This window comes from Marinilactibacillus sp. XAAS-LB27 (assembly GCF_036039175.1).
In the GTDB taxonomy this organism is placed as follows: Bacteria; Bacillota; Bacilli; order Lactobacillales; family Carnobacteriaceae_A; genus Marinilactibacillus.
Window position 1 is genome coordinate 1 of the sequence record NZ_JAYXKP010000011.1, and the last position, 45186, is coordinate 45186.

The 45186-nt window shown below is 39.0% G+C and carries 46 protein-coding genes, 1 pseudogene and 2 riboswitches; of the genes and pseudogenes, 33 read left to right on the top strand and 14 right to left on the bottom strand.

What is annotated here, in order from left to right:
• From VXN63_RS11520 to VXN63_RS11530, 3 genes and pseudogenes are all read right to left on the bottom strand, one after another.
• Positions 1–228: pseudogene (locus VXN63_RS11520) on the bottom strand (ISL3 family transposase); the annotation flags it as partial.
• A gap of 214 nt (positions 229–442) precedes the next feature.
• Positions 443–1171, bottom strand: a complete 729-nt coding sequence (locus VXN63_RS11525) for a DUF6577 family protein (RefSeq protein WP_327758215.1) — start codon at positions 1169–1171, stop codon at positions 443–445.
• Positions 1172–1627: 456 nt separating this feature from the next.
• Complete coding sequence (locus tag VXN63_RS11530; protein ID WP_327758216.1) at positions 1628–1882, bottom strand: hypothetical protein; 255 nt, start codon at positions 1880–1882, stop codon at positions 1628–1630.
• 318 nt (positions 1883–2200) lie between these two features.
• Between VXN63_RS11530 and VXN63_RS11535 the strand changes: the two genes are divergently transcribed.
• Positions 2201–2863, top strand: a complete 663-nt coding sequence (locus tag VXN63_RS11535; RefSeq protein ID WP_327758217.1) for an undecaprenyl diphosphate synthase family protein — start codon at positions 2201–2203, stop codon at positions 2861–2863.
• A gap of 46 nt (positions 2864–2909) precedes the next feature.
• Positions 2910–3452: a guanylate kinase gene (locus VXN63_RS11540; protein ID WP_327758218.1), complete on the top strand. Its 543-nt coding sequence runs from the start codon at positions 2910–2912 to the stop codon at positions 3450–3452.
• A gap of 251 nt (positions 3453–3703) precedes the next feature.
• Here VXN63_RS11540 and guaC read toward each other — a convergent pair whose 3' ends face one another.
• Positions 3704–4738 carry a GMP reductase gene (guaC, locus tag VXN63_RS11545; RefSeq protein WP_225743089.1) on the bottom strand — a complete coding sequence of 345 codons (1035 nt, stop codon included), beginning with the start codon at positions 4736–4738 and terminating at the stop codon, positions 3704–3706.
• 257 nt (positions 4739–4995) lie between these two features.
• On the opposite strand from guaC, the gene VXN63_RS11550 reads away from it, so the two are divergent.
• A complete protein-coding gene (locus VXN63_RS11550; protein WP_327758219.1) occupies positions 4996–5706 on the top strand; it encodes a phosphatase PAP2 family protein in 711 nt (236 codons plus the stop codon).
• Between the two features lie 62 nt (positions 5707–5768).
• Here the strand turns inward: VXN63_RS11550 and VXN63_RS11555 are convergent, their stop codons facing one another.
• Complete coding sequence (locus VXN63_RS11555; RefSeq protein WP_225743091.1) at positions 5769–5963, bottom strand: C4-dicarboxylate ABC transporter; 195 nt, start codon at positions 5961–5963, stop codon at positions 5769–5771.
• Between the two features lie 15 nt (positions 5964–5978).
• On the bottom strand, positions 5979–7130 hold the full coding sequence (locus VXN63_RS11560; protein WP_327758220.1) for an NAD(P)/FAD-dependent oxidoreductase: 1152 nt from the start codon (positions 7128–7130) through the stop codon (positions 5979–5981).
• Between the two features lie 606 nt (positions 7131–7736).
• On the opposite strand from VXN63_RS11560, the gene trpX reads away from it, so the two are divergent.
• The 7 genes from trpX to thiD all read left to right on the top strand — a co-directional run bounded on the left by trpX (position 7737) and on the right by thiD (position 16046).
• Positions 7737–8780 (top strand): tryptophan ABC transporter substrate-binding protein, encoded by a 1044-nt coding sequence (gene trpX / locus VXN63_RS11565; protein ID WP_327758221.1) that lies wholly within the window; start codon positions 7737–7739, stop codon positions 8778–8780.
• 1 nt (position 8781) lies between these two features.
• Positions 8782–9663, top strand: a complete 882-nt coding sequence (locus tag VXN63_RS11570; protein ID WP_327758222.1) for an ABC transporter permease — start codon at positions 8782–8784, stop codon at positions 9661–9663.
• Positions 9660–10442, top strand: coding sequence for an ABC transporter ATP-binding protein (locus VXN63_RS11575; RefSeq protein WP_327758223.1), 783 nt, complete (start codon positions 9660–9662; stop codon positions 10440–10442). Before VXN63_RS11570 ends, VXN63_RS11575 begins: the two co-directional genes overlap by 4 nt.
• A gap of 29 nt (positions 10443–10471) precedes the next feature.
• Complete coding sequence (gene trpB, locus VXN63_RS11580) at positions 10472–11644, top strand: tryptophan synthase subunit beta (protein WP_327758224.1); 1173 nt, start codon at positions 10472–10474, stop codon at positions 11642–11644.
• A 91-nt stretch (positions 11645–11735) separates the two neighbouring features.
• On the top strand, positions 11736–12977 hold the full coding sequence (locus VXN63_RS11585; protein WP_327758225.1) for a metal-dependent hydrolase family protein: 1242 nt from the start codon (positions 11736–11738) through the stop codon (positions 12975–12977).
• A 620-nt stretch (positions 12978–13597) separates the two neighbouring features.
• On the top strand, positions 13598–14458 hold the full coding sequence (locus tag VXN63_RS11590; RefSeq protein WP_327758226.1) for a nuclease-related domain-containing protein: 861 nt from the start codon (positions 13598–13600) through the stop codon (positions 14456–14458).
• Positions 14459–14867: 409 nt separating this feature from the next.
• Positions 14868–15019: riboswitch (TPP riboswitch) on the top strand.
• A gap of 220 nt (positions 15020–15239) precedes the next feature.
• Positions 15240–16046: a bifunctional hydroxymethylpyrimidine kinase/phosphomethylpyrimidine kinase gene (gene thiD / locus VXN63_RS11595; RefSeq protein WP_327758227.1), complete on the top strand. Its 807-nt coding sequence runs from the start codon at positions 15240–15242 to the stop codon at positions 16044–16046.
• Between the two features lie 377 nt (positions 16047–16423).
• Here thiD and VXN63_RS11600 read toward each other — a convergent pair whose 3' ends face one another.
• Positions 16424–16939: a type 1 glutamine amidotransferase domain-containing protein gene (locus VXN63_RS11600; protein ID WP_327758228.1), complete on the bottom strand. Its 516-nt coding sequence runs from the start codon at positions 16937–16939 to the stop codon at positions 16424–16426.
• A gap of 181 nt (positions 16940–17120) precedes the next feature.
• Between VXN63_RS11600 and mgsA the strand changes: the two genes are divergently transcribed.
• Complete coding sequence (mgsA, locus tag VXN63_RS11605; RefSeq protein ID WP_327758229.1) at positions 17121–17543, top strand: methylglyoxal synthase; 423 nt, start codon at positions 17121–17123, stop codon at positions 17541–17543.
• Positions 17544–17581: 38 nt separating this feature from the next.
• Positions 17582–17794, top strand: a complete 213-nt coding sequence (locus VXN63_RS11610) for a hypothetical protein (protein ID WP_327758230.1) — start codon at positions 17582–17584, stop codon at positions 17792–17794.
• A gap of 117 nt (positions 17795–17911) precedes the next feature.
• Here the strand turns inward: VXN63_RS11610 and VXN63_RS11615 are convergent, their stop codons facing one another.
• On the bottom strand, positions 17912–18133 hold the full coding sequence (locus VXN63_RS11615) for a DUF378 domain-containing protein (protein WP_327758231.1): 222 nt from the start codon (positions 18131–18133) through the stop codon (positions 17912–17914).
• A 260-nt stretch (positions 18134–18393) separates the two neighbouring features.
• Between VXN63_RS11615 and VXN63_RS11620 the strand changes: the two genes are divergently transcribed.
• The 5 genes from VXN63_RS11620 (at position 18394) to VXN63_RS11640 (ending at position 23035) form a co-directional block, all read left to right on the top strand.
• Positions 18394–20061: a formate--tetrahydrofolate ligase gene (locus VXN63_RS11620; protein ID WP_327758232.1), complete on the top strand. Its 1668-nt coding sequence runs from the start codon at positions 18394–18396 to the stop codon at positions 20059–20061.
• A gap of 20 nt (positions 20062–20081) precedes the next feature.
• Complete coding sequence (locus VXN63_RS11625) at positions 20082–20747, top strand: cyclodeaminase/cyclohydrolase family protein (protein ID WP_327758233.1); 666 nt, start codon at positions 20082–20084, stop codon at positions 20745–20747.
• 3 nt (positions 20748–20750) lie between these two features.
• Positions 20751–21611 (top strand): bifunctional 5,10-methylenetetrahydrofolate dehydrogenase/5,10-methenyltetrahydrofolate cyclohydrolase, encoded by an 861-nt coding sequence (locus tag VXN63_RS11630; protein WP_327758234.1) that lies wholly within the window; start codon positions 20751–20753, stop codon positions 21609–21611.
• 15 nt (positions 21612–21626) lie between these two features.
• Positions 21627–22220: a 5-formyltetrahydrofolate cyclo-ligase gene (locus VXN63_RS11635; RefSeq protein WP_327758235.1), complete on the top strand. Its 594-nt coding sequence runs from the start codon at positions 21627–21629 to the stop codon at positions 22218–22220.
• 26 nt (positions 22221–22246) lie between these two features.
• Positions 22247–22345, top strand: a riboswitch (THF riboswitch).
• 117 nt (positions 22346–22462) lie between these two features.
• The gene (locus VXN63_RS11640; RefSeq protein WP_327758236.1) at positions 22463–23035 is read left to right on the top strand and encodes a folate family ECF transporter S component; all 573 of its coding nucleotides are present in this window, start codon (positions 22463–22465) and stop codon (positions 23033–23035) included.
• Between the two features lie 86 nt (positions 23036–23121).
• On the opposite strand, the gene VXN63_RS11645 is transcribed toward VXN63_RS11640, so the two are convergent.
• The 5 genes from VXN63_RS11645 to VXN63_RS11665 form a co-directional block, all read right to left on the bottom strand.
• Positions 23122–24417 carry a Y-family DNA polymerase gene (locus VXN63_RS11645; RefSeq protein WP_327758237.1) on the bottom strand — a complete coding sequence of 432 codons (1296 nt, stop codon included), beginning with the start codon at positions 24415–24417 and terminating at the stop codon, positions 23122–23124.
• Positions 24418–24546: 129 nt separating this feature from the next.
• Positions 24547–24984 (bottom strand): organic hydroperoxide resistance protein, encoded by a 438-nt coding sequence (locus VXN63_RS11650; protein WP_327758238.1) that lies wholly within the window; start codon positions 24982–24984, stop codon positions 24547–24549.
• Between the two features lie 180 nt (positions 24985–25164).
• Positions 25165–25974, bottom strand: a complete 810-nt coding sequence (yidA, locus tag VXN63_RS11655; protein WP_327758239.1) for a sugar-phosphatase — start codon at positions 25972–25974, stop codon at positions 25165–25167.
• A 7-nt stretch (positions 25975–25981) separates the two neighbouring features.
• On the bottom strand, positions 25982–27340 hold the full coding sequence (locus VXN63_RS11660; RefSeq protein ID WP_327758240.1) for an HD domain-containing protein: 1359 nt from the start codon (positions 27338–27340) through the stop codon (positions 25982–25984).
• Between the two features lie 107 nt (positions 27341–27447).
• Positions 27448–28284, bottom strand: a complete 837-nt coding sequence (locus VXN63_RS11665; RefSeq protein WP_327758241.1) for a lipoate--protein ligase family protein — start codon at positions 28282–28284, stop codon at positions 27448–27450.
• Positions 28285–28467: 183 nt separating this feature from the next.
• On the opposite strand from VXN63_RS11665, the gene VXN63_RS11670 reads away from it, so the two are divergent.
• The 15 genes from VXN63_RS11670 to VXN63_RS11740 all read left to right on the top strand — a co-directional run bounded on the left by VXN63_RS11670 (position 28468) and on the right by VXN63_RS11740 (position 43285).
• On the top strand, positions 28468–28911 hold the full coding sequence (locus VXN63_RS11670) for a DUF1934 domain-containing protein (RefSeq protein WP_327758242.1): 444 nt from the start codon (positions 28468–28470) through the stop codon (positions 28909–28911).
• Positions 28912–29037: 126 nt separating this feature from the next.
• Positions 29038–29619: a DNA-directed RNA polymerase subunit delta gene (gene rpoE / locus VXN63_RS11675; RefSeq protein ID WP_327758243.1), complete on the top strand. Its 582-nt coding sequence runs from the start codon at positions 29038–29040 to the stop codon at positions 29617–29619.
• 313 nt (positions 29620–29932) lie between these two features.
• Positions 29933–31543: a CTP synthase gene (locus VXN63_RS11680; protein ID WP_327758244.1), complete on the top strand. Its 1611-nt coding sequence runs from the start codon at positions 29933–29935 to the stop codon at positions 31541–31543.
• 197 nt (positions 31544–31740) lie between these two features.
• Positions 31741–32598: a class II fructose-1,6-bisphosphate aldolase gene (gene fba / locus VXN63_RS11685; RefSeq protein WP_327758245.1), complete on the top strand. Its 858-nt coding sequence runs from the start codon at positions 31741–31743 to the stop codon at positions 32596–32598.
• A 183-nt stretch (positions 32599–32781) separates the two neighbouring features.
• Positions 32782–33330, top strand: a complete 549-nt coding sequence (locus tag VXN63_RS11690) for a biotin transporter BioY (RefSeq protein ID WP_327758246.1) — start codon at positions 32782–32784, stop codon at positions 33328–33330.
• 77 nt (positions 33331–33407) lie between these two features.
• A complete protein-coding gene (locus tag VXN63_RS11695; protein ID WP_327758247.1) occupies positions 33408–34682 on the top strand; it encodes a UDP-N-acetylglucosamine 1-carboxyvinyltransferase in 1275 nt (424 codons plus the stop codon).
• Between the two features lie 35 nt (positions 34683–34717).
• Positions 34718–35977, top strand: coding sequence for a transcription termination factor Rho (rho, locus tag VXN63_RS11700; RefSeq protein WP_327758248.1), 1260 nt, complete (start codon positions 34718–34720; stop codon positions 35975–35977).
• A 205-nt stretch (positions 35978–36182) separates the two neighbouring features.
• The gene (locus tag VXN63_RS11705) at positions 36183–36434 is read left to right on the top strand and encodes a type B 50S ribosomal protein L31 (RefSeq protein WP_208559605.1); all 252 of its coding nucleotides are present in this window, start codon (positions 36183–36185) and stop codon (positions 36432–36434) included.
• Between the two features lie 277 nt (positions 36435–36711).
• Positions 36712–37764 (top strand): D-alanine--D-alanine ligase, encoded by a 1053-nt coding sequence (locus tag VXN63_RS11710; protein WP_327758249.1) that lies wholly within the window; start codon positions 36712–36714, stop codon positions 37762–37764.
• 64 nt (positions 37765–37828) lie between these two features.
• The gene (locus tag VXN63_RS11715) at positions 37829–39208 is read left to right on the top strand and encodes a UDP-N-acetylmuramoyl-tripeptide--D-alanyl-D-alanine ligase (RefSeq protein WP_327758250.1); all 1380 of its coding nucleotides are present in this window, start codon (positions 37829–37831) and stop codon (positions 39206–39208) included.
• Positions 39209–39588: 380 nt separating this feature from the next.
• Positions 39589–41097, top strand: coding sequence for a DEAD/DEAH box helicase (locus VXN63_RS11720; RefSeq protein WP_327758251.1), 1509 nt, complete (start codon positions 39589–39591; stop codon positions 41095–41097).
• A gap of 222 nt (positions 41098–41319) precedes the next feature.
• Positions 41320–41673, top strand: coding sequence for a holo-ACP synthase (gene acpS, locus VXN63_RS11725; protein ID WP_327758252.1), 354 nt, complete (start codon positions 41320–41322; stop codon positions 41671–41673).
• A gap of 246 nt (positions 41674–41919) precedes the next feature.
• Positions 41920–42171 (top strand): hypothetical protein, encoded by a 252-nt coding sequence (locus VXN63_RS11730; RefSeq protein WP_225743125.1) that lies wholly within the window; start codon positions 41920–41922, stop codon positions 42169–42171.
• Between the two features lie 90 nt (positions 42172–42261).
• Complete coding sequence (locus VXN63_RS11735; protein ID WP_208559610.1) at positions 42262–42618, top strand: type II toxin-antitoxin system PemK/MazF family toxin; 357 nt, start codon at positions 42262–42264, stop codon at positions 42616–42618.
• Positions 42619–42793: 175 nt separating this feature from the next.
• On the top strand, positions 42794–43285 hold the full coding sequence (locus VXN63_RS11740) for a QueT transporter family protein (RefSeq protein ID WP_327758253.1): 492 nt from the start codon (positions 42794–42796) through the stop codon (positions 43283–43285).
• A gap of 78 nt (positions 43286–43363) precedes the next feature.
• On the opposite strand, the gene cbpA is transcribed toward VXN63_RS11740, so the two are convergent.
• The gene (cbpA, locus tag VXN63_RS11745; RefSeq protein WP_327758254.1) at positions 43364–44002 is read right to left on the bottom strand and encodes a cyclic di-AMP binding protein CbpA; all 639 of its coding nucleotides are present in this window, start codon (positions 44000–44002) and stop codon (positions 43364–43366) included.
• Positions 44003–44132: 130 nt separating this feature from the next.
• Between cbpA and VXN63_RS11750 the strand changes: the two genes are divergently transcribed.
• Positions 44133–44864: an O-methyltransferase gene (locus VXN63_RS11750; protein ID WP_327758255.1), complete on the top strand. Its 732-nt coding sequence runs from the start codon at positions 44133–44135 to the stop codon at positions 44862–44864.
• Positions 44865–45186 lie beyond the last annotated feature (322 nt).

Below are 45186 nucleotides of genomic sequence, written 5' to 3' on the forward strand. Positions count from 1 at the left end.
TGACATCGGAAAGGTAATTCTAGAGGTCTGAGTCCCATTTTTATAGATAGAGAAGTTTTTGTTTGGCACCTGACATTTCTTACATTCCGTAGGAATATAGGTCAGTGTACAGTCTATAAATTTGCATTTCTTTTGTTTGTGTATGCCATAAGAGACGCAGTTATCTTTAAAGATGATGTTTTTGTCTTGAATATCTAGTACTTTTTGCATATCATTTGAAGTAGGCAAGTGAGTTCCTCCTAAGGATATTTGGTTTTGGTCGACTATTATTCTACAGGAGAACTCACTTGTTTTCTAATTTAAGCAAAGAAAAATAACGTTGGTGATTTCTCACCAACGTTATTTATTATAGAACCAAAATTTTTTGATTGCTGTAATAAGTTCAAACAAAAGACCACGTTACCATCTTGTAAGGATGGTGACGTGGTCTTTTTCGTTTGCGTCAGGCCTGAAGTAAACCATATTTTGTAATTCTTTCTCCTAAATACCGTTTTTTGGAATACCGATTCAAAGTAGAATAATTGATATGGTAGGCTTTTTGTAAATTAGAGACGATTGTTTTAATTTCAGGCTTACTGATCATCAAGATGAGCGGATCATTTAAAATGAGATCGACTAACAATTTCTCTAGCTTAGGCGTATAGTAAAAGCTATCAACATGATTGACAGGTGCATCGACATATAATTTATTTAAAATAATATTATTTGATTTAGGGGATATATAGTGCTCATAAATAGATTCTTCAGGTGAAAGGAAAACATTTTCATGACTCTGCTTGATTTGGTTAAAAGCAGAAGTCAAAGAACACGCTTCAACATCAATCATAATATTATGGCACGGATATGTATGATCCGAATAATCAGTCAGCCAATCAGTAGAGTAAATCGAGAATTTTGACTCTGGTAAAGACGTTTGTATCGTCCTTACGATATGATCCATCTCAAGTGTTGAGTCATGAGTAAAGGCCGTTTTGTCCTTTAAAGCATAATACCCACGTTTGGGACTATAGATCACTTGTAACTTTTTAAGTTCATGGATCCGCCACCGTAGTGTATTGTAGCTTAATGAACCGTCAAATTTCCGGTAAAAAGAAAGCAGTCCGCTAGTATCTACAGGTTGATGGTATTTCAGATAGTACTGAAGTTCATTGATTTTGAAAGTTGAATTCACAAAATGCTTCCCCCTTATATAGCATCTGCTAATATATTTTTTATGTATAATTTATAATACAGTAAGTATACCAGAATAGAATAAAATAACAGAATGTAAACATCGATAAAATGAAATTATTTTAAATAATGTTCGATATTAGCAAAAAATATAATAAAAAAACAACTGATATGTAAGTGTTCTAAGTTTTTTTATGATAATATAACTGATGCATAAAGTGGGGATTGAGGAGAACGTTAAAATGATATATGTCCGAATTCAGACTAACTGTATTAAAAATATTAGAAAGCTTGTCTATGTTAATATTGTTTAATTTGATGGGAGTGAATGAGTTTTTATGAGTATATGTATAAGCGTTTACATATTTAGTTTATAAAATGATTACTCTTTCTTTTAATGAATATAAATCAAAAAATTCCAATTCTTATAATAAATAAGAATTGGAATTTAGTTAAATTAAGCAATCTTTATTTTAGATTCTTTTTTGCGTTTATTATACTTTCTGAGCTTCAATGCATGATAAACAATTCGTCCAATCGTGGTGGCAATAAAAATCCAAAGCACGATCATATAAATTCTTTGAAAACTAATTTCAAAAGAACTTTGGTATTCAATGCGGTACTGGATATAAAGCGTCCATCCCCAAAATAGTGCAATAAATAGATTGCTAAAAATATGAAATAAGCGTTTGTTACGTTCTGTCTTAAACACTTCAACCCCTCCTCGACTAGGTAAACCTACTTAGATATACGTTTGTTATGGAAATTAAATGATATAGGATTTAAAAGTTGTGAGACAATACATATATTTCGATTTAGAATAAGATAACGTTTTCTTACTTACTATTTTATCACTTTGTTACAAGTTTGTAAAAGGGGGCGTACAATTTTCCTTTACTTTGGATAGGTCTAAACAAATATATACATGTGAGTTGATGTGTAGGGGGCAAAAACGGTATTATAAGATATGAGAATGGATTAAATGATTTTTAAAAATTTGCAGTAGAATATAAGGAGACCTATAAAAAGTATGAAAACATTTAAACGTATGCCAAAACACATTGGAGTCATTCCAGATGGAAATCGTCGTTGGGCGGTAGGACAAGGGTTGCAGAAAACAGATGGCTATCCGCACGGAATTGGACCAGGATTAGAATTATATGAAGCGTGTCTGGAATTAGGTGTAGAGGAAATGACTTTTTATGGTTTCACAATGGATAACGTAAAAAGACCTTCCCTTCAAACGAAAGCTTTCCAGAAAGCGTGCGTGGATTCAGTAAATGAACTAAAAAAACGTGATGCCGATTTGCTAGTCCTGGGGAATACAGACTCCAAGGTTTTTCCAAAGGAATTACTTCCGTATGCTATGAATCGCACACAATTTGGTGAAGGTAAAATGAAAGTGAATTTTTTAGTGAATTATGGATGGAACTGGGATTTGAATTATGCTTTAAACAATGAGGAGACGGAAAAGACCGGTGATTTGATCGATAATATTGCTTCTAAAGATGTTTCTCGTATGGATATGGTCTTAAGATGGGGTGGCCGCCGAAGACTGAGCGGATTTTTACCTATCCAATCTGTCTATTCTGATATTTTTGTAATCGATGAATACTGGCCAGATTATAAGAATCAGCACTTATATGATGCACTTGATTGGTATCAGAAAACAGATGTTACGTTAGGTGGATAAGAATAAGACCTTATCAATATACGGAGGTATACTGAGGTGAATATTCATGGGAAATAAGTGCATCATTGTTATGGTAGGACCAAGCGGTAGTGGAAAAACAACCGTAGGAGAATCCTTATCACGAAACGGCATACCGAAACTGGTTACAACAACAACTAGAGAACCGCGCCTTGGAGAACAAGAAGGCATCGATTATCATTTCAGAAAAGTTGAAGAGTTGGATCCTTCGGACTTTATTGAGCAAACCGTTTATAACAACAAAGTCTACGGACTGACAAAGCAAGAAGTTAGCGATGCACTAAGAGAACATGATGTCGTGCATGTTTCTCTCGATCGTCATGGAGCGAAAGCGATGAAAAGAAGTTTTCCACGAGAAACGGTCGTCGTGTTCATTTACATTTCAAAAGAAATGATGGCTGAACGTATGCGTAAACGGGGAGATAGTGAAGAAAAAATTTATGAGAGGCTTTGTCACAGTGAAGCGAACGATGAATTGGCACCTCCAGAAGATACTGATCTTATTATTGAAAATATTTCTATACAAGAGACTGTCGATCAAATTCTTTCTCATTTGACTCAAACGAATTAGGAGAGGATAACCTTGTCTCAACATGAAATTGATCCTAAAACGCTTGTATGGTACCCCTTATTTTCCTTTGTTCTATTTTTAGTTTTGTACTTATTCTTCAATATACCTTTTTGGGTGTTCTTTTTCGTTTTGTTTGCTGTGATCCTTTATTACGCTTTATTTATCTATATAGAAATTAAAAGAAAAGACTAAAAATAATTGAAACAAAAAGCACCCGTGAGCGCTAGCTCACAGGTGCTTCGTTTATGTTCTTAAGGTTGGAAGTTTGATGAAGTAGCAAAACTATCTGGAACATCGATTCCACTAGCGTTGTAGTTTTCACCATTCATAATAGAGTTTTTAACGATCACGTAATCTACTTTACGTAGAGAGTCAATATCATCTCCACCTGCGTATGAGATAGAAGATTGTAGATCTTGTTTCATTTCAAGTAGTGTATCTGCAATATCGCCTTTGTAAGGTGTCAGCATTTTTTTACCTTCAACGTTTTTGCGTTCACCTTTTTGGTGCGATGAAGCACTACCGAAATATTCTTTGTAAGGACGGCCATTGACTTCTACCATTTTACCTGGCGATTGATCATGTCCAGCAAACATCGAACCGATCATAACCATTGTTGCACCAAAGCGCATAGATTTAGCGATATCTCCGTGAGTACGGACGCCTCCATCTGCAATGATTGGCTTACGTGCAGCCTTTGAACAGTGAGAGACAGCTGCTAATTGCCATCCACCTGTACCAAAACCGGTTTTTAGTTTTGTTGTACAAACTTTACCAGGTCCGATACCAACTTTAGTTGCGTCAGCTCCAGCGTTTTCAAGTTCACGAACCGCTTCTGGAGTACCAACATTACCGGCAATCAGGAAAGTTTCAGGTAAATGTTTTTTAACGTGTGTAATCATGTCGATAACCATTTGAGAATGGCCATGAGCAACATCAATCGTTGCATATTCAGGAACTAGATTGCGTTCAGCTAGTTCTTTAACAAAATCATATTCTTCATCTTTAACGCCTAAGCTTATAGAAGCGTAAAGGTCTTGTTCATGCATGTTTTGAATAAATCCAGCACGAGCAGCTTCATCGAAGCGATGCATCACATAAAAATAACCATTTTTTGCAAGCCAGATCGATAATTCTTCATCAACTACTGTTTGCATGTTCGCTGGAACAACAGGAAGCATAAAGCGGCGTCCGCCGAGTTCCACTGAAGTATCACAGGCAGAACGACTGGATACAATCGCTTTGGCAGGGATCAATTGAATATCTTCGTAATCAAATACTTTCATACAACAATAAACTCCTCTATAGTAGGTATACTTTCTAATCTATCGTCTCATTAAGGTAGACGGAGATTAGAGGGGAGTATTTCAGATTCCCTTGACTACTTTACCTAATGAAACACCATAAGTCAAAGGGGATTTACAGAAAAAGAGAAATCAGTAAGGCACCTGCAAAAAGTTAGACACGATTAAACCAAAAACGTGTGCTATTATTACAAATACAATCAGAGGATTCAGTTATGAATTCGTGGAGGGAAACCGTTATGCCAGATTCATTGCAAAAAGTTAAGCGACACTTGTGGAAACCAAAAACGATGTTTTATTTAGGGATGATTATGATCATTCCATTCTTGCTTCTAGCTATAGCAGGCTATTTCGAGTGGGGGATTCTAGGGATGTTCGATGATTATGTAGCGAGAGAAATTATTGACGAACGCGAACCCATCTTGACGAGTATGTTTAGAATGATCACGATACTTGGAAATGTTCCACCAACGATACTAATTACGATTGTCACGAGCTTATTCATTTTATTAAAACTGAAAAACAAATGGCTCTCAATTTGGTACTTGCTAACGGTTGCCCTAGGTGCAGGCGTACTTAATCAAGTTTTGAAATATGCCATTAGAAGAGATAGACCTAGTAGTGTAGAACATTTGATCACACAAGGTGGCTATTCCTTCCCGAGTGGCCACGCGATGGGCTCCATTATTATATATGGCGCAATGATTTTCTTGATTTTAAGACTGTCCGAACGACTTTGGTTCCGTATAATAGCGACTATTGGTTTAAGCCTGTTGATTCTAGCTATTGGCGTCAGCCGGATTTATCTTGGCGTGCATTTTCCGTCTGATATCGTCGGTGGATACTCTGTTGGGATGATGTGGTTAACGTTTAGTATTGGACTTTACGGATTGTCGCTTACAAAGAGACCGGACATTGAGAAAATCGAAGGACATCATCATAAACGTTAAGCTGAAACTGAAAAATAAGTTATAAAAAAGATGATCCCAACTTTCTGGGGTCATCTTTTTTATCAAATAATTCCAATAATTACTGCAATGGCACCTAAGCCAATAGCGGTCCAGTTGACTCCTTTTTGATCACTCATCAGTCCAGCAAGTCCAAGTAGCATCGCGATGATCCCTAAAGGGATATTCCAGATAAAGAAACCGATAAAAGACAATACGGTCGCCGTCCAACCAATGATATTTCCAATAGAAGCTGACATAAAAGCACCTCTTCGTTAATCTTGTTTTTTTGAACCATTTATTTTTTTAATGTAATGTTCGATTGGGTAATCGGATAAAGGTAATTGAGTTTCCTGATCCATTGCCAGAAGGGCAAGTTCTTTACCAACTAATGGTCCAGCTGTGAGTCCGGTTGAACCTAGTCCACTCGCTGCGTAAACATTTGGTAGTGAAGGAACGGGACCATAATAAGGAGAAAAGTCCGATGTATAAGCGCGCGTTCCTGATCGGTAATCCACAATAGTCGCTTGTTCAAAATGAGTTGAGAATTGTGCCGCAGAATCTTCAACCATAGAAGCCAGTAGAGATGAATCAATTTCTAAATCAAATCCTTTATCATTTTCGTGCGTAGCACCAATCACAATCCGACCGTCTTCAAAAGGGATAATATCGGATTCACCTTCGGGCATAATCACAGGCCAGGCAGCCGTCGGTGTATTTTGAAGCTGGAGGATAGCGAGTTGTCCTTTTTGTGGACGTAAGTCTAGCTCATAGCCTAGCGGTTCCAATAACGTTGGTAGCCAAGCCGCTACAGCGAGCACAATGCTATCGAAAGCGTAAGCAGTCTGTACAGTAGAAATCGTTACACCGCTAGAAGCAGGTTTCAAATTTTCCACACGTTCTTGAATAAAGGTCGCACCATTCTGTGTAGCTTTCTCAATTAATAAGTTTACCAATTCTTTGCCATCTACTTTAGCGCCGCCTGATGCCCATAAGGCTGATAGTTCTCCAGTATAAATGGGCACTTTCAGCTTGATTTCTTCAGGGGATAAAATCTGAAGATCGCCAATTTCTGGCGCTTCCTCACGTCTTTTGCGTCCTATCTCAAGTAGTTCTTCCAAGTGGCGGTACTTGGATTTAAACAATAAAGTTCCGACTTTGCTATAAACGGTCTTAGGAATAGGCTCACCGTCCATGACTTCACTCAGGAATTCTGGATAAAAGGCGGCGCCTGCCTTCACCATACGATACCACTTCTGGTTTCGTCTTCTTGATAACCATGGACTGATAATCCCAGCTGCGGCAGAAGTTCCTTGTCCAATCCCTTCATCAAAAATTGTCACTTCAATATCTTTTTCTTTACTTAAATAATAGGCTGCTGAAGCACCGACAACTCCGGCACCTACAATAGCGATTTTTTTTGTCATGTTCTTAACGAACTCCTTTTCTTTCTTTACCTAGTCAGTTTACCATTTTTAAAGATCAAAGGAACAGGGAAACTGAAAAATGAATAGGTTTGCAAATGGTTTATAGACTGCACGAACAAGCTTCTCAGAGAAGGAGAAGATTTTTGTTGACAACTTCTGAGGAACACTGTAAGATAAAAATCACATTAGAGATGACAAAGGAGAGACACTCATGAACTTCGATTCTAAGCAGACAGTACAATTGAATATGAACTGGCAAAGCTGGCGTAGATCGTTGTAGATATGAGTAGTCTCATAGATACAACGTTTAGAACTCATTCTAAATTTTGTATCTATGCGGCTTATTTCTCGAGAAATTCTAGATAAGTAACCACATAGATATCACGATATCTATGTGGTTTTGTTTTTTTAAAAGGCAATTTCCACTACTGAACCAAAGTGTGGAGATTGCCTTTTTTTGTGGCTTATCTGTGAAAGCACTGTCTAATTAAAAGCATACATAAGTATATAAGGAGCTGATGCAGATGATATCTGACTGGGAATGGAAAAGAACGGGCTGAACAGTAAACGAACCTAAAAATGATGAACGAGAGAGGAAACGTAAAAATGAAAAGAAGAGGCATGCTCGTAACGTTTGCACTAATATTTGCAGTATTAATTATAGGATTCTTTTTCCCGAGTGGACAAAGCACTAACCGAACAGCTTCAAATAATAGTGAAACAGCAACAGAAACACCTGAAGAGCAATTCACGGTCGGCTTACTACAAACGACAAGTCACCCGTCGCTAGATGAAATTCGTGAAGGAACGATTCAAGGGTTAGCGGATAATGGCTACGTTGAAGGCGAAAACCTAACAATCAACTTCCAGAATGCACAAGGGGATCAGAACTTGATGAATACCATGGCAAGTTCCATTGTGAGTGATGGCGCAGATATTGTGATTGGTATCGGAACACCCGCTAGTCAGGCGCTGACAAATGCAACAAGTGAAATTCCTGTCATAATGGCTGCTGTCTCAGACCCGATCGGTTCAGGCCTAGTGACTTCTGAGGAGGAACCAGGTGGAAACGTTACAGGCGTAAAGAACCAGGCACCTGTTGAAGAGCAGATCAAATTAATGACAGACATTTTACCAGACGTGCAAACGGTTGGTATGCTTTACAGTTCTGGTGAGGATAATGCCCGAGCAGAAGCAGAGCGCGCGCAAGTCGCAATTGAAGATGCTGGACTAGACTTAGAAACTTATACTGTTTCAAACACAAATGAGATTCAGCAAATGATCGCAACGATGTCCAGAGAAGTGGATGTGATTTACTTGCCGACAGATAATACGATCGCTAGTGCCTTCAACACCGTTGTTAGCGAAGCGGATCGTTATAATATGCCACTCATTCCAACGGTTGACTTGATGATTGCACAAGGGGGACTGGCAACGATTGGAATCAGCCAAGTTCAACTAGGGGTTGATTCAGGAAGAATGGCCGCAGAAGTGTTAAATGGTCAAGATCCAGCAACGTTCCCGGTTTATATCGTAGAAGGCGGCGAGCAGTTGATCAACGTAGAAAAAGCAGAAAAGATCGGCGTAACGATTCCAGAAGAGGTCTTAGAAAATAGTAGAATTATCGAACCAGAAGAGGGAGGTCAATAAGATGATTATATCAGCGATCGCATCAGGTTTTTTATGGGCAGTACTCGGAATAGGTCTATATTTAACATACCGTATTTTGAAATTTCCAGATTTAACAACAGAAGGTTCCTTTCCACTAGGAGCTGCAGTTGCCGTGACCGCAATTGTGTCCGGTGTTCCACCTATTTTATCGATCATCTTAGCAATCTTGGCAGGTATGTGTGCCGGACTAGCAACGGGACTCCTTTATACAAAAGGAAAAGTCCCTGTGATTCTAGCAGGGATCCTCGTGATGTCTGGCTTACACTCGGTCAATCTCTTCATTATGAAACGACCAAATTTAAATTTGCTGAACCAAAGCCGACTATTTGATTATTTCCAAGGCTTACCAAATTATTACGACGTTGTCTTTATCGGAATCATCGTACTTGTTATCCTAATCAGCGTGATTCTGGCATTCTTCTACACCAATCTCGGACAAGCCTTTATCGCTACCGGAGATAACGAAGACATGGCACGGTCCCTTGGCATTCGTACAGACAATATGAAAATTCTTGGACTCGTCATCTCAAATGGGGTCATTGCTTTAGCTGGTGCGCTTGTCGCGCAAAACAACGGATATGCAGACGTCAATGGAGGAGCTGGGGTCATCGTTATCGGTCTTGCTTCCCTAATCATCGGAGAAGTGATGTTCAAGGATCTAAAACTCGGCGAGCGGTTGTGTACCATCGTGATTGGGTCAGTTTTGTACCAATTACTACTATTAGGTGTTATCCAACTAGGCTTTGATACAACATACATCCGTATTTTCAGCTCAGTGATCTTAGCGATTTGTTTAATGATTCCACAAATTAGACGGACACTTGGACTAGGCACGCTAATCGGGAAAGGGGAAAAAGCATGAGCGCATTATTGAAACTAAAAGGTTTGACAAAAGTCATTACGAACCAGGCCGATGAAGATAACCGAATATTGGACGGTGTCGATTTTACCCTGAACGAAGGCGAATTTGTTACTGTACTTGGCGGAAACGGCGCCGGTAAATCTACTTTGTTCAATAGTATCACCGGTTCAACAGAAACAACTGGTGGAACTGTCGAATTAAAAGATAAAAACCTGACAAAGTGGAAAGAAGAAAAACGAGCAGGATTAATTTCAAGAGTGTTCCAGGATCCTAAAATGGGGACGGCACCGCGAATGACCGTAGCGGAGAATTTACTCTTGGCTAAATTACGTGGAGAAAGAAAGACGCTGAAATCTAGAAGCTTGAAAAAGAATAAAGCAGCTTTTGTAGAGATGTGTGCATCGATTGGTAATGGACTAGAAAAACAAATCGATGCACCGGCTGGTAATTTATCTGGTGGTCAGCGCCAATCGTTGAGTTTACTGATGGCAACGATGACGCGACCAGACCTGTTACTACTGGATGAACATACAGCAGCGCTGGATCCGAAAACGTCTAAAAAACTAATGGAACTCACAGATCAGATTATTAAAGAAAAACAATTGACTTGTATGATGATTACCCACCAGATGGAAGATGCATTAGCGTATGGAAATCGTCTGATTGTTATGAAAGACGGTAAAATCACGTTGGACTTAGATCAGAAGGCTAAAGAGCAAATGACAATGCAAGACTTACTGAAATTGTTTGAAGAAGAAAATTTGACGGCAGTACTGTAAATAACTCATTAGAAAAGAGGCGCTATAAAATGGCAGCGAATGAAACAGGATTTTTCGGAGACTTTGGTGGAAGCTTTGTCCCACCGGCACTAAAAGAAGTGATGGATCATTTATCAGATGAGTTTGAACACTATAAAGATGACACAGAATTCAACCGTGAATTCAAAGAAATCCTAAAAGAATATGTCGGAAGAGAAAACCCGCTTACCTTTGCCTCCAGACTAACGGAAGCTTTTGACGGTCCCAAAATCTACTTGAAACGAGAAGACTTGAATCACACAGGAGCGCACAAAATCAATAATGTAATCGGCCAGATTTTACTCGCAAAACGCATGGGTGCGCACCGAATCATTGCAGAAACCGGCGCCGGTCAACATGGCGTTGCGACGGCTACAGCCTGTGCCATGTTTGGCATGGACTGCACCATCTACATGGGCAAACTCGATACCGAAAGACAAGCGTTAAATGTCTTTCGCATGGAACTGTTGGGTGCAAAAGTCATACCGGTCGAAAAGGGGCAGGGAAGACTAAAAGACGCAGTAGATGTCGCTTTAGCGGATCTTGTAGAAAATTATGAGAACACATTTTACCTATTGGGCTCGGCTGTTGGACCGCATCCATTCCCATCGATCGTCAGACATTTTCAGTCTGTGATTAGTGAGGAGTCAAAGCGTCAAATTATCCAGCAAGATGGCAAACTTCCGGCAGCGGTTATCGCGGTCGTCGGCGGTGGGAGTAACGCAATTGGCTCTTTCGCCCATTATATTGATGAAGAAGAAGTGCGTTTGATTGGAGCGGAACCGGAAGAAGCAGCTACGATGGCACATGGAACGCCAGCAGAAATTCACGGCTTTAAAACGCTGGTGCTACAAGACGAGAATGGCGACCCAGCACCAACGTACTCGATTGCGGCTGGGTTAGATTATCCAGGAATTGGGCCGGAACATAGCTATTTAAAAGAGAGCGGACGCGCAGAATACTACACTGTGTCTAAGGAAGAAGTGCTAGAAGCTTTCCAACTGCTAGCTGCAAAAGAAGGTATTATACCGGCTTTGGAGAGTGCGCATGCAGTGGCGCTAGCGAAGAAACTGGCACCAGAATTTGATAAGGAAGATTCTATTATCCTGACGATTTCAGGTCGCGGAGACAAAGATGTAGAACAAGTTCAGGATTTATTGAAGGCAATGCAAAATTCTAAATGATAAAAATTTCATCTTTTTTTCATCGTAATGTAGTAATCGGTAAATCCTTAGGTTAGAATAGACTATATTCAATAGCTAAGGGGAGAATGACATGACGAAAACGATGATTAAGAATGGATTATTGATCGATGGTAATGGTGGCGAACCGATGGAACAAGGCGCGGTCGTCATTGACGGGAACCGTATCGTGTTTGTGGGGGATGCTGCTGATTTTGATGGGACTGTTGACGAAACAATTGATGTCGATGGTGCAACGATCGCTCCAGGATTTATCGATACACATGTCCATTTAATGATGGAATATTCTTCCGTGCAAAACAGACTGGAAACACCTTTTTCCTATATGTTTTATCAGGCGATCAATTATATGCGCAATACACTCAACGCAGGAATTACGTCTGTTCGCGACGCTTTAGGAACAGACCTCGGTGTCAAAAAAGCCGTAGAAGAAGGGATTGTAGAAGGCCCTCGAATGCAGCTCAGTATCAATGCGCTGACAATCACTGGCGGACACGGCGATGGCTACACAACCTCAGGGCAAACCGTGGAACTTCTCCAGGCTAATTACCCTGGAATGCCAGACGGAAAAGCAGATGGCGTAGAAGAAGTACGCAAGAAGACCCGGGAAATGTTGCGCGCCGGAGCAGAAGTGATCAAAGTCCACGCGACCGGTGGTGTGCTCAGTGCAACGGATCATCCAGAATTTACCCAGTTTTCATTAGAAGAACTCCAAGTGATTGTGGAAGAAGCCGCTTTTAGAAAAGGGGTTAAAGTCATGGCACACGCTCAAGGTGCTGAAGGCATTAAGCAGGCTGTCAAAGCTGGGATTCATTCAATTGAGCACGGAATTTTCTTGGACGACGAAGCGATTGAAATGATGAAAGAACACGGGACTTACTTGGTTCCAACCTTACTCGCTCCAGTAGCTGTTTTGGAATTGGCTAAAGAAACTGGAATGCCGGATTCTGCGGTTCAAAAAGCTCGAGATGCCATAGAAGCACACAAAAAGAGTTTCACTAAGGCCTACAAAGCAGGCGTTAAAATCGCAATGGGAACCGATGCAGGTGTCATGCCTCACGGAACCAATCTGCGAGAACTTGCTCTGATGACAGAAGGTGGTATGACGCCGATGGAAGCAATCGTCGCGACCACTAAGACAGCCGCAGAATGCCTCGGCTGGGAAAACGAACTCGGCACCCTTGAAAAAGGTAAACTAGCAGATCTAGTCGTCATCAAAGGGAATCCCCTAGACGATATTGCCAGCCTATCTAACGCAGAAACCATCCAACTCGTCATCAAAGACGGCAAAATCGTCAAAAACCAAATAGCATGATTTGAAAACAGCCGCTGACGGCTGTTTTTTCATTTTGAAGATCCTTTTAATCTATGTTTTTGGTACGAATCACTAAGATAGTCCCTCTCATTAGATCGGAAGCCAACGAGAGGGAATGAAACAGGGAGATAGTCCCTCTCGCGAGGTCGGAAGTCAGCGAGAGGGAATGAAAAGGTGAGATAGTCCCTCTCGTAAGGCTGGAAGTCGACGAGAGGGAATGAAATGCCCAGATAGTCCCTCTCGCAAGGTGGGAAGTCAGCGAGAGGGAATGAAATGCCCAGATAGTCCCTCTCGCAAGGTGGGAAGTCAGCGAGAGGGAATGAAACGTCCAGATAGTCCCTCTCGCGAGGTCAGAAGCCAACGAGAGGGAATGAAACACCCAGATAGTCCGTCTCGTAAGGTAGGAAGTCAACGAGAGGGACTATGTTCATAATTGTAATTTCTTATTAAAAAGAAACCCACCATAGGAAGAAAGATAAGCTGTAGCTTATCCTCAAAACCAATAACTTTTAGAATTTTCATTAGATTCCAAAGCATTCATCAGTATCAATAATGAGGTGATAACAATTATAGTAAAGAATCAGAGAAAAGAGCCAGATTTGCTAAAAAAGCTCATATATTTGGATGCACGAACTACGTTAAGGGAATCTGACCGAAGACTACTATGGAATCTCGAAAAAGGATATACAGGGGAGGAGCAATTTGATACCCTACTCGCTAAACATCTAACCAATGACGCTTTGATACTAAATGATTTACTACTAAAAACTAGCGGAAGTACTTTTCAAATAGATACCTTAGTGATATCTGGAGGTACAATCCATCTGTACGAAATCAAAAATTATTCAGGTGATTACATTTTGACCAACGAAGGATTATCGACAGTATCCGGAAAAGTTATCAGAAACCCTACTATTCAGCTAGCCAGAACCAAACAAAACCTCACTAATCTAATCAGAGAAACACATTTTAAACATAAAATTGAAGCACACGTCGTCTTCATTCATCCCACATTTACCCTTTATAATGCCAGTACCACCGATTCTTTTATCTTCCCCACACAAATTGAAACCCACCTCATCAAAATAAACGATCAGCTTAAAATGCCATCCCAAAAAGACAGACAACTGGCTGAAAAACTAGTGGATGGACAGGAGACTCAGAATCAGCATGAACAAACTACGCCCGAATACCCTTATGAACTGTTAGAAAAAGGGGTTGTCTGTCCGCACTGCAATACGCTTTCCTTGTCGAGCGGTCTTAGAATGAAAAGTTGTCTGACCTGCGGGCATAAAGTACCACTAGAATCAGCTATATTAGAAAGTGTTAGACAATATCAAGTTTTGTTTCCAGAAGGTAAGGTGACTACAAATCAAATCGATGACTGGTGCGGTAAACAAACATCAACAAAAAGCATACGAAAAGTGCTAGAAACACATTTCACCATGGTAGGAACGAATAAACTGAAAGAATATATTTAAGGAGAAATTTTCTGTAATCAAATGTACGATGAACCTTTCGTGGTGATCGTTCTCATTATACCGTTCCACAGAGTACGGATTTCCTGACTTTGAATGTAGCCATCACCAAGAATGAAATCGGCCTTAAGCGTTACTATCAAAGAGACTGATCAGTAAAGTCCAAAACAACAAAAAAACCACCTGCAGATGCAAGTGGTTAAAAAGGAGACGGACGATTACTTGGAGGAGTAATCGCCCTGAAAAATAAGTTGGTTGTTGTGGGTATGAACATAGTATAGAAAATATATTTGAAGAAGGTATGATGAACCGATGAAAAAAAACGTAAAAAATAGAAAGAGTTGAGACAAATAATCGACGCTCATGCATATGGTATTTCCGGCATAGAACTGATATAATGAAACCGTTAAATTAAAAGAACTAGGGGAGCATAGAGCTTTCAGTAAAGACCGAGGATTTCCAACAACCCTCCAACCAAACTGATTGTGAAAGCTGAGAAAGGTAAGACCTGACCCTTAACCTGAACTAGGTAATGCTAGCGGAGGGAAGTGATCATGATGAATAGCAGATCAAGTAATCTGTATTCTTATTTAGTGTGAACCGACTCTCTTCTATCAATTTTGGAAGAGTTTTTTTGTGTCTTAAAATGTCTAGAGAGTGGGATGAGCAAAATGACAAAACAATACAATTTTCAAATAGTAGCGCAACAAATAATAGAAAAGACCACCTTTTTATCGGTTATGGCGATTGAAAAAGTGCTCGGTGTACAAGGAGGAACTAGAAAATGACGACCAAACAAGTATTGACGATTGCAGGCAGTGACAGTGGTGGTGGAGCAGGGATTCAAGCAGACTTAAAAACCTTTCAGGAAAGAAACGTATTTGGGGTATCCGTATTAACGGCGGTCACGGCTCAGAATACGCTTGGGGTTCACGGAGTACACCCTATGCCGCTTGAAATGGTCGAAGCACAATTGGATGCGATCTTTAGTGACTTCAACTTGTCAGCGATAAAAACAGGTATGCTGGTTAATGGAGATTATATGGAGCTTATTGCAAACAAGCTTTTAGATAATAAAATAGCCCCGCTGATCATTGATCCGGTAATGGTCGCAAAAGGTGGCCATCCCTTAATGGCATCCACTGCGGTCGAAGTCATGAAAAGCAGACTGGTCCCTCTAGCCGATGTCATCACACCCAATATTCCAGAAGCCGAGGCATTGACAGGGACTGAGATTATGAATAAAAAATCTATGCTTAAAGCCGCCTATCAGTTAAAAGAAGCTGGCAGCAAAGTTGTCATCATTAAAGGTGGTCATGCTTTAGATGATCCGCAAGCCTCTGACTTGATACTGCTTGAAAGTGGAGAGGAAGTTTGGTTATCCACTCCTAGAATTGACACGAAAAATACCCATGGTACAGGGTGTACGTATTCAGCGTGTATTACAGCTGAAATTGCAAAAGGTCATTCAGTGCTAGAAGCCATCAAGACTGCCAAAGCTTACATTCAGGCCGCAATATCTGATCCATTGGAACAGGTTGGTCACGGTCATGGTCCGACGAATCACTGGGCTTACCGTAAACTTAATTAATATAAAAGTAGACAAAAAAATCCCATTAGGAAAGAGCGAACATTCGCTGAATCCTAATGGGATTTTTTTAAGGAAGGAAAACATTCCAACCTCAATTAAAATTAAGACATATCTAGTCTCTTATGTTTCTATATTCAGCAGTGTATACAATTCAATCAGGGGAGAAAGAAAGTTCAGCTTCATATAGAATAAATTTCTTTTCAAAAGAACAAAGTAAAGTGGGGGGCCACTTTAAAACGTTCAATATTAGGGGGAGAAAAGAAAAGTGTTTTATAATTCTGACACTATAGATAGTTTAACAATAAATATTTTACTTATCCTTAAAATCAGTTAAGGTTTTAGCTGATAAAAATAATAATTTCCTCAGCTAACCGTAATTATTGTAACGCGTTCACCATAGCTTTGTTAAAAGCAGGTAAATCTTCAGGCGTACGACTTGAAATTAAACCAGAATCATCAATGACAACTTCTTCATCACGGAAGTTTGCACCGGCATTTTTAAGGTCAATCGCTACTTGAGATACTGAAGTAATGTCTTTCCCTTTTACAACTTCAGCATTGATTAATAATTGTGGTCCGTGACAGATTGAGAAAATCGGTTTTTTATTTTCAGAGAATGCACGTGTGAAGTTCAAGAAACGCTCATCTTTACGTAGTTGATCAGGTGAAAACCCACCAGGTATGAGTAGTGCGTCAAAATCTTCTGGTGAAACATCGTCAATACTTTTGTCGATTATAACAGAAGCTTTCCCTTTTTTACCTTCAACTGTCTCGCCAGCTTCAAAGCCAATCGTTACAATTTCGTGGCCTGCTTTCTCAAGTTCTTCTTTTGGTGAAGTGAATTCTACATCTTCAAATAATTTTGTCATAACCGTTGCTACTTTTTTACCCATGTCTAAATTCCTCCTATTATTTTTTCTACACTTAGTGTATCGCGCACATAGAATGGGTGCAAATCTAATGCTTATAACAGTTGCTGTTTCTCATGGTATTATCTCACCGATAAGATATGTTATGATGAATGAAGATACAAAGTATGACGAGTCTGAAACCAATAGGATGGAGTGAACAGAGATGAATATTGCATTAATTGCTCACGATAAAAAGAAAGAAGACATCATTAAACTGGCAACGGCCTACAAGGCAATATTAGAAAAACATACTTTACTTGCGACAGGAACAACGGGCACACGCATTATAGAAGAAACAGGTTTGGATGTTCATCGATTCAAATCAGGTCCGCTAGGTGGGGACCAACAAATTGGTGCCTACATATCAGACAATAAAATGGATCTTGTGATTTTCATAAGAGACCCACTAACAGCACAAGCACACGAACCAGATATCTCTGCTTTACTAAGGTTGAGTGACGTATATGAAATTCCGCTAGCCACCAACGTAGGTTCAGCAGAAATTTTACTCAGAGGGCTCGATGCAGACTTTTACCAGTGGAGAGATTTTTTCAGAGGTAAAGGTAGAGAAGATTTACCGATCTAAAATGAACGACTAGGTGCACGTGGAAGAAAGGGTATAAAATGAGTTTACTAATTATAATAGGTCTTGCGTTAATCGTATATGGTGGTATTTCTCTGAAACATCCAAAGCAACTCAAGAGAAATCAACAACCAGTCAATAAAAAACAAGATAAATACTGGTTATGGTATAACAGCGTTTATGTACTCGGAAGTGTCGTATCTTTGATTGTTGGGTTGCTACTAGTACTTGCGGGAATCGTTTTTTACAGATAAATCATTCAATTAAATAATAGAGAGAATATAAAAAAACGAGTTATTATATACAACTATAATAACTCGACTTTTTAATTTATAATAATGAATGACGCTAGTTTCAGTAGGGAAAGGATGCTATCGATCTTTTAATCTGCTGCCGCCTCTTGGTGTGAATGAGAAGTATTTGAAACACCATAATGCACTCAAGCCAATGACGATATAGACAATACGCGTTCCCCATTCTTCTGGGCTACCGAAGACAAGCTCTACGGCATTGAAACCAATTAATCCAATCAGTAGCAAATGAATGCCTCCGAGTATCAGGATGCCTAATGCAATTCTATCTAATATTTTCAAGGTATAGCCTCCTTTTATACGAACTAACTATATTTTACGAAATATACTGGATAATGTCGATAAATAAATAGAAGTTACTTTGCAATTATACCGCTTAAATATAAAAAAAGTAAATAGAGAGACTGCTTGGATTTGTGATTAAAGTTCGTCTATCGTTGTGTTATAATCGGATTACATAAGAAAATAGCAGTTAAAAAATATTAAAACGAATAAAATGAAGGCTTAAGGTTTTATTCGTTCGTAAAAACGGAGGATAACTTTTGAATACAGACATTGAAATCGCACAAGCCTCAAAAATGAGACCTATTGAATCTATCGCTCAAAAGTTAGGGATTGAACAAAAAAATCTTGAACAATATGGACCTTACAAAGCTAAAATCACTTTGTCTGGAGAAAGTATTGAATCCAAGCAAAAAGGCAAGCTCATTCTAGTTACGGCAATCAACCCAACGCCAGCAGGAGAAGGGAAAACGACTACTTCTGTCGGACTTGGAGATGCATTACAGAAGATTGGCAAAAAAGCGGCCATTGCACTGCGTGAACCTTCCTTAGGTCCAGTATTTGGATTGAAAGGAGGCGCCGCTGGTGGCGGATACGCTCAAGTGATTCCGATGGAAGACTTGAATCTTCACTTCACAGGAGATATTCATGCGATTGGAGCAGCCAACAACCTAGTTGCAGCTATGGTCGACAATCACATTTACCAAGGAAATGAACTGGAAATAGACCCAAGGCGTGTAACTTGGAGAAGAGCGATTGATATGAATGATAGACAGCTTCGGTCACTAATTAGTGGTATCGGTGCACGCTCTAACGGTATGCCAAGAGAAGATGGGTTTGATATTACTGTTGCTTCGGAAATTATGGCAGTACTCTGCTTATCTACTTCTATTGATGAACTGAAAGCAAAGTTAAAGAACTGTATAGTTGGATATACTTATGACAACCGTCCTGTTACAGTCGGTCAACTAGGTGTAGAAGGAGCAGCTGCTGCGCTATTGAAAGATGCCTTGAAACCGAATCTTGTGCAAACGTTGGAGCAGACACCCGTGTTTGTTCACGGTGGACCTTTTGCGAATATCGCACACGGTTGCAATAGCTTACTGGCAACAAAAATGGCTTTAGCGCATGCAGATTATGTCGTTACAGAAGCTGGGTTTGGAGCGGACTTAGGTGCAGAGAAATTTTTGGATATTAAATGTCGTATGGGCGGACTCGAGCCAGATGCAGTCGTCATTGTTGCAACCATCAGAGCGCTTAAAATGCACGGGGGCGTTCAAAAAAGCCAACTAGATGGAGAAAATATTGAAGCATTAAAAGCGGGTTTACCAAACTTATTGAAGCATGTCGAAAATATTCAGGTTGTATTCGGATTGAATGCAGTCGTCGCTATCAATACCTTTCCGCAAGACACAACAGCTGAACTGGAAGTGCTAAAAGAGGCTTGTTTAGCACACGGTGTTCAAGTTGTTCAGTCTGATGTCTGGGCTGAAGGTGGCAGCGGAGGAACAGAGCTAGCGAAACAAGTCGTTGAGATCTGTGATCAGCCATCCAAATTAACATTCGCTTACGAGTTAGAAGATTCCATTGAAGAAAAAATCGAGAAAATCGTTCAAAAAGTCTATGGTGGATCAGGAACAGAATGGACTACAATTGCTAAAAAGACTGCAGAAAAACTCACCGCACTCGGTTACGGAAACCTGCCTATTTGTATGGCTAAAACGCAGTATTCTTTGTCTGATCAAGCAGAAAAATTAGGTAGACCAAAAGGTTTCAGTGTAAATATTAGAGCGCTATCGATTTCTGCAGGAGCTGGCTTTATCGTTGTCTTAACTGGCAACATCATGCGTATGCCAGGACTCCCTAAAAAACCAGCTGCTGAACAAGTGGATATTACATCTGAAGGAAAGATAACCGGATTATTCTAGAAGAAAGAAGGACAATCGAGATGACAGAACAGTCAATATCTGATTACTTGAATCAGCTGCAGTCGGAAAATGGCTTGCCAGGAGGTGGGAGTGCTACTGCGCTAGTAGGTGCAATGAGTGCCGCGCTCGTTCACATGGTCTCAGAAATTCAACAAGATAAAAAAACTTTGAAGGACTCAAGGCAGGAAGTCATAACCATTCTTAAAGAAGCCGAAGAAGTTAAAGAGCACTTTGAGAAACTCAAAGACCAGGATGCTATTGCTTTTGAGCCTGTTTCTAAAGCATATAAGCTGCCCAAAGATACAGAAGAACAAAAAAGTAGTCGTCAGAAAGCAATCGAAAAAGGGCTTCATAGTGCTGTACAGCCGCCTTTAAGCATGATGAAAACGACATTGAAACTGATTGAGTTGTATGAACGGCTCGCTCGCTTGCCAATCAAAGGATCTATTGTAAATGATATTGCTGTAGGTGTATTGTTTGCCAGAACGACACTGCAATCTTCTCATTTGAATGTCCTTGTAAATACAAACTTTATGAAAGATGAACAAACAAAAAAAGAGCTAGAGGGATTAGGGAATACATATCTTGTCCAAGGTGAAGAAAAAGCAGACCAGATATACGCAGATTCAAAATACTATTTGATGCACAAAAAGTGGCCATCGATGGATGTAAGAGGAGTGCAGTAACATATGGTAAACGTATTAAAAGGAAAGCCAGTAGCAGAAAAAATCAGCCAGCAAGCTAAACTTGTTGTAGATGAATTGAAATCAGTCGACTGTCAGCCTACACTAGCGATTGTCAGAATCGGAGAAGAAGCTTCTTCCATTTCTTATGAAACAGCCGCGATCAAAACCATGAATCAAGTTGGGATTGAAGTCTCATCAGTTGTTTTTTCAGAAGAAACAGCACCTGGAAAAATCCTTTCAACCATTGATGATCTCAATGAGGACCGCGAAATTCATGGAATTCTTATTATGCAACCACTTCCTGATGGGTTGTCGAGAAATGATATTGCACTGAGAGTCGACCCTGAAAAAGATATTGATGGATTAACCCCGAGTAATCTTGGGAAATTAGTCGAAAATGATCGGACTGGATTATGGCCAAGCACACCTAAAGCAGTGATGGAACTACTAGATTATTATGGCATTGATTTAGTTGGCGCAGACGTTTGTGTCATCGGAAGTAGCCCGGTAGTCGGGAAACCCTTATCTATCTTATTATTAAACGAAGAAGCGACAGTAGCCAACTGTCACGTCAAAACGAAAAACTTGAAAAACTACACCCAACAAGCGGATATTGTGATATCTGCTACAGGAGTAGCTCATTTGGTGACGCCAGAGCACATTAAAGAAGGTGCAGTGGTTATTGACGTCGGATATGGACACGTGGATGGAAAACCATGCGGAGATGTCCAGTACGATGAAGTTATGGGGAAAGCAAGTGCCATTACGCCTGTTCCAGGTGGGATCGGTACAATCACTACAGCCATTCTTGCTGAACAAGTCGTTAAAGCAGCGTGGTCGTTACAAGTAGAACAAAAGCATTAAAAGGAGTGCAGGCAGTTGGAGAAAGTAGCCATTCGTAAGCAAGTGATTGAAACATTGACATCTTTGACTTCAGAAGAAAAAAGAAGAATAGAAGCAAGCTTCTACGAGGTGCTTTTTAGTTCGCCGATTTGGAAAAATGCACAAAGTATTGGTGTAACCCTTTCAAACGGCTTTGAATGGAACACTGAACCCATTATCAGACAAGCCTGGCTAGAAGGGAAAAAAGTGGGTGTACCAAAGTCAATTCACGCTACACGAGAACTTCACTTCTACCAGATCGAACAGTTCAATCAGGTGAAATCTGGTTACTTTGGAATCCGAGAGCCGATTCCCGAACAGACGACACGGTTAGATTCTAATGAAATTGATTTGATGATTGTTCCAGGAGTTGTTTATACGGAAACAGGATACAGAATAGGTTTTGGTGGTGGTTACTATGATCGACTACTAACAGATTATCCTCATGCAACTGTATCGCTTGTGCATTTCAATCAACTTGTAAAAGAAATTCCTATTGAAAATCATGATATTCCTGTAAAATACATGATTACCTTAAAAGACACACCAGAGAGCAAAAATCATGCTATAATAAAGTCGATTCAAAAATAAACGATTCTACGCAAAAATTAGAATACAAAAGAGTAAGAGATGAGCGTTAAGTGCTGAGTGGATGGGATGTCGCCCTCAGACGAAAAAACGATTGAGTTTTGCGACTCCTCTCTGCATCCGCTTTAAAGCTCTATGGTTTTTTAGCGAGGACTCTTTAATTGGCTTCTGTCTAATGAAATATAGACGGAAGTTGTATCCTGTTCATGCGGTACAAAATTCAAATTAAAGGAGATCTTCGAATCATGCATAATCAAAATAAGACAATTTATGGTAAGAATGGAAAACAATCAAACTGGAAAATTGGGACGATAGGACTAGCGATTGTAGGCGTATTAATTGCTATGAACTTGGTACTTAGTCGAGTAGGCATTACTACACCGGTCATTAGAGTCACTTTTGCGTTCTTGCCTATCGCGCTTATTGGGATTTTATTTGGTCCTTTTGTGGCTGGAATCTCAGCAGCTCTAGCAGATTTACTAGCCTTTGTACTCTTAGGAGGCGCAGGTACGTTGTTTCCAGGATTCACTCTATCTGCACTGCTAACAGGCGTTGCTTATGGCCTATTTCTGCATAGAAAAGATATTCGACTACGAAACATCATAGCGGTCGAAGTAGTCATTGCCTTGTTTATACACATTGTGCTCAATACGACATGGGTATTCATCCTAACAGGTAATCCACTGGCAGTTATTCTGCCTCCTAGACTGATTCAAAATGCTGTGACACTTGTTGTCCGTGTTCTCGCAATCTGGTTTTTGACGAACAACAAACAATTGAGAGCTGTTTATCGAAAATATTCAACAGCTAAAAAATAGAATGATCCGTTTTTAAAAAAGTTTTTATAAGGCGTCAAAGCATATTCAATTGCTTCTGACCAACTTATAAAGACTTTTTTATTGAGTTATTTTTGAATACCGGAACGGTGTCCGCCCAAAAGTTTCGATCTTTGTAGGGCCATACCACCTTGAACCAAGCTACTGGCATGGAGAAGAGAAGTGTACCCATGTTTCTGGCGAATATGATCGATTGTCTTATCTAATTCTTCCCGGTCAATTAATTGTTGTGTTTCTTCAAATAAGTTTAATTGTAATGACTGTTTTGGTCTGATCTTGCCAAAACTAACGTTTATAACGCGTACCGGTTTATAAGTATAATGACGCTCAAATAACAGAAGTAAAGAATGAATCAGATCTTTTGAGGAATCTGTTGCTTCAATGATCATCTGATGATTAAATCCTCTATCTTCAATATGTTTTGAATAGCCTAAACTAAGTTTAACCACACTAGTAGTGACAGAATGTCTACGCAGACGCATAGCATTTTCTTCCGTCATCTCTCTGATGACGATTTCTACTTCGTGCTTATCTGTATAATCGCGATTTAATATCTGATTTTTACTAAAAGAAGTTGATCGAGGAGTGAACGTTTCGGAAAACTGTGTCCGATCAATTCCATGAGCATGATAGAAAAGTTGTTCTCCAATCACACCAATTTTTTTCTTTAGTTTATGCACATCGAACTGAGAGAGTTCATAAATGGAGGAAATGCCCATACGTAGTAAACGCGCTTCGGTTCTAGATCCAATCCCCCAGAAGTCAGCCATAGGATGTATATTCCATACGGTATCTTCGACCAGTTCATAACGCCAGTCAGCTATGAAGTTCTTCTGTCGACTATTTTTTGCTTCATGATCCAGTGCAAGCTTTGCTAAAAGAGGATTATCCCCGATCCCAACGGTGACAACCAAATTCATTTTTTTCCAGATTAAGTATTGAATCTTCTTAGCAATTTCTTCTGCAGAACCAAAAAGCTGACGAGAATGCGTCACATCTAGAAAAGATTCATCGATACTATAGACCATTAAATCTGTACCGGAAACGAACTGTTTGAAGATTTTCAGAATCTCGATGTTTTTTTCGAGATAGAGAGCCATTCTCGGTTCGACAATCTGAATTTTTGATCGTTTAGGGATATCGTATATGCGAGAACCTGTTCTGATTCCGTAAGTTTGTTTTACCATAGGAGAAGCAGCTAAAACGAGACCACCGTTATTTTCTGGCTTACTGACCACAGCAATATAGGCTTCGAGTGGATGTAAATGGCGGTCTACAGCCTCAACCGAAGCGAAAAAAGACTTTACATCAATGCATAAAATCTGTCGCCGGGGCTCGTGTGTGTAATTCATTCGCTGTACCATAAGGGTATCTCCTTAAGAATATATGTTTGGTTTAATTATAAGAACATGTATTCCCGTAGTCAAGAAAAACTCATTAGATATAAAAAAAACTCAGGCATTAAATGCCTGAGTCTTACTGGTTTTAATAGATTATTTTCCTTCTACATAAGGGACGGCACTAACTTTAACATCAATATTACCCATTGTTGCTTTTGAATAAGGGCAGTAGTGGTGTGCCTTGTTCGCAAGATCTTCTACTTTAGAATCACTTAAATCTTCGATACCAACTTCGATTTCTACGCTTAACTTGAATCCGCCATCGCTTGGATCTTTTAATAAATGAACCGTTAAGGTTACTTGAGATTTATTTTTAATTTTTTCTTCTTTTTTGTAGTGGTCTAGTGCAGCGTGGTAACAAGCACTGTATCCTAAAGCGAATAATTGCTCAGGATTTGTTCCGTTACCTGATCCACCCATTTCTTTCGGTGTATCTACGTTTACCTCATAAGAACGATCTGGAGTATGACTTTCTCCATTACGCGCACCTGTGTTTACTGATGCAGTTGTGTATACTGGTTTGTCTGCCATGTTCATTATCTCTCCTTTATCATTTGTCTAAACAAAGTATAACACTCATCATTTTTAGGGTGAAATCATATGGGTTTTAAAATTAAAATTCCTGAGTTACTTATTTTAAAGAATCATGACGGAGAAGTTGAAAAAAGACTGGAAGAGCCGGTCTTATCTGGCTTCCAGTCTTCAAAAAAATTATAATGCGAAATCGCGGATGGCCTTAGCCACACCATTTTCAGCGTTAGAAGTTGTAAATGCATCAGCTACGTCTTTGACAGCGTCTTTAGCATTACCCATTGCGACACCTGTTCCGGCGTATTCGATCATGTGAACATCGTTTCCGCCATCGCCGATAGACATAACGCGCTCACGTGGGATGTTCAAGCTGTTTGCAAGATCTTCTAAAGCAATCCCTTTATTCGCTTTTTTGTTCAAAAACTCCAAGAAGAAGGGTTCACTACGTAAAATTGTATATTGTTCCCAAAGTTCTTTAGGAAGTTGTTTAATGGCTGCTTCTAGCAAAGCTTCATCGTCGATCATCATCATTTTATTGTAAGGCGTAGTAGTATTCATATCCTCAGGAGCACTATAAAACAAGGGAACTTGGTTGATATGAGATTCTAGTACAGAGTATTTTCCGATATCTTTGTTAGGTGTATAGATTCCACTATTTCGGATGGCATGGAAGTGAACCTTTGCTTCTCTAGCCGCTTTTTCCAATACAACATAATCTTGATGATCCATCGTATGTTGAGAAACAATTTCTTCTGTATCGGATTTTTGAACAAGTGCGCCGTTATAAGTAATCACGTAATCTCCAGAATTTCTAAGATCTAGTTCTTCCAGATAAGCCGTTACACCAGGATAAGGACGGCCAGTACATAAAACAATTTTGATTCCAGCTGATTTCGCTTCATGAATGGCTTTTTTCACTTCATCTGTTACTTTGCGGTCCGGGTTTAATAAAGTACCATCCATATCAATAGCAATTAAATCTTTTTTCATGCGTCAATCATTCTCCACTTCTGTTTTTATTCGGATCAATAATCCGGTCGTTCAAAATATATTTTTGAAATTCATCATAGTCTTCTTGGAACATACTGACTGCTTTATTGGGTAAGTTGTTCTCCAGGAACTCTTTTGGCACAAATAATCTGTGGTCACCATGCAGGTTACCGCTCAGAGAACGAACGATAGGGCTTGCTTCACTGAGTTCAACCAGTGTTCCATCTGCTTGCATAAGGTGAATCGGTGTTTTACTTTTAAGCTTATAATCATAAGGCAAATCTGAGCTACTGTTAGTTCGTGTGAAAATGTCTTTGTCGTATTTTAGATTTCCTACAATGTCTCTTAATTCTTCAACAAGATAGTCATCTTTTCCTTTTTCGTAAGACAAGGACTTAAAGGGTTGTCTATTCAAAAACATTTTAGACAAAGCACTCAAATAAGCATCTTCACTAGTCGTCCAAAGGTTAATAGCCGTCTGAAGAACACCGTCATCCAGTTTAAGATAGTCATCTAGTGAGTACGTATCTTTGAAGAATGGATCTAGTAAAGGGAATTGCGGATAAAGTGCTCCTTCTTCGTATAACTGTTTTGCACGATATAACAAGCGATCAAGTGTTACTTCCATCCCTCTAGAAGCGGGGTGGAAGTAAACCTGCATATACATTTGAAAACGACTCACAACGTAATCTTCTACAGCGTGCATACCTTGATACTGAAAAGCGATCCCATCTTTATAGGGGCGAATCACTCTTAAGATACGAGATAAATCGAAAGCGCCATAAGTCGCCCCTGTGAAAAAGGCGTCGCGTTGAAGATAATCCATTCTATCCGCATCAATCTGACTTGAAATCAATTGAACGACTTGAGGATTTTTATGTTCTTTTGTGATCACACTTGCGACTTGATTGGGAAAATCAGGTGATACGCGTCTGAGCACATCGTGAATTTCAGTGCCTTCTGATAAAATAATATCAGTTGTAAACTCTTCATGATCCGTATCAAATATTTTTTCGAAAGTATGAGAGAACGGTCCATGTCCGAGATCGTGCAGTAAAGCGGCACAAAGCGTAACTAAGCGCATATCTGGATCCCACTCTTCTGGATAATTCCGTTCAAACATATCAACAATTTTTCTTGTGATTTCATACACACCAAGTGAATGAGAAAAACGGGAATGTTCCGCTCCGTGAAAAGTGAATTGAGCAGTACCTAACTGCTTGATTCGTCGAAGACGTTGAAATTCCTTTGTATCGATCAGGTCTAGCAAGATGCGGTGTCTTACATGAATATAATCATGGACAGGATCTTTAAAAACCTTTTCGAAAGGCAATCGATCCATGCGTTCGAATTTATCTGCGCTCATAATGTTTTGCCAACCTTTTAGAAAGCTCTATCTAGAGACTAGTTAGACTGTCTGGTTTAGCAAAGGCTCCTCTCTATCAGTCAAAGTGATCGGTGAGTATTGATTGATCACAGGACTTTTTCATTTCTTTTCTTCATTTTTTCCATACCTTCGAGGTAGTTTTTTTCAATTTCTTTGTCATATTGGCCCAAACTTAGTTGTGTTGTTAGTTTCTGTAAGGTCATAGTTACGCTTTGTTTTACTTGAACAAGAGAAAAAGGGATTTTAAAAACTTCTTCTAAAGTCGTCATCGAGGACGGTCTTACATTCGGGAATGTCCATTTTGTTTCAGTACCGGACAGTCCTTTTTCATAAAACGTGCGAATAAGATTCCCGCGTGCACCCTGATCTCCAGTAACACTGATGTAAATCATGATGGCGATACCGCCTTTGATTCGGCGCTGGGAAATACCGGCAATTTTTCTGCCATCAATACTCAAATCATAGTCTCCAGGACAATAAGAATCGGGTATTTCAATCGCATCGATAGATTTCCCGTAAGACTTGAAAGTTTGTTCAATTAAATAATGCATCCGCTGATACCCTTCCGTGATGGTCAGGCGCGTGTCTCCTTCTGGAAAAATCAAGGAGATATTCAAAATGCCGGGATCACTGACGACAGCCAAACCGCCAGAATTTCTAACCACATAATCGTATTCAGCTTCTTTTAAAATGGTCAGTGCTGTATCTAAGTAAGGTAGTTTTGTATCCATCATTCCCAAGATAACAAGCGGTTCTGTTGACCAGAAGTGTAGTACGGGTTGTTCTAACCGCACAGCATAATCAATAAACGCATCGGTCAGCGCAAAAGGAGATGCAGGAGTTCGTTCAAAAGGAGAAGATTCTGAATCAAATAAGAGATAAGGTTTTTCATTAGGAATAGAAAGTTCAGTTAATGGAGTCATGTAGAATCCTCCTTTAAGTGTAATAATATTTATGAATACAGTATAACAAAGATTGTTTTTTTTTCCTATAAAGCGATAAAGAAAAGGAAGTGTGAGACGTTAATCTGATTTTGTGATAAACTGAAAAATATAGAATGAGTCATTTATTGCCTAATGGATTAAATGATGAAAGGAGAATGGATTGTGCCTTCAAAAGAATTAACGAACGGAATGCCTGCAGAAATCTTTATGGAAAGTTCCTACGTACAAAACGGGGAAACACACCATCATGTTTTTGAGGAAAAAGGCCGAGTGATTTATATAAACAATAGCTATTATATTAGATATGAAGAAAAGATCGATGGAGAATCAGTAGTCCCTGTTACCGTGAAAATCAACCCAAACGGAACGGTTAATCTGATCCGACGAGGAGAATACATGACGCGTCTTACATTCAGTAGTGAAGAAATAACAGAGACGCAATACAAGACTGCTGCTGGCATCATGCCGATTCGAGTAGAGACACAAGACTTGAAGATCAGCTACTATGATCGCCCATTTGCTGGTAGAGTTTCTGCAGATTATGTTCTTTATTTCAATGAAGAACAACTAGGTTCTTATCAAATTAGATTGCGTTTTACAACGTGATAAGGTAGTATAAACTGGATGCCGTAAAGGGTTGTACTTGAACGAGCTGAAAAACGGTAGTCGAAAAGATAGATGTACCTTACAGATAAGTAAAAAATGAGCATAGACAAGAAAGGTCGTGTGGGTTTGGAACTCAAACAATTCGATGGACAATTAAAAAATGAATTAGCAATGGTAGACGTAGCGCATGCTATTTTGGAACAGACTGGGCAAGTAACAAATTACAACGATTTACTCGTACAAGTTGCAGAATATTTAAACATCGATGACAATGAACTGGAAGCAGAAATGATTCAGTTCTATACTGATTTGAATATCGATGGTCGTTTCATTTCTTTAGGTTCTAACCGCTGGGGACTTCGTGGATGGTTTGCAATCGATTCAATCGATGAAGAAATCACACACGACAACGACGAAGAAGATGAAAAACCACGTCGTAGAAATCGTAAAGGCTTTGATGATGAAATCGAAGTGTTCGAAGACGATGAGGTTGAAGAAGAAGACGATGTAGTCGAATTTGGTGACCGTGTAGCAGTTGATGAACACGGCGTTATGGTAGACGACGAAGATGAAGAAGATCTTGGCGAATACAAAGCAGACTTGGAAGACCTTGGCGATGATGATGAAGAAGAAGAAGATGAAAATATTGCAGGTCTTTCTGTTGTTGACGACGAAGACGTTTTAGGCGATGACGACGAAGAAGAGTAACGATTGAATGTAAAAGACTAATCTGTTCAGTATGTTAGGAGGGTAAAAAAACTCTTGACGAACACGTATGGAGTCTATATTATATTTATTGGGCACCCTAAGAGGCAGTCTGCAAACTTTTACTAAAAAGTGAGTAGAAAGTTTTGATTGGGCAGAGCGGAATACAATAGATATCAAGCTCCCTATTCTTATATAGAATGGGGAGCTTTCTCTTTTTTAGAGGAATAATTGTAGGAAACAGGGAACAACTTTTTACAAGGTTAAGCTTTACTGCACTGAACTTTCCCGAACAGATCATACAGGAGGATTTTTAATGACAAAATATATTTTTGTAACAGGCGGCGTAGTTTCTTCAATTGGTAAAGGGATCGCAGCAGCATCTTTAGGAAGACTATTGAAAAACAGAGGACTTAAAGTAACGATTCAGAAATTCGATCCGTATATCAATGTGGATCCAGGAACAATGAGCCCGTATCAGCATGGAGAAGTTTTTGTAACAGATGATGGAGCAGAAACGGATTTAGACTTAGGTCACTACGAGCGTTTCATCGATATCAATCTAAATCAGTACTCAAACGTCACAACTGGTAAAGTCTATTCAGAAGTTCTAAACAAAGAAAGACGTGGAGATTACCTTGGAGCAACTGTTCAGGTCATCCCGCACATCACAAATGAAATCAAACAAAAAATTATGCGTGCTGCGCAAACAACAGACTCAGATATCATCATTACAGAAGTAGGCGGAACGGTTGGAGATATCGAATCTCTTCCATTCCTAGAAGCTTTGCGTCAAATGAAGAGCGAAGTGGGTTCGGACAACGTTATGTACATTCACACAACGTTGATTCCTTACTTGAAAGCAGCAGGAGAAATGAAAACTAAACCCACACAACACAGTGTAAAAGAGTTGCGTAGTTTAGGGATTCAACCAAACTTGCTAATTGTCAGAACAGAATATCCACTTGATCAGCATACAAAAGACAAGCTAGCCTTGTTTACGGATGTAGATTCTAAAGCCGTTATCGAATCACTAGATGTAGAAACACTCTATACCATTCCATTGAATCTTCAAAAACAACATATGGATCAAATCGTTGTAGATCATCTTAAATTAGATGTTCCAGAAGCGGACATGACTGAATGGAAGAAACTGGAAGAAAAAGTTCAGAATCTGAAACATACAACTCGTGTTGCAATCGTTGGTAAATATGTTGAGTTGCCGGATGCTTACTTGTCTGTAGTAGAAGCATTGAAACATGCAGGATACGCTGTTGATTCTGATATTGAAATCAAATGGGTGAATGCTGAGAAATTAGCACCTTCTGAATTGATGAGTCAATTAGAAGATGTAGATGGTATTTTAGTACCAGGTGGGTTTGGATCAAGAGGTCTCGAAGGGAAATTACTTGCCATTCAGCATGCTCGAGAAAACAAAATTCCTTACTTTGGTATTTGTTTAGGTATGCAACTAGCGACAATAGAATATGCACGTAATGTAGCTATGATTGAGGGTGCTGGTTCAGCAGAAGTAGATCCAACAATAGAGCATAACATCATCGATTTAATGCCTGATCAAAAAGATGTTGTAGAAATGGGTGGAACTTTAAGGTTAGGACTTTACCCATGTAAGTTAGAGAGAAACACGGTAACAGCAGCAGCTTACGGTAATCAAGAAGTTGTTCAAGAACGCCACAGACATCGCTATGAATTCAATAACGAATACAGAGAAATCCTAGAAGACAAAGGACTAGTATTCTCGGGTGTTTCTCCAGATAACCGTCTTGTTGAGATTATCGAAGTCCCAGATCATCCATTCTTTGTAGGTTGTCAGTTCCATCCTGAATTTATTTCTAGACCGGACAGACCACAACCATTGTTTGCAGCATTTGTAGAGAAATCTTTAGAGAATGCATTAAGTAAATAAATGGCGAAAAGATTAGAATAGAAGTAAGAGTCTAATCTAATTAAAAAAAGATAAAGTATTAAATATAAGATAATGGAAATCCCGTCTAAATCTCAATATTTAACTAGTTTTATTTGTGAATTTTGTTTATAATAAAATAGAAACCGATTATGAAAGCTCGGTTTAAAAGTGCGAAAATTTTAAGGAGGAACAAATACATGACTCGTTTAGTGAGTATGACAGAAATGTTGAACAAAGCCCTAGAAGGTAAATATGCTGTAGGCCAATTCAACATCAATAACTTAGAATGGATTCAAGCTATTCTAACAGCAGCTCAGGAAGAAAAATCTCCAGTAATCTTGGGAGTTTCTGAAGGAGCAGCGAAATATATGGGTGGATTCACTGTTGTAACTGCAATGGTTAACGCTTTGATGGAAGAAATGGACATCACTGTACCTGTAGCGGTTCACTTGGATCACGGTTCTTCATTAGAAACATGTACTGCAGCAATCAATGCTGGATTTTCTTCTGTAATGATCGATAATTCTAAATTCCCGATCACTGAAAATATCGAAGCAACTAAAAAAGTTGTAGAGTACGCTCATTCTAAAGGCGTTTCTGTAGAAGCTGAAGTTGGATCTGTAGGCGGAAACGAAGACGGCGTTATCGGTAACGTAACATATGCTGATGCACAAGAATGTAAACGTATGGTAACTGAAGCTGGAATCGATGCTTTAGCGGCTGCTCTAGGTTCAGTTCACGGAGACTACGTTGGCGAACCTCAACTAGGATTCGACGAAATGAAAGAAATTTCTGAGTTAACTGGTGCACCTTTAGTATTACACGGTGGATCTGGTATCCCAACTCACCAAATCAAAAAAGCAATCGAATATGGTCACACTAAAATTAACGTTAACACTGAATTACAACAAGTATGGACTAAACGTACGCGTGAAGTTCTAGCTAACAACGATAAAGTTTACGATCCACGTAAAGTTATCGGACCTGGTAAAGAAAACATTACAGCTACTACTAAAGCTAAAATGCAAGAATTCGGTTCTTCTAACCAAGGTTAATTAAACCTGATATTATTTAAATAAAACGACGTCTGAGTATTCAGGCGTCGTTTTACTGTTTTACATAGTGATGAATAGCGTGTTGCAAGACGATATCATTCTTGCATTTCATATTGTGTTACCAATCTTTATTGTATATACTTATCTGTGTTTGAAACTATGAAAAAGCAAAGGAAGATCCCTTTGAAAAACCAATCAACGAAAGACCTCATTCAAATTGCACTACTAACATCGACGCTTTCAGTCGCATCTGTATTCGTTATTCCAATCGGCCCTGTCCCTATAACCTTACAAGTATTCTTTTTTCTGTTAATTCCAGCTTTAATCGGTAGAATGAAAGGCGCCTTAACAATGAGCCTTTACATGTTACTAGGTTTAATTGGGTTTCCAGTATTCGCTGGTGGAACGGGCGGGTTTCAGAGTATACTGTCTCCAGCTTTTGGATATATTATTGGAGCCATTCTCGTTAGTCTGGTTGTAGGTAGATTGCACAAAAGAAGCGCATCAACGATTGAAATGCTTGGAACCATGTTTCTAGGGATTGTCGTACTTTATATTGTCGGCATGAGCTATCAGTATTTTATTATGAATCAAGTTCTCGAAACATCGATTTCTTGGCAGACAATCATTTTGACCAATGTCACAGCTTTTTTACCCATAGACATGATCAAAGCCTTTACAGCAGGACTAGTATACCAAAGGCTTGAAGCCGTATTGGTACGAACTGTCTAATAAACGTTTAACCTTAAAACAGATCCAGATAAGTACAACAAATAATTTTCTTAAAAGAGAGGCTTGTATAAGCAGTTATGAAAAAAATAATGATAAACGGTGGAAAAAAATTAACCGGCGAAGTAACCATTTCAGGCGCTAAAAATAGTGCAGTCGCTTTAATACCAGCAGCTATATTAGCAGATTCTCCCGTCACCTTAGAGGGCGTTCCAAATATTCAAGATGTGCATTCGTTAATTGAAATTTTAAATCAAATGAACGTAAAAACAGATTTTGACGGATCCACTCTCGTCATAGATCCTTCAGAGATGGTGTCTATTCCGATGCCAAGTGGTAAAATCAAAAGTCTACGTGCATCCTACTATTTCATGGGTGCACTACTGACTAAATTTGGCCAAGGTGTCGTTGGACTTCCAGGAGGTTGTTTCCTAGGACCACGTCCAATCGATCAGCATCTTAAAGGATTCCGCTCACTCGGAGCAACTGTTGAAAACGAACTAGGTGCCATGTACTTGAAAACAGACGAATCAGGCCTGACAGCTTCAAGAATCTATTTTGACGTCGTTTCAATCGGAGCAACGATCAATATCATGTTAGCTGCTGTAAAAGCAAAAGGTAGAACGATTATTGAAAATGCTGCTCGCGAACCTGAGATTATTGATGTAGCTACACTATTAAATAACATGGGTGCAAAAATTAGAGGTGCCGGAACAGATATCATCCGTATCGACGGTGTTGAAGAAATGCATGGATGCCGTCATACAGTGATTCCTGACCGTATCGAAGCGGGAACTTACTTGATTATGGCAGCAGCAGCTGGAAAAGATGTACTAGTGAAGAACGTAATTGTAGAACATATCGAAGGTTTGATTGCGAAAATGGATGAAATGGGAGTTCCGATGGAGATTGGAGAAGACTCCGTACGCGTTCTTGAACCGACAGAGAAACTGAAAGGTGTCTCAATTAAGACCTTACCATATCCTGGTTTCGCTACAGATCTTCAACAACCTTTTACACCTCTATTAATGATGGCTGAAGGGAATTCTACTATTGTAGATACCATTTATCCTAAGCGTGTCAAACACATCCCAGAATTGAACCGCATGGGTGCAGCAGCAAGAGTTACGAGCGATACAATATTGATCGAGGGGTCTTCTAGTTTAGAGGGCGCACAAGTTGAAGCAAGTGATTTAAGAGCAGGTGCTTGTTTGATGATAGCAGGACTGATCGCTGAAGGTGAGACGGAAATCACTGGTGTGGAGAACATCTTACGTGGATATTCGCACATTATTGAAAAAATGACAGCCCTAGGCGCTGACATTCGAATGGAAGAAGTAACGGTAACAGAATAGAGAAAAAATGGATTAAACGAATAGGGGAAGCAGTAGTGGCGAATATTTTAACATTTAACGATTTACAGCAGAAGACATTGAAGGAAATCTATGAGCTAGCTAAAAATCTCAAAATTCCGTATTACAGTCAAATGAATAAGAAAGAGTTATCTTTGGCGGTCATTCGTGTACAAGAAGAAAAGCAAGGTTACTTCCAGGTTTCTGGAGTGCTAGATAAAATCTATACTCAAGACTTCGGTTTTCTTCGACCAATCAATTATTCTCACAGTAATGAAGATATTTATATTTCTGCTTCTCAGATGACTCGTTTCGGATTAAGAAATGGAGATAAAATTACCGGTACAGCAAGACCACCAAAATCTGGAGAACGCTACTATGGCTTAATGAATGTTCGCCAAGTCAACGGAAAAAACCCGGAAGAAGCACGAGAAAGACCGCATTTTCCAGCGTTGACACCACTTTATCCCGACAGAAGAATCAACCTAGAATCAACTCCAAAAGAATTATCAGCACGTATGCTCGATCTGATTGCACCGATTGGTTTTGGCCAGCGTGGATTGATTGTAGCGCCACCTAAAGTAGGAAAGACTACGATACTCAAAGAGATTGCAAATGGGATCAAGCATAATCATCCAGAGGTGGAATTGATTGTACTTTTGATTGACGAACGCCCAGAAGAGGTTACGGATCTTGAGCGTAGTATTGACGGAGAAGTGGTACATTCAACGTTCGATCAACAGCCGCAGAATCACGTGAAAGTCAGTGAGCTTGTACTAGAACGTGCGCGCAGACTGGTGGAAGATAAACAAGATGTCGTCATATTAATGGACAGTATCACCAGATTGGCGCGTGCTTATAACTTGGTTGAACAACCAAGTGGTCGTACATTAAGTGGAGGGATTGATCCGGCTGCGCTTTATCGTCCTAAGCGATTTTTCGGTTCTGCTAGAAATGTAGAAGAAGGTGGTAGTCTAACAATCGTAGCTACTGCACTTGTAGATACAGGGAGCAGAATGGATGATGTAATCTATGAAGAATTTAAAGGTACCGGTAATATGGAATTGCACCTGTCAAGAGAGCTGGCAGAGAGAAGAATCTATCCGGCCATCGATATCAAGCGTTCAAGTACCCGAAAAGAAGATATGCTGCTGACGAAAGAACAATATGAAGCAGTCTATAAATTAAGACGTGGTATGAGGAACGACACGTACGACTATACGGATCAGTTTATCAAAACGTTAGGTAGATATAAGAAAAATGAAGAATTCGTTCAGAAAATGCTGACTCAGAAATAACCACTATTGAGAGCTTAATTATTTTATTTAAATCTACGAAAATGATTGCAACACTAATTTAATCATGCTATTATACTTAGTGTTGCATACAATCTAAAATTGGGTAAGAATGTCTGCTATTCTAGTCTAGACAGAAGAACCCTTTTTACGACAGAAGACAACTATGAGATCGCAGAGATTTTATGGCATAAGGAGTGAAAACACTATGAAAAAAGAAATCCATCCAACATATCATCAAGTCGTTTTTATGGACACTACTACAGGATTTAAATTCTTGTCTGGTTCTACAAAAGCATCTAACGAAACAGTAGAATGGGAAGACGGAAAAGAATATCCATTAATTCGTATGGAGATTACTTCTGACTCACATCCTTTCTATACTGGTCGTCAAAAATTTGCTCAAGCAGATGGACGTATCGACCGTTTCAACAAAAAATACGGTATGGACGAAGCATAAACTGTATTTCAAGAAAAGCTCTGGGCATCCAGGGCTTTTTTTATTTGGGTACGTTTTGGATACATAGAATAAAGGATTTGGATTTCAGGCGTTTTTACTAGAATATACACGTATTAAATGAATAGAAAAAGTTTAGTGAAGCAATCAACAGCTTTTATTAAATCTGCATAGTTTTAGTTGTTAAGCTAGAAGTTTGTTGCTAAAATACTGGTTAGGACACCTCACCAGTATTTGAGAAAATAGTGAAGAAGACTCAACACTAAAGGAGAAAACTCAGATGAATATATTTCTAGTTTATGGAGGGAAAAGTGCAGAGCACGATATTTCTATCTTATCGGCCTACTCTATCCTGAAAGAAATCTATTATAATTATTATAAAGTTACCCCAGTTTTTATTACTCGAGAAGGCAAGTGGTTGAGAGGCGAAGAAATAACCGATCCCAATCAACTGGAATCCAGTGAAGATCTAATAATCAAAGATACTGGAAATGAAATGCGATTCAATGAAATACCAAAAGAAAACTCAATCGTTTTCCCAGTCTTGCACGGACCAAATGGTGAAGACGGGACGGTTCAAGGGTTACTTGAAGTGCTAGAGATCCCTTATGTCGGTGCGGGTGTATTAGCAAGTGCTACGGGGATGGACAAAATCATTAGTAAGATTCTTTTTAAAGAAGCTGGATTACCAATCGTTCCTTATCACGAAATTAAAGTAAACGAATGGCGTATCCATCAAAATTTAGTGATAGAAGCAGTGGAAGCCAAACTGTCGTATCCAATGTTTATCAAACCATCCAATATGGGTTCAAGTGTGGGCATTACACAAGCAACCGATAGAGAAGAATTAGCGCAAGCAATTGCGAAAGCCTTCGAATATGACAGACGAGTGCTTGTAGAAAAAGGGATACAAGCCCGTGAAATAGAAGTTGCAGTGCTGGGAAATGAAGACGTTAATACTTCAGTGCCAGGGGAACTGGTGAAAGAGCAGCAGTTTTATGACTACGAATCTAAATATCTATCGAATGACGTCGTACCGCAAATACCTGCAGAACTACCTGAAGATATCACTAAAACACTCAGGGAGTATGCGGCAAAAGCGTTTATGGCAATTGATGGAAGTGGATTGACTAGAGTCGACTTTTTCCTGACGAACGACAATGAAATTTATATTAACGAAGTCAATACATTCCCAGGATTCACAGACTTCAGTATGTATCCTAGATTATGGGAAAATACAGGATTAGCTTACAAAGATTTAATTGAAGAATTGATCCAGTTAGGACTACGTCGCTTTAAAGCAAGACAAGGCCAAGCCTTAAAAGATCGTTAATAGCGAATCTACAGCATAAATGGGAGCGGTCGGCTGATTGCTCCCTTCTATTGGAGAGAATGAAATGACAAAATGGACATTAAGCGAAATAGCAGAAGCAACAGAGGGTGTCGTCTATTACGCTAAAGACGAAACGATTAAAATCAAAGAAGTATCATTTGACTCAAGAAATCTTTCGGAAGGAAGCTTATTCGTGCCGCTCGTAGCTGAAAGAAATGGACACGAATATATTACTAGTGCTATTGAAAACGGAGCGAGTGCAACGTTGTGGAGCGATTCGATTGAAAAAGCACCTAAAGATATACCCGTTATTTTAGTGAAAGATACGTTAACAGCTTTACAAGAATTTTCGAAATGGTATTTAAAGAAAGTTCATCCTAAAGTAGTTGGTGTGACAGGAAGTAACGGTAAGACAACGACAAAAGATATGATTGCTGCGGTTGCGTCAGCCAAATTCAAAACACATAAAACAGTTGGAAACTTCAATAACCATATTGGGCTGCCATATACCATTTTAGAAATGCCGGAAGACACAGAAGTAGCTGTTTTGGAAATGGGCATGAGTCAAGCTCGAGAAATTCATGTTCTTTCCGTCTTAGCTGAGCCAGATATTGCTGTGATCACCATGATAGGAGAATCTCATATTGAGTTCTTTGGGTCGAAATCCGGGATAGCAGATGCAAAACTGGAAATAGTGGACGGTCTAAAAGCAGACGGAACCTTGATTTATCTTGGAGAAGAACCGCTACTGTCAGAACGAATAGATAAAATGAATACAGTTAAAACGAGAACTTTTGGGAAAACGGATAAAGAAGATCTATATTCAATAAGTATAGAGCCCGACGTCAAATCAACAAAATTTTCAGTTAATCTGGTTCCCGAGTTGACGATTACGTTACCGACCCCTGGTGAGTATAATGTCCAAAATGCGTTAGCGGCTTTATCGGTAGGATTGGAGCTAGGAATCGAGATTGAAGCGGGCGCAGAAAAACTCGAACACTTCCAGTTGACCAAAAATCGTCTGGAGTGGCTAGAAGGATTTAATGGCGCACAACTTTTGAATGATGCTTACAATGCAAGCCCCTCTTCAATGAAAGCTGTATTGAATTATTTTTCCAATATAGAAGCTAAAGGACAAAAAATTGTTGTCCTCGGAGATATTTTGGAACTTGGAAGCTTATCTGAATCTTTGCACAAGAGTGTAGCTGAATCTATCAATGCAGAAGCAATCGATCAGTTAGTCTTGTATGGCGATGAAATGGGTGTCGTATACGAACAAGTAAAAGAACAGTTTAGTACGGAAAATATCCGACACTTTTCAGGAGATAAAAAGCCACTTATAGATTACCTGAGAAAAACAGTACAGAAGAATGATATGGTCTTGCTGAAATCGAGCTTAGGGACGGGTATACTTGGCGTTGTAGAAGAATTAAAACGTAAATAGAGTGTAAAACGTATTCATTTGAAATATGCACCGATAAAGTTGAAAATAAAAACAATGCATGCTATGATATCTGTTGAGCAACGGTTCGATATTGTTCAATTTTGCTTTCGTTAGCGGAATACTAATTTAAAGTAAATGATTTTTAATTAAATATGAGTCAAGAAGAATTTAAAACCCTAGTGTTTCGCGTCCAGCGTTTTGTATACGAACATTAGGGTCTTTATGTGAAAAAGAAACGACGAACTACCCTCATCAACATAGAGGAGATAAGTTTCTTTTAAGTAGTGCCGACCTATTGAGCCTGTAAGCTCATTTTAAGGCATTACTCCTTGGCTCCACGACAAATAGAAGCCAAGGAAAACAATAGGAGGAATTATTTTTTGAAATTTAGCGAATTAAACATTGCACCAGAAATATTGAAATCAGTAGAGGGTATGGGATTTGAAGAAACAACCCCAATCCAGGAAAAAACAATACCATTAGCCTTAGAAGGTAAAGATGTCATTGGACAAGCTCAAACGGGTACAGGTAAAACTGCCGCTTTCGGTATTCCAATGTTACAAAAAATCGACCCAAGTAATCGTAATGTTCAAGGACTGATCATTGCACCGACTCGCGAGTTAGCTATCCAAACACAAGAAGAAATCTTCCGTTTAAGTAAAGATAAACGTGTACGAGTAACTTGTGTTTATGGTGGAGCGGATATTAGAAGACAGATCAAACAAATCCAAGGTGGCGCACAAATCGTCGTAGGAACTCCCGGACGTTTGCTAGACCACATCAGACGTAGAACTCTGAAATTAGATAAAGTTGAAACACTTGTTTTGGATGAAGCAGATGAGATGCTGAATATGGGATTCATTGAAGACATTGAATCTATCATCAAAGAAGTACCTTCAGAGCGTCAGACACTATTATTCTCAGCAACAATGCCAACACCTATCAAACGTATCGCAGAACGTTTCATGAAATCACCTGAAACAGTTGCGATCAAAACAAAAACATTGTCTGCTGCAACAATCGATCAGTACTTCACTAAAGCACGTGACAATGAGAAGTTTGACATTTTAACTCGTTTAATCGATGTTCAAAATCCAACTTCAGCAATCATCTTCGGTAGAACTAAACGCCGTGTTGATGAATTAGCTAAAGGTTTGGAAATGCGCGGATACCAAGCTGAAGGAATCCACGGAGACCTTTCACAAAGTAAACGTATGAGCGTATTGAGCGACTTTAAAAAAGGTAAAATGGATATTTTAGTAGCAACAGATGTTGCAGCTCGTGGATTAGACGTTTCAGGTTTAACACACGTTTATAATTATGATGTTCCTCAAGATCCAGAAAGCTACGTTCATCGTATTGGACGTACTGGTCGTGCAGGTGAAAAAGGCGTTTCTGTAACGTTTGTAACACCTCAAGAGATGGGTTATTTACGTACGATTGAGAACCTAACGAAGCAAGAAATTACTTCTCTTCGTCCACCAACAAATGACGAAGCAATTGAAAGTCAACTTGAGTCTGCTATGGAAGATATCCGCAAAACAATCGTGGAAAACGGTTTGGATAAATACCATACTGCAGCTGAAAAACTATTGAGTGCTTACTCGTCAGAGGATATTGCAGCAGCTTTGGTCAAAACAATGATCAAGGATTCTACTGAAGTACCTGTAACGATTACACCTCAAAGACCTCTACCAAACAAAGATCGTAAACGTAGTGGTGGCGGTAGTGGAAAAGGCGGCAACCGTAACAGAAACGGCCGTAGCGGAAATAGTAACAACAAGCGTACTGGTAGACGCGGTGATGGAAAAGGACGTAGCGAAGGTAGCAGTCGTCGTAATAACTATCGCAAAGACCGTGGTAGCAGCACGAACAAAGATAACAGCTAAAAAAGAATTTATGAAGGGGTCCAGAATTTGGATCCCTTTTTTAGATTGTTAAATTCTATTCAAAATGTATTTGCATATGATAAGCTTGAATAGGCGTATGCAACGGTTGAAATGTCTGTTATAGAGCTTATGTATGACTTTTTAGCAGGATTCTGTTAGTATTGAAAATAAGTAATCTAAGAAAATAGTGCAACACATATTTAGAGTAAAACGAGGGATTGTATGATTGTAGGAATCGGGCTAGATCTTGTAGATATTTCAAGAATCAAGAAAGCTTGTAAAAAAAGAGAAAGTTTTCCATCTCGTGTTTTGACTCGAAATGAACTTCAGGTTTATGAGCAATTGAAAGGCACGCGCAGAGAAGAATTTCTTGCAGGGAGATTTTCAGCGAAAGAGGCTTTTTCTAAAGCGTTAGGGACAGGTATTGGTAAAGTTGGGTTTCAGGATATTGAGATAATGAATAATCCTTCCGGAAAACCGGAAATTACGCACTCTCCGTTTACTGGTAATGCTTGGATAACGATAACGCATACGGAAGAAACCGCTGCAGCACAGGTGATATTGGAAGAAATTTGATGGTAACATCAAGATTTAGTAGTCATTTGGTCATACTTTCGTCACAAATGAGTGTGATGGCTGGTTTTAATATAGTATCGTTCATGATAAACTTAACCTTAAGATAGAAATTTGCACGATTCATTCCTAAAATGGATCCAACATACTGAATATTTGATAGTCCCGTTGTTAGAGAGCGTAAATCTGATTGATCTGACAAAGACTTGATAATGATGGGTAAGCGATAATCTTTTGGAGGGCACAATCATGGAAGAGCAGCGCAACAAGAAAATGATTATTGAGTTAGATCAATCGGTTTACGAAGATTTAGTGGAATTTTGTGTTGAAACAAATGTTGAGAAAAATGAATTAATGTCCCAAATGGTCAATTATTGTATTAAAGAGAGTATGAATAAAATGGATGCCATGCGGAAAGGGTATGCTGAAATGGCTAACATCAATTTGGAGATTTGTTCTGAATTTGATGGATGCGAGAGCGAAGCACATTACCATATCTAAAACGGGAAGTATCATGCGATGAAGTAGGAGTCATTGAGGGTCGCATGAAACGGACCATTCCAAAAGGGTACCTTCGAGGAGAAAACGCCTATGGTTAAGCGGGGAGATATTTATTATGCGGATCTATCGCCGGTAGTTGGATCGGAGCAAGGCGGAATGAGGCCAGTCTTGATTATCCAAAACAACGTCGGTAATAAGTATAGTCCGACTGTTATCGTTGCAGCTATTACAACGAAGATTCAAAAAGGTAAAATGCCAACGCATATTGAGGTTGGAGCAGATCAAGGACTTGAGAAAAATTCTGTTGTATTATTGGAGCAGATACGAACAATTGATAAACAGAGACTCAGAGATAAAGTGACACATTTAAATGCAAATATAATGGATTCTGTGGACGAAGCGCTATCTATCAGTGTAGGACTATCTAACAAGTACAAACATATTTGATCATATGATCCAATTTACTTAGTAAAAGAGGGAGTCTAGATACTAGACTTCCTCTTTTTTTGTGCATATTTAGTTGCGCCTACCCTTTAAATCATGATACACTACTACTCGTTGTCTAACAGCCGTGGTTCGAGAGCGCCAACCCACGTTATCAAAAACTAGGAGGAAAATAAATTTGAAAACAAAACAATGGGTATTAAACGCCATCGTAGGAGCTTTGTATGTCGTGATTACATTAATCATTGCGCCTCTAGGATTTGGAGCGATTCAAATTCGCTTGTCAGAGATGTTGAATCATTTAGTAACTTTTGATAAAAAGTATGCTTACGGTATAGGAATTGGTGTAATCATCGCGAACGTCATCTTATCTCCTTTTGGAGTATATGACTGGTTGCTTGGTGGAGGACACACAATCGTATCCTTTATTGTAGTGATATTCTTAACGAGAAATATGACCTCAATCAAAAAGAAAATGATAATCAATACAATCGTGTTTTCTATTTTTACATTTATGATTGCCTTCTTGCTCTTGATTATCGGTGCAGAAAAGGTATTCTGGATTACTTATCTGTCTCTGATCATCAGTCAATTCGTAACAATGGCAATTGGAATTCCTTTAATGCTTTATTTAGATAGTAAAATTAATTTTAGACAACAAATGAAGTAACAATCAAAAAACGGGCGTAAAAAAGCAGTGACTCTATGATAGAGACACTGCTTTTTGATATTGCTCTGCGATAAGGAATTAGTTGTTGTGAAGATCTTCCGTTCCAACTACTTTAAATCCTTTCCGTTCTAGGTTATGAGTCAATTCCTCTAGTGTTTTTTCTGAAACACCTGGTTCTAACGTCATAATTGTACGACGAACCATGTTTTCGCGTTTAACATCCAAGGTTATACAACTCATGATTGAGCAGTAGCGATTAATAATCTTTGTGATTGAAGTTAAATCTCCCTTTTGTCCGGGTGTTGCAATTGTCAGCACATAACTTCCTTGATCAATACTCCAAGACTGTTGTAGAAGGTCAATCAAAGAACTATGCGTTAAAATACCATAGAAGTGATTGTTCTCATCCAAAACAGTAATGTAAGGAAGATCTTTAATCATAAAGAATATTTTGAAGAAAGAAGAATTTAAGTGCACATATTTTGTGGCATTCTTAAGCAAGTGAGTAACCGGAAGGCTCATGTCTCCGCCGTTCGCTTTATGGCGATAAATATGCATTTTATAAATGTTTCCGCGGAAGATTTTACCACTTTCGTCTAATACAGGCACACATCGATAACCTGTTTCTTCTAATAGTTCAATTGATTCTTGTAACGTTGCTTTTTCCGAAATAGTATTCACAACATTTTTTGGTACAGATAACTGTTTAATTAACATTGATTATTGGCTCCTTCTCATTTAAATATCTCTATTCTCACATTATAATTATAACAGATAAACACTTGGAGAAGTACCTAAATACCTGTAAAATAAAATGGAAATTCATAAAAAGAAAGATGAGGTTAGTATGCACAAAATTAATGAAATGATGGATTGGCCAGTCGTAAATAAAGAAGTTAGAGATTTTTTGAGATCTGCACAAAAACAATTGGATGGTAAGCTAGGTAAGATAGAAAAAGAAGCCAACGAGAAACGAGTTCCTATCATTCCGCACGAAACGGTTGCTTTTTTTGTCTGGTTATTTGGTCAAATTAATCCAAAAGAAATATTAGAAATTGGAACAGCAATCGGATTCTCTGCTGGTTTGATGGCTCAACATACAAGTGAAGAAAGTAAAATTACGACAATAGATCGAAATCCGGTCATGCTTGAAAAGGCTAAAGCGAATTTTAAAACACTAGGAATCGAAGAAAGAGTTACTCTTCTTGAAGGTCAAGCAGATGAATGGTTAGAAAAGCTTAAAGAAGATCAGTATGATTTTATCTTTATGGACAGTGCTAAGGCAAAATACTATGATTTCTTTCCGGATTGTATACGTGTTTTAAAAGAAGGTGGTATTTTGGCAGTCGATGATGTACTTCAAGGTGGTACGATATTGGAAGATGTAAAAGATATTCCAAGAAGAAGAAGAAAAATTCATAAGAAATTGAACGCTTTTCTTGAAATTGTATTGGATCATCCCGCACTAGATACAACATTACTTCCATTAGGGGATGGACTATTACTGATTACAAAAAAGGAAGACTATGATTTTTCATTCATGAAAGAAAAAGAATCTGATTCAAGTGATTCTATATAAATGTTGATACATCAATGTTTGATCAATAGCACAAAATAATTTTTTAAAAAATATGCAGAAAATTGTTGACGAGATCGATTCTAACTGGTAAAGTATAAAACGTTGCTGATAACGAAACGCAGTTAAAGGAATCGATCTTTCAACTCATTCGCAGAAACAAACAAAAACAAATTTTAAAAAACTATTGACATCTTCGACATGATGATGTAATATAGTATGAGTCGACAAGATAAGCAAACGTTCGAAAGGACAGCTTAACTAAAAGACGTAAACGATTGATCTTTGAAAACTGAACAAAGTAAAAACAACCAAATGTGCAGGG

Excerpts from the sequence above, each read along its gene's own strand:
- VXN63_RS11535 (WP_327758217.1), top strand. The coding sequence starts at position 2,201 with ATGAAAACATTTAAACGTATGCCAAAACACATTGGAGTCATTCCAGAT.
- VXN63_RS11540 (WP_327758218.1), top strand. The coding sequence starts at position 2,910 with ATGGGAAATAAGTGCATCATTGTTATGGTAGGACCAAGCGGTAGTGGA.
- guaC (WP_225743089.1), bottom strand. The coding sequence starts at position 4,738 with ATGAAAGTATTTGATTACGAAGATATTCAATTGATCCCTGCCAAAGCG.
- VXN63_RS11550 (WP_327758219.1), top strand. The coding sequence starts at position 4,996 with ATGCCAGATTCATTGCAAAAAGTTAAGCGACACTTGTGGAAACCAAAA.
- VXN63_RS11555 (WP_225743091.1), bottom strand. The coding sequence starts at position 5,963 with ATGTCAGCTTCTATTGGAAATATCATTGGTTGGACGGCGACCGTATTG.
- VXN63_RS11560 (WP_327758220.1), bottom strand. The coding sequence starts at position 7,130 with ATGACAAAAAAAATCGCTATTGTAGGTGCCGGAGTTGTCGGTGCTTCA.
- trpX (WP_327758221.1), top strand. The coding sequence starts at position 7,737 with ATGAAAAGAAGAGGCATGCTCGTAACGTTTGCACTAATATTTGCAGTA.
- VXN63_RS11570 (WP_327758222.1), top strand. The coding sequence starts at position 8,782 with ATGATTATATCAGCGATCGCATCAGGTTTTTTATGGGCAGTACTCGGA.
- VXN63_RS11575 (WP_327758223.1), top strand. The coding sequence starts at position 9,660 with ATGAGCGCATTATTGAAACTAAAAGGTTTGACAAAAGTCATTACGAAC.
- trpB (WP_327758224.1), top strand. The coding sequence starts at position 10,472 with ATGGCAGCGAATGAAACAGGATTTTTCGGAGACTTTGGTGGAAGCTTT.
- VXN63_RS11585 (WP_327758225.1), top strand. The coding sequence starts at position 11,736 with ATGACGAAAACGATGATTAAGAATGGATTATTGATCGATGGTAATGGT.
- thiD (WP_327758227.1), top strand. The coding sequence starts at position 15,240 with ATGACGACCAAACAAGTATTGACGATTGCAGGCAGTGACAGTGGTGGT.
- VXN63_RS11600 (WP_327758228.1), bottom strand. The coding sequence starts at position 16,939 with ATGGGTAAAAAAGTAGCAACGGTTATGACAAAATTATTTGAAGATGTA.
- mgsA (WP_327758229.1), top strand. The coding sequence starts at position 17,121 with ATGAATATTGCATTAATTGCTCACGATAAAAAGAAAGAAGACATCATT.
- VXN63_RS11610 (WP_327758230.1), top strand. The coding sequence starts at position 17,582 with ATGAGTTTACTAATTATAATAGGTCTTGCGTTAATCGTATATGGTGGT.
- VXN63_RS11625 (WP_327758233.1), top strand. The coding sequence starts at position 20,082 with ATGACAGAACAGTCAATATCTGATTACTTGAATCAGCTGCAGTCGGAA.
- VXN63_RS11630 (WP_327758234.1), top strand. The coding sequence starts at position 20,751 with ATGGTAAACGTATTAAAAGGAAAGCCAGTAGCAGAAAAAATCAGCCAG.
- VXN63_RS11640 (WP_327758236.1), top strand. The coding sequence starts at position 22,463 with ATGCATAATCAAAATAAGACAATTTATGGTAAGAATGGAAAACAATCA.
- VXN63_RS11645 (WP_327758237.1), bottom strand. The coding sequence starts at position 24,417 with ATGGTACAGCGAATGAATTACACACACGAGCCCCGGCGACAGATTTTA.
- VXN63_RS11650 (WP_327758238.1), bottom strand. The coding sequence starts at position 24,984 with ATGGCAGACAAACCAGTATACACAACTGCATCAGTAAACACAGGTGCG.
- yidA (WP_327758239.1), bottom strand. The coding sequence starts at position 25,974 with ATGAAAAAAGATTTAATTGCTATTGATATGGATGGTACTTTATTAAAC.
- VXN63_RS11660 (WP_327758240.1), bottom strand. The coding sequence starts at position 27,340 with ATGAGCGCAGATAAATTCGAACGCATGGATCGATTGCCTTTCGAAAAG.
- VXN63_RS11665 (WP_327758241.1), bottom strand. The coding sequence starts at position 28,284 with ATGACTCCATTAACTGAACTTTCTATTCCTAATGAAAAACCTTATCTC.
- VXN63_RS11680 (WP_327758244.1), top strand. The coding sequence starts at position 29,933 with ATGACAAAATATATTTTTGTAACAGGCGGCGTAGTTTCTTCAATTGGT.
- fba (WP_327758245.1), top strand. The coding sequence starts at position 31,741 with ATGACTCGTTTAGTGAGTATGACAGAAATGTTGAACAAAGCCCTAGAA.
- VXN63_RS11695 (WP_327758247.1), top strand. The coding sequence starts at position 33,408 with ATGAAAAAAATAATGATAAACGGTGGAAAAAAATTAACCGGCGAAGTA.
- VXN63_RS11705 (WP_208559605.1), top strand. The coding sequence starts at position 36,183 with ATGAAAAAAGAAATCCATCCAACATATCATCAAGTCGTTTTTATGGAC.
- VXN63_RS11710 (WP_327758249.1), top strand. The coding sequence starts at position 36,712 with ATGAATATATTTCTAGTTTATGGAGGGAAAAGTGCAGAGCACGATATT.
- VXN63_RS11715 (WP_327758250.1), top strand. The coding sequence starts at position 37,829 with ATGACAAAATGGACATTAAGCGAAATAGCAGAAGCAACAGAGGGTGTC.
- acpS (WP_327758252.1), top strand. The coding sequence starts at position 41,320 with ATGATTGTAGGAATCGGGCTAGATCTTGTAGATATTTCAAGAATCAAG.
- VXN63_RS11730 (WP_225743125.1), top strand. The coding sequence starts at position 41,920 with ATGGAAGAGCAGCGCAACAAGAAAATGATTATTGAGTTAGATCAATCG.
- VXN63_RS11735 (WP_208559610.1), top strand. The coding sequence starts at position 42,262 with ATGGTTAAGCGGGGAGATATTTATTATGCGGATCTATCGCCGGTAGTT.
- cbpA (WP_327758254.1), bottom strand. The coding sequence starts at position 44,002 with ATGTTAATTAAACAGTTATCTGTACCAAAAAATGTTGTGAATACTATT.
- VXN63_RS11750 (WP_327758255.1), top strand. The coding sequence starts at position 44,133 with ATGCACAAAATTAATGAAATGATGGATTGGCCAGTCGTAAATAAAGAA.